The organism is Flavobacterium sp. Leaf359, from assembly GCF_001423985.1.
In the GTDB taxonomy this organism is placed as follows: domain Bacteria; phylum Bacteroidota; class Bacteroidia; order Flavobacteriales; family Flavobacteriaceae; genus Flavobacterium; species Flavobacterium lindanitolerans.
Map to the genome: position 1 here is coordinate 372,264 of NZ_LMPW01000013.1, position 56,076 is coordinate 428,339.

The following is a 56,076-nucleotide window of genomic DNA, read 5'->3' on the forward strand; positions in this document are numbered from 1 at the left end:
ATCAACTGCTACATTATGGTCAATAGCCAGCTATACTCCGGTTACAGTAAATCTGGCTGTGACACCGGCAGTTCAGGGAAATCCTTTCAATGATAGGGAATATGCCACAGGCGAAGTCAGTCCGGTACCTAATGGGCAGGCGGGTGGTGCCAATTCCTTTGCCCTGGTTAATTATACCAGTACTACAGGAGCCGGAGATATCAGTAACTGGTTAATCAGCCCTGTGGTTACAGTAGAAAATGGCGATGTTGTTTCTTTCTGGTCAAGAAAAGGAACTTCAGCAACACTAGATTTTGCAGATCGTTTGGAACTTAGAATGAGTACGGCTGCCACACACACCAATCCGGCAGGAGGTTCTACCAATGTAGGTTCCTTTACCACAGTTGGGGTTACTGTCAACCCGACATTAGCTACCGGTTTTGTATATCCTAAAGTTTGGACAAAATATAGTTTTACCGTTTCCGGACTTTCCGGTCCAACAGCTGTAAAGTTTGGATTTAGATATTTTGTAACAAACGGTGGGCCTACCGGCGATAATTCTGACTTAATTGGAATTGATACTTTTGAAGTCAGCAGGGCGTTGAGCAGAGATGATTTCTTTGCAAACAACTTTAGCATGTATCCTAACCCGTCCACAGGAATTGTTAACCTGTCCGGTAAAAATAATGTGGCGATTAATACGATCCAGCTTACGGACCTGAATGGAAGAGTGGTAAGAAATATAAATGCAAATGGTGTTTCAGAAACACAAATTAATATTTCTGAATTGACTTCCGGAGTTTATTTCCTGAACATACAGACTGATTCCGGTACGGGTACTACAAAAGTAGTGAAGAACTAATATTGTTTAATGGATATATAAAAAAGGGTAGTTTTTTATCAGGCCGATTTTTTAACTAAATTGAAATTGTGAAATAATTCCTTTTTTTGTTATATTCGGTACGTATTAACTAAATTTTTTATGAGAATGCTTTTGCTTGCAAGAGGCTATTAATCAAAATCATACTTCGAAAGAGCCTGCTTTTTTAAGTAGGCTTTTTTGTTTTTTTAATGGTTTTGGTGCCAAATATCAAAAAGGCTATATAAACAATATTGTGATAAAAGTTTTTCTTAACTAATACAGCAGCACTATTTTTTAAAGTTAAAGTGCTGATTATTAGTATAATTTTTTATTGTACGCCTCTCTTTATAAAACATCAGTTTTTTTGTTTGAAAATAAAATAAATGTTAAATTTTTATTTTGTGCATTGTCAATCCAAAAATAGTTCTGAAGTTTGTACCATCAAAAAGAAATAAAAATGAGAACTATTATTTGTCATACGTACTGCAAGATGTGGAAAATTTCCGCAGGAGGTACTATTGCCAAATTTTAAGTTTTTTAAAATATATAGCAAAAAAAGCCTCTGTTGAATTACAGGGGCTTTTTTTTTGAAAATAATTCTTTGAGAAAATAAAATAAAAATGAACACGATAACAACGATTATTTGTAAAAAACATATGTGGATGTATTGCCACCTAAAACTCCATTGCCAAAAGCGAATGACGTAATCTCTTTATATATTCAAGTGTGAAGTCCTTTTGGTAAACCGTCCAAAAGGACTTTTTTGTTTTAAGTCTCAATTATAAATCTCAAAAAAAAATAAAAAATATGAAAGCAATAAATGTATTAGGATACTCAAGAAATAATGAGCAATTCGTAGTGAAAACACAAAATTCTGATGTCAGAATAAGCAGGAATGAAAAATTTCCGGAACTGGAAGGGCCAAGTCCGTTTGAATATATACTTGCAGGATTCGCAGGATGTGTCAATGCGGTGAGCCAGCAGGTAGCTTCAGAGTTAGGCATCAACCTAAAGTCGTTACAGGTAGAAATAACCGGAGTTATAAGTCAGGAAGAAAGAGTAGGCTTCAGCAAAATCGAAATCGTGCTAAAGCCAACAACAGATACTTCGCTTCAGGTACTCCAGAAGTGGTTAAAATTAGTACAGCAAAAAAGTCCGGTTTACGACAACCTGGTCAATTCAACACCGGTCGAGCTGATTTTATACAAAGAATATAATTATGCAGCATAAAGCATAAATCGCATTTGTTTAGTTTGTTTTATTTGTTTGTTTGTTGAAAGACTGCTTTTGATTGCCAGTCAAAAGCAGTTCTTTTAATCAAAAATCTTCAGAACCATGTCAGTTAAAAAAATAAATATCATTCTCTTCGGAATAGAAGAGACAGGGAGTTCTCTCATAACTGAGGTGCTTTCCAATCAGGAATCACTCCTTGAAAATAACAATCTTGATTTGAGATTGCCGGTAATAACCAATTCCACCGTAGCCTTCTTTGAAAAACCAACAGTAAGAAATTCCTGGGAAGCCAATTTTATCCAATTTGCCGTTCCTTTCAAAATAGCAGATATAATTAATTTTGTTCAGGAAAACGAACTCGAAAATCTTATTGCTGTCGATACCTCAAATACAGAAGACATCCTTCCTGATTATTTCGACCTGCTCCAGAATGATTTTGATATCATTAGTGCTAATCCATTGGTGCAGGCATTTTCGGCAGATTTCAAAATGGCATTAAACAACAGTATCAAAAAAACGGAAAAAGATTTTGTCTTCGTAAACCCAAATGAGAAGCATCTTTCCCCGAAACTGCTTGAACAAATTCTAAAAATTGCAGCCAAACAAAATTTTAGGATAGCGGTATAATTTCTGCAAACTATTGCAAAAACCAAACATATTGCATTACTTTGCAGTGTTCTTAAAAATATTGATTGTTATCACGAAAGGCGGAGGGATTAGACCCGATGAAGCCTTAGCAACCCTTTAAGCTTTAAAGAAGGTGCTACATTCTACCATATTATTGGATAGATAACACACGAAAAATCTACTTTTTTTCTCCCTTTTCCTGACAACATATCGATACTTTTTTCAACCATTCATGGCCTGGGATTGTTTTTTCTATGCCATCGATTTTTGAAAAATACATTAGGACTTTTAGATTCATCAGAATCTTGAATAATCTAATAATAGTAAAAAATGTCAGGCATACACAAAGCTATCAAAGAAAGAATTCTCATCCTTGACGGAGCAATGGGAACCATGCTCCAGCGGTATAATTTTTCGGAAGAAGATTTCCGTGGTGAAAGATTCAAAGAATTTCCGCATCTGCTGAAAGGCAATAACGACCTCCTTTCATTAACCCAGCCAAAAGCAATACAGGAAGTCCACCGCCAATATTTTGAAGCCGGAGCAGATATTGTAGAAACCAATACCTTTTCAGGAACAACCATAGGTATGGCAGACTATCATTTGGAAGATTTGGTTTATGAATTAAACTATGAATCGGCCAGACTGGCCCGAGAAATAGCAGATGAGTTTACGGCAAAAAATCCGGATAAACCACGTTTCGTGGCGGGTTCTATAGGACCTACTAACAGAACGGCAAGCATGTCTCCGGATGTAAATGACCCCGGTTTCCGTGCCGTGACCTTTGATGAATTACGCATTGCCTATAAACAGCAGGTCGAAGCCCTGATTGATGGAGGTTCCGATATTCTGCTGGTAGAAACCATATTTGATACCCTGAATGCAAAAGCAGCACTGTTTGCCATTGAAGAAGTCAAAGAAGAAAGAAATATAGATATTCCGGTCATGGTTTCCGGCACGATAACAGATGCTTCAGGAAGAACACTCTCCGGCCAGACCGTAGAAGCATTCCTGATTTCCATTTCTCACATTCCGCTATTGAGCGTAGGATTTAATTGTGCTTTAGGAGCAGACCAGTTAAAACCTTATTTACAACGACTTTCGCATAATACCACATTCAATGTTTCGGCACATCCCAATGCAGGTTTGCCCAATGCTTTTGGGCAATATGACCAGACACCGGAAGCTATGCAGGTTTTGATTCGGGAATATCTCGAAGATAATCTCATTAACATAATTGGAGGATGTTGCGGAACAACCCCGGAACATATCCGCCTGATTGCAGAAGTAGCAAAAGAATATTCACCCAGAATTGTAGAACCGGTTTAGACTGTAGAAAAGAATAAGAAAATGGCAGATGTCGATTGTAAAAAATACTTAAGATTATCAGGTCTCGAACCTTTAATCATAACACCCGAAAGCATTTTTGTAAACGTAGGAGAACGTACGAATGTTACCGGTTCCCGAAAATTTTTACGCCTGATAAAAGAAGAAAAATACGAAGAAGCATTGGATATTGCCAGGGCTCAGGTAGAAGGAGGCGCACAGATTATTGACATTAATATGGATGAGGGAATGCTTGACGGCGTTCGCGCCATGACAATTTTCCTGAATCTGATAGCTTCTGAACCAGATATTTCCCGCGTTCCGATAATGATTGACAGTTCAAAATGGGAAATTATCGAAGCAGGACTAAAAGTAGCCCAGGGGAAAAGTGTTGTCAATTCTATCAGTCTAAAAGAAGGAGAAGAAAATTTTATTCGTCAGGCAAAACTGATAAAAAAATATGGTGCAGCAGTCATTGTTATGGCTTTTGACGAGACAGGACAGGCAGACACCTATGAAAGAAGGATAGAAATCTGTAAGCGTTCGTATGATGTTTTGGTAAACAAGGTAGGTTTTCCGGCAGAAGACATCATTTTTGACCCGAATATTTTTCCCGTTGCAACCGGAATGGAAGAACACCGCCGGAATGCAGTAGATTTCTTCAGGGCTACCAGATGGATTAAGGAAAATCTTCCCTATGCAAGTGTCAGCGGTGGTGTAAGCAATGTTTCATTCTCATTCCGCGGTAACGACAGGGTACGTGAAGCAATGCATTCGGCGTTTTTGTACCATGCTGTCAATCACGGTATGACTATGGGAATCGTAAATCCGGAAATGTTGGAAATCTATGACCAGATTCCCAAAGATTTGCTGGAATATGTTGAAGATGTCTTGCTTGACAGGAGAGATGATGCCACAGAAAGACTTTTGGCATTTGCAGAAAATATAAAAGGAGATACAAAAGAAGTTTCAGAAAAGCAGTCACAGGAATGGCGTTCGCTTCCACTTCAGGAAAGATTGACACACGCTTTGGTGAGAGGAGTTGATGAATTTATTGATGCTGATATTGAAGAAGCCAGACAATTGGCTACAAGGCCTATTGAAGTCATAGAAATCAATCTAATGACAGGAATGAATGTAGTAGGAGATTTATTCGGAAGCGGGAAAATGTTTTTGCCGCAAGTAGTAAAATCAGCACGTGTCATGAAAAAGGCGGTTGCTTATCTGTTGCCATATATTGAAGCGGAAAAAGACGGAAGTTCCAGTTCAGCCGGAAAGGTTTTGATGGCAACCGTAAAAGGTGATGTTCATGACATAGGGAAAAACATAGTGGCGGTGGTTTTGGCTTGTAATAACTATGAAATCATTGACCTTGGTGTCATGGTACCATCCGAGAAAATTATTCAGACAGCCATTGAGGAAAATGTAGATATAATAGGACTAAGCGGATTAATCACGCCTTCTCTGGATGAAATGGTCTATCTGGCAAAACAGATGGACAGGCAGAATGTCAAAATTCCAATAATGATTGGTGGAGCAACCACTTCAAGAGCACATACAGCCGTAAAGATTGCTCCGGAATATAGGGAAACAGTAGTTCATGTCAACGATGCTTCGCGTGCTGTTACTGTAGCCGGAAATCTCATAAATAAGAATACCAATCAGGAATATTTCAAGAGCCTGCGTATGGAATATGATGAGCTTCGCGAAGGTTACCTAAGTCGGAGCCGTGATAAAAACTTCTTAAGCATAGAGGAAGCCAGAAAAAATAAGCTGCAATTGGACTGGACTAATTTCACTCCGGCAAAACCAAACACTATAGGAACAAAAGTCATCGATGTAAAATTAGGAGAATTGGTCGATTATATCGATTGGACACCATTTTTTAGAACATGGGACCTGCATGGAAAATTTCCGGAAATACTAAAAGATGAAATTGTTGGCGAACAAGCTAAAGTGTTGTTTGCGGATGCTCAGGACATGTTGCGCCAGATTATACAGGAAAACTGGTTAGAAGCAAAAGGCGTGTATGCAATATTTCCTGCCAACCAAATCAATGATGATGATATTGAATTACGGGATGAAAATGGAAAGCTTCTGCAAACTTTCCTGACTTTAAGACAGCAGTCTGCAAAAACAAAAGGAGCACCCAATATTGCCCTGTCTGATTTTATAGCGCCAAAAGATTCCGGAATTACAGATTATATAGGAGCATTTTGCGTAACGACAGGTTTTGGAGTAGATGAAAAAGCGGCGGAATTCGAAAAAAATCTCGATGATTATAATTCCATTATGGTCAAAGCATTGGGCGATCGTTTTGCCGAGGCTTTTGCCGAATATTTACATGAAAAAATAAGGAAAGAAATCTGGGGATATGCTTCTGACGAAGTATTAAGCAATGAAGCCCTGATTAAAGAAGAATACAAAGGAATCCGCCCGGCACCAGGATATCCTGCTTGCCCGGATCACTTGGAAAAACCCACTATCTGGAAATTATTAAACGTAGAAGAAAATATTGGCGTGACTTTAACCGAAAGTATGGCGATGTGGCCGGCATCTTCGGTTTCCGGTTATTATTTCGGACACCCAGAAAGCAAATACTTCGGACTGGGAAAAATTAAAAAAGATCAGGTCGAAGACTATGCAAAACGCAGGAATGTTTCCTATGAATATGCCGAAAAATGGCTAAACCCAAACATCGCAGATTAAATTAGTTGTAAAGTCATCAAGTCGCAAAGTCATCAAGTCATCAAGTCATCAAGTCATCAAGTCGTCAAGTCAAAAATCAAAAATCTGAAATCAAAAATTTAAGATCAGAAATCTAAAATCTGAAATCAAAAACAAATGAAAGTAACAGAACATATAGAAAAAGCCAATGGCAAATCGCTTTTTTCTTTCGAAATACTACCGCCATTAAAAGGGCAAAATATCCAGTCAATTTTTGATAGCATTGACCCGTTAATGGAATTCAAACCGCCTTTTATTGACGTGACCTATCATCGTGAGGAGTATGAATACAAAGAATTGCCCAGCGGTTTATTGGAAAAAAAGATTGTAAAGAAACGACCGGGAACAGTTGGTATTTGTTCGGCAATACAAAACAAATACCAGGTTGATGCGATTCCGCATATTCTTTGTGGCGGATTTACAAAGGAAGACACGGAAAATTTCTTAATTGATTTGGACTTTCTCGGAATCCAAAATGTGGTTGCCTTGCGTGGTGATGCCGTAAAAAATGAAACCTATTTCAAGCCGGAAAAAGAAGGAAACCATTATGCTTCTGAACTTGTAACACAGATTACCAACCTCAATAAGGGTATTTATCTGGATGACGAATTGCAAAATTCTTCATCCACAAATTTCTGTATTGGTGTAGCCGGATATCCTGAAAAACACATGGAAGCACCAAGTTTGGATAGCGATATCTATTTTCTGAAACAGAAAATAAAAAACGGGGCGTCCTACATCATTACCCAGATGTTTTTTGACAACAAAAAATTCTTCGACTTTGTTGCCAAATGCAGAAAAGAAGGCATCACGGTTCCTATCATTCCGGGATTAAAACCTATTTCAACCAAAAAACAATTGAATCTGGTGCCACATCGTTTTAAGGTCGATATTCCGGACGAACTTATTATGGCTATCGTACGGGCTAAGGATGCGGATGCTGTGAAGCAAATAGGTATAGAATGGTGCATTAGCCAAAGTAAGGAGTTAATTAAAGAGGGAATACCCGTTTTGCATTATTATTCAATGGGGAAGTCGGAAAATATTAAGGCAATAGCCAGAGAGGTATTCTAAATTAGGTCTTGCAAGATTGTTTTAATTGGTTATTTTTGAGTCTTATAAAAAGTTTTGTATGCTGCAAAAATACCTGTCTCAAGAAAAAATCGCCTGGTTTTCTATTGTAATTGCCATTCTGGGAATTTTTATTCCCATGCTTACAATTGACTACAATACCGCTTCAAAGGAAATGGTATATACAATTGGCTTCATAAAATACATTTTCCAGTCAATTCATCTTACCATTTTTGATCTGGAAGATTTTTATACGTTCAAGTTAGGAACAGGTGACGGCATGTATATGCATTACAATCTGTTAAATGCATTTTTTTATGTTTTGCTGATTTTAGGGGCGGTGTTCTATTTGAGAAGTAAAGCCAAAGAAACAAGATTGCTACGCTTTGTTTATTCTGTAATATTCATAACAAAAGTTTCTTCTTTTATTTTGGGTCTTTTTTCCATTGTTTTAATGGAAAATACAACAAATTCTTTGGGCGTTTTCCTATATGTATTATGGTTCATGGACTACGTTGTTATGGCTTTCTATGCTTACCTCGCTTTTTCAATACTCAAGTACATTGAAATGGGAAAAACATTCGAAACCATTGAAAGAACCTATGAAACACATACCAGTGTTACTCTGGTTGAGGCCGGACGTTGGAGAAGATTTTTCCATCTGATTATGGATGACTTCATAATGATTCTTGTATTTTCTGCCTCATTCGAATTCTTCATCAGAACAGAGAAGTTACAGACTTTTGTATCTGCCTTACAAAATGGATTAGGTGATAGAGTAGCTTTTATTATAATTTTTGCCTTTTTCAGGGTGTTCTATTATGCCATTTTTGAATCCGTTTTAGGAGTAACCTCCGCAAAAATGCTTACGGAAACCCGAGTTACAGATGAGGAAGGGAATAAACCACCCGTAAGTTCTATACTAAAAAGAACATTTTTAAGATTGGTCCCATTTGAAGCACTTACCTTTTTTACACCTTCCGGACTTCATGACAAATGGTCGGAAACCTATGTAATTAAAGAACAAAGAACAGGAGTTAGCGGAGCATGGTATCTTTTAATTGTTCCGGTTACTATTGTGGTGGGATTACTCATCGCTTTTGGAATTTATAAATATGAATCCCTGCAGGCCGAAAAGAAAGAACAGGCTATTATTCAGCAGAATAAAGAAGTTTTTGCCCACAAATTAAAAAATCTGTCTACAAACGATTTTATAAAACTGGAATCACTGGACTATGCCAATTCCGATATCTATTTAAAAACAGAAGAAATAAAACCGGACGGAATAGTGTTCTTGATTCTTGATGCTCAAAAAGATTATTCAGAGGCAAAGGGGCCAAATTTTAACGAATACTCTGTGCCTGATTTTTTGGAAAAGATTTATGCTATTGAAAAAGAAAGTGCCAAAAAAGTGACCATTTCCAAAGGTCAGCTCGAAAAGGCAATCGAATTAAATGCAGGATACAGTTACTCAAATCAGGATACGGAAAATGCCTTAAATATTGGCGATGGTAAAAAATATTCGATAAAAAGTATTGAAACCTATTTTATGCCCCGTCTAACGCTTATTGATAATTATTCAAATGATAAAATAAAAAATGTCATAGTGACAAATGAAGGATGGAAGGCAGAACTGATAAAAATTTCCAATGCGCAATTGTATTCCGGACAACCACCAATACCTTTATATAAACAGTCCCAGGCTGTAATTACGATTCCACAGGCTGAAAATTATAAATTTCAGATTACGATAAAAGATACCTTAGGAAGAATATTTTCCTATGAAATATCAAAAGAAAAAGAATTGGAAGCCGTAATTAAAAGGACAAAATAAGTGCTTAAGAAATTATATATTTTTATTTTTTCGATTCCATTAGCTGCTTTTTCCCAGGAAATAAATGGGAAATATACAGTTGATGTCAATTATTTTTATGGAAACATTTTACCGCACAATAGTACTATCAAGCACCTGATTACGGAACATCCGGAAGGTATGCTGATAAGTTTTAACAGAAAAACATTTGGCAATAAGGAATGGGAATCTGAATATAATTTTCCGGATTATGGGGCATCTTTTCATTATGAAAACACCAAAAATCCCGTTTTAGGTGATTTGTACGGGCTTTATGCACACTACAATTTTTATTTTTTAAACAGGAGCCTGATGTTTCGTGTTGGGGAAGGAATTTCGTATAATACTAATCCCTACGATAAAGATACCAATTTCAGGAATATGGCTTATGGAACACGTTGGATGACATCAACTTATATAATGCTGAATTACCACAAAGAGAATCTTTATAAAAACATAGGCTTGCAGGCGGGAATTAGCTTTTTTCACCATTCTAATTCGAATATGGCCTCGCCCAATACAAGTACCAACACATTGGCTGTAAATCTTGGGGTTAATTATTCTTTTGAAAAAAGTGAGAATCTGAAACGGATGACTATAATGTATGATACAATACAAAATTTTAAAGAACCGGTTCGATTCAATATTTCATTCCGTTCCGGAAGGAATGAAAGTGATATTATTGGTAGTGGAAAATTTCCTTTTTATGTATTGTCTGCCTATGCAGACAAACGCCTTTCCAGAAAAAGCGCTATCCAGTTTGGAGCTGATTTTTTTATGATGAAATATCTGGAAGAATACATCAGATATAAATCTGCTGCCTATCCTGATTACCATCTTGACCCGGATACGGATTATCGTAGGGTAGGAGTTTTTGTAGGACATGAACTTTTTATCAATAGGCTCTCAATTGAAGCACAGGCAGGATATTATGTTTATGCACCATTTGGTTATTTAGGACCATTTTATCAAAGAATTGGTTTGAAATATTATTTTAGTGACACTATTTTTGCAGCACTAACGCTAAAAACACATGCTGCAAAAGCAGAAGCCATGGAAATAGGAGTTGGGATAAGGCTATGACACATTTTTACAAACACATGACGAACAAATTTTTTTACCTGCTTTATCTAGTACCGTTACTGTGCTTTTCTCAGCAGGAAAACAGCAGATACACTCTTGATATCAATAATTTTTATGGAAAGATTTTAAAGCATACCGAAGAAATCTCCCAATTCACAGATAAAAGACAGGAAGGGATACTGATAAGCCTTAACAGGAAAACGTATGGTGAAAAACCATGGCAGTCAAGATATAACTATCCGGATTATGGTCTCTCGTTCCAATATCAAAACATGAACTATGAAGCTTTAGGACATTTTTATGGCTTGTATGGACATTATAATTTTTATTTCTTTCAAAGAAACCTGATGTTCAGGATTGCACAAGGAATTGCCTATAATACCAATCCCTATGATGCCGTAACCAATCCTGAAAATCAGGCTTATGGAACACATTGGATGCCAGCTACCTATTTTATGCTAAACTATAAAAAAGAAAAAATCTGGAACGGATTAGGGGTTCAGGCCGGATTGTCTTTTTTCCACCATTCCAATGCGAATTTAAGAACGCCCAATAAGAGTACAAATACTCTGGCGCTTAATATAGGAGCGGTATATGATTTTGAAAGTAAAGAACCGCTTCAGTATATTGAACATAAAGATTCTGTCAGATATACAGAGCCCATACGCTACAATCTGGTTTTCAGAACCGGATTTAATGAAAGCGATTTGGTTGGCAGCGGCCAATTTCCTTTTTATGTGTTTTCTGCCTATGCAGATAAGAGATTGAGCCGTATAAGTGCCATCCATATTGGAGCAGATTTCTTTATCTATAAATATTTAAAAGAAACCGTAAAGCGAATTGCTGCAGACCCAAATTTAAACGTCAGTCCTGATACAGATTATCGGAAAGGCGGGATATTTGTTGGTCATGAGCTTTTTATTAATAGGCTTTCTCTTGAAACACAATTCGGATATTATGCCTATGCTCCGTTGGATTATCTGCCTCCAATTTATCAGAGATTGGGACTTAAATATTATTTGGCAGATGAAATTTTTATGGGTGTCGCTTTAAAGACCCATGCCGCAAAGGCGGAAGCATTAGAATTTGCATTGGGAGTTCGTTTATAAAAAGTAATGGATAGAAGTATGATGAAAGCCAAAATAACTACAAGAATAATTGTCCTGTTTTCGATAGCTTTTTTGTCATGCGATTCGGAAAATGCAAATGATTGCTTTCAGACCTCAGGGACTCCAAGTACAAGAGAATTTGTGGTTGACGATTTTAAGAAAATCAATATAGCGGAAGGAATTGAATTAATTATAAAACAGGGGCCAGAAAAAAAGGTAGTTGTAAAAACAGGAAAAAATTTGCTTGGCGGAATTACAGCTGAAGTTCAGAATGAAGAACTTTTTCTCCGGAATTCCAATGGTTGCAATTGGGTTCGTGATTACAATACGACTCAGGTTTATGTAACAACTCCAACACTAATAAACATATATTCGTCTTCACAATTTGGAGTAAAATCCGATGGTGTTTTGGGTTTTCCATCCCTTGGCCTGCAATCAGGAATGTTTAGCGATACAGCTTCCGGAACTTTTGAAGTGGAGGTAAATTGTAATCAACTAACGATAGAAGATAATAAGGATTCTTATTTTGCGGTATCAGGTACTGCTCAGGCTTTATATATAGGTTTTTATAATGGTAATGTCAGATTTGACGGTTCTGATTTGACCGCAAAAGAAGTTCATGTTTTCCACAGAAGCTCAAACGACATCATTGTAAAGCCAATAGATAAAATTTCTGGAACCATTTACAGTACAGGCAATGTTGTTTTAAAAAACGTGCCGCCTGTAATCGAGGTTACGCAGCTTTACCGGGGACGTTTGGTATATCCGTAAGAAGTATTATTTCTTAGTAACATCTCTGAAAATAGCTTCCAGATTTTTGCTCTTCAAATTAAGCTGTAACGTTTTAAGTCCGTTGTCGTGGGCGAAATCAAAAATTGCAGGACGCATATCTTTTGAAGTTGAAAAAGTCAGCTCCCAGGTCATATCATGCGTATTGGTTAAAGTAACCAGGTTTGGTAACGACCTTAATAGTTGCTCTTCTACAGTATGGTCAAATTCAACTTCAATAACCTGCTCCTCTTCATTTTTAAGATTAGTCAGTTTTTTGTCTGTAACAATCTTTCCATGATTAATAATAATGACACGGTCGCAAATAGCTTCTACTTCCTGCATAATATGCGTAGATAAGAAAACGGTTTTGTCTTTTCCGATATTTTTAATCAAATCTCTGATTTCTACCAATTGGTTTGGGTCAAGACCCGTTGTAGGTTCGTCTAAAATCAAAACATCCGGATTGTGAAGCAGGGCTGTTGCCAGACCAACACGCTGGCGGTAACCTTTAGACAATTGCCCTATTTTCTTATGGCTTTCAGGAGTCAGGCCGGTCATCGTAATTACTTCCTCAATTCTTGATTTGGCAACTTTATACACATCGGCATTGAAAGCCAGGTATTCACGCACATACAAATCAAGATACAAAGGATTGTGTTCAGGCAGATAACCAACAGATTTTTGTACTTCCTTTTGTGCCGTTGAAACGTCAAATCCATTTACAGAAGCCTGTCCTTCATCAGCAGTAATAAAGGTAGTAAGGATTTTCATCAACGTTGATTTTCCGGCACCATTTGGTCCCAGAAAGCCCACGATTTCACCTTTTTGGATAGAAAAGGAAATAGTATCCAAAGCTTTTTGCTCTCCGTAATTTTTTGAAATGGAAGTGACTTCGATTGACATGATTCTTGATTTTGAACAAAAGTAATAAATTGGATAATTAAAACGTGTATATGTTCGTTGAATTGCATAGCGGGAAAATTAAACTCCTTTTGAACTATTACTCAAACGTTATAGCTGAAATTTTTCTTAAAAAAAGTTTCAATTTGTAAAACGTAAAACAAAAATTTCTACTTTAGCCGAATAGCAAGACAAAAAAATGCAAAACAACCGTTTTTATTTTAGCAACTCTTTTTACTTCTGGAAACAGGAAAGGGATTGTCGTGTTGTTATCTAAATAGAAATTATTTAAAATCAATAATAGTAAATCCCGATGCAAATCGGGATTTTTTTTTGCCTAAACTTATGGAAACAAAAATTGCAATTCAGGGAATCAGAGGCTCATTCCACCATCAGGTTGCTAAAGAATATTTTGGTGAAAATCTGGAGCTGGATGAATGCATGTCGTTTGATACTTTAGTTAACAGCCTGGTCGAAAACAAAACACAGCATGCCGTAATGGCTTTGGAGAATTCGATTGCAGGTTCCATCATACCTAATTATGCGTTAATAGACAGGAATAACCTTCACATTATTGGAGAGCATTATCTGAATATCAATATGAACCTGATGGTATTGAAAGGCCAAAAAATAGAAGACATAAAAGAAGTTCATTCACATCCAATCGCTTTGCTGCAATGTGGAGAGTTTTTTAAAAAATATCCCCATATAAAATTAGTTGAAAGTGGTGATACGGCTGAAACGGCACATCGGATTCAGGAAAACCAATTGAAGAAGATTGCTGCTGTCGCAAGTCCGATTGCTGCTGAAATGTTTGGCCTGGATATTCTGGCTTCCGGAATCCATACCATAAAAAGTAATAAGACGCGGTTTGTAATCTTAAAGACGCAGAACAAGGTTTTGCCAAAATCGGAAATCAATAAAGCCTCCATAAAATTTGAATTGGACGACACACCCGGCAGCCTGGCTACAATTTTAAATGTTATGAACAATTGCAAATTAAACCTGACAAAAATCCAGTCGATGCCCATTATTGAAACACCCTTTCAATATTCCTTTTTTGTGGATGTGACTTTTGAAAAGTACAAACATTATGAAAAGGCAAAATCAATAGTAGAATTGATGACCACGCATTTTAAAGTTTTAGGAGAATACAGAAAAGGAGATACAATTTAAATCGCGAAAAGATGACAGAGGATATTTTAACGGTAGAAAAAATAGAAAATAAAGGATTTGCTAAACGATTGGAAACGGTTGAAGAGTATTATTTTTCTACAAAACTGCGACAAGTCCGCCAAATGATTTCGGAAGGAAAGCCCGTGCTGAACATGGGGATAGGCAGCCCCGATTTAACACCACCCCCAAAAGCAATAGAAGCTATGGTTAAGGCTCTTGGAGATGAAAAAGCACATGAATATCAAAGCTATCAGGGATTGCCGGAATTGAGAAAAGGAATAGCCGATTTTTACAAATCTCAATTTGATGTGGCATTAGACCCCAATATTGAAATTTTACCCTTAATGGGTTCCAAAGAAGGAATAATGCATATTTCATTAGCCTTTTTGAATGAAGGAGATGAGGTGCTGATACCAGACCCGGGATATCCAACCTATTCATCTGTCACAAACCTTGTTGGAGCAAAATCTGTTTTTTATGATTTGAAAGAACAGAACAACTGGATGCCGGATTTGGAAGCTCTGGAAAGTAGAGATTTATCAAAAGTCAAGTTGATGTGGATTAATTATCCGCATATGCCAACCGGAACTGGTGGTAGTCTTGAACTTTTCGAAAGGCTGGTTGCTTTTGCAAAAAGACATCACATTGTTTTGGTCAACGATAATCCATACAGTTTTGTGCTGAATGATAATCCGATTTCGATTTTTCAGATAGAAGGAGCCAAAGAAGTCGCTTTGGAATTAAATTCTTTGAGCAAAACTTTTAATATGTCCGGTTGGCGAATAGGAATGGTTTCCGGAAAACAGGAGTTCATCGATGCCATCCTAAAAATAAAAAGTAATATGGACAGCGGCATGTTTTACGGTATCCAAAAAGGAGCAATCGAAGCTTTGAAATTAGGAAGCGAATGGTTTGATTCCCAAAACAAGATATATAAAAGAAGAAGAAAATTAATTTTTCAATTGGCAGAAAAACTAGGCTGTACCTTTAATAAAGAAGCTGTTGGCATGTTTGTATGGGCAAAATTACCTTTTGGGAATCGGTCTTCTGAAACATTTATCGATACATTTTTAATTGAAAAAAACATTTTCCTTACACCGGGAACCATTTTTGGAAAGAATGGTGAGGGATACATCCGTTTTTCGTTATGTATCCGGGAAGAAAAAATTCAGGAAGCAATTGATAGGCTGGCCTGATAAGCCTGAAAAATAAAATAACTAATTTTGGCATGAGCCGAAAAACTCAAGATAAAATGAAAAATTCAAAAGAATTAAGAACATGGCTGGACGATTTCAAATTGTCACATCCATTAATAATTGCAGGACCTTGCAGTGCGGAAACCGAAGAACAGGTATTAAAAATAGCTCATGAATTGAAAGATTCTGATGTTAGTATTTACAGGGCTGGAATCTGGAAACCCAGAACCCGACCGGGAAGTTTTGAAGGTGTTGGAGCGGTAGGTTTAAAATGGCTGCAGAAAGCCAAAGCAGAAACGGGTCTTTTAATGGCGACAGAAGTAGCCAATGTTGCACACGTCCAATTGGCTTTGGAACATGATATAGATGTTTTATGGATAGGGGCAAGAACTACTGTAAACCCTTTTGCAGTACAGGAAATTGCAGATGCTTTAAAAAATACAGACAAAATTGTTTTAGTAAAAAACCCTGTAAACCCTGATTTGGCTTTGTGGCTTGGAGGGATTGAACGCCTTTACAATGCAGGAATCAAAAAACTGGGCGTCATCCACAGAGGCTTTTCCACTTATGAAAAAACAAAATACAGAAACATACCGGAATGGCAATTGGCAATAGAATTGCAGAATCGTTTTCCGGATTTGCCTATAATTTGTGACCCCTCACACATTACCGGCAAGCGTGAAATGATTCAGGAAGTTTCGCAACAGGCTTTAGACTTGAATTATGACGGACTAATAATTGAAACCCATAATGACCCGGATAATGCATGGAGCGATGCCGAACAGCAGGTCACTCCGGAAAAATTAAAAGAAATTTTCAAAAATCTGAAAGTAAGGAAAGAAACAGAAGACGGTTCAGACTATAATCAGAGGCTGGACAGGCTCCGTTTGGATATAGACGAGTATGATGCAAAAATCCTTGAGATTTTAGGAAAAAGAATGAAGGTTGCCGATAAGATTGGAGCCTTAAAAAAAGAAAAAAACGTAGCCGTCCTTCAAAACAAAAGATGGAATGAGATTTTGGGCAAAATGATATTGGAGGGCGAAGAAAAAGGTTTGAGCGAAGAATTTATTTTAAAGATATTCAAAGCAATCCACCAGGAAAGTATCAGTCACCAGGAAAAAATTATTAACGGATAAAAGTGAGTTCTAAATTTAAATGATGAAATTACATTGTTCCGTTGTAAAACAGTAATTTTGTCGTTTAAATTTAATAAAATCAGGAAAACTGAAGTGAATGACAGGAACCGTTTATAAATCTACCGGAAGCTGGTATACCGTGAAATCCGAAAGCGGAGACTTTATCGAATGCAGGATTAAAGGCAAATTCCGGATGAAAGGAATCAAAAGTACCAATCCTATCGCAGTAGGCGATATAGTCGATTATGAACTCGATAAGAGTTCTGATAAAATCACGGGAACGATTCATAATATCCACGACCGTAAGAATTATATAGTCCGTAAGTCGGTTAACCTTTCAAAGCAGGTTCATATTATTGCATCCAATATAGATCAGGTATTTTTGTTGGTTACCATAAATAATCCACCCACAACAACCAGTTTTATTGACCGGTTTCTGGTTACTGCCGAAGCCTATGGCATAGAAACTATTTTGGTTTTTAATAAAATAGACACCTATGATGAGGCAATGCTTGACGAGCAGCTGTACCTGCAATATGTATATTCCAATATAGGATATCAATGCCTGAGAGTTTCTTCAACAGAAGGAAAAGGAGTAGAAAAGCTGAAAGAAATGATGATAGGTAAGGTTTCAATGTTTTCCGGGCATTCAGGTGTTGGGAAATCAACTCTTGCGAATGCCTTAGAACCAACACTGCACCTTAAGACCTCCGTAATTTCGGAACAAAGCAGACAAGGACAACATACTACTACCTTTGCAGAAATGTATGATTTGTCATTTGGAGCAAGAATTATTGATACACCGGGAATCAAAGGCTTTGGTATTGTAGATATGGAAAAATCGGAAGTCAGCGGTTATTTCCCTGAGTTTTTTGCTTTGCAGGACCAATGCAAATTCAACAATTGCCTTCACAAGGAAGAACCGCATTGTGCCGTTAAAGAAGCATTAGAAAAGGATGAAATTGCCTGGTCACGCTACAGAAGCTATCTGCAAATACTCGAAGGCGACGAAGAACATTATCGTACTGACGACTACGCCGACGAGAAAGCAGGAAACTAGATTAGTGGATAGTTGATAATCTATAGTCGATAGTTATGAAGTAGATAAGTCAAAAGGCGGAAGTCTTAAGGTCAAAAGACAAATGTCATAGAGATTGTCATAAACTACCCACTGTCAACTATCCACTACCAACTATCCATTATCCACTATAAACTGTCCACTATAAACTATCCACTAAATGAAAGCCGTTATTCAAAGAGTTTCCCATGCCTCGGTAACCATAGAAGGAGAAAAAGTAAGCGAAATACAATCAGGACTGTTGGTTCTGGTTGGATTTGAAGATTCCGATACCCAGGAAGACATTCAGTGGCTTTCGGCAAAAATTGCCAACCTTCGCATTTTTGGTGATGAGGATGATGTCATGAACCTATCTATTAAAGATATTGGCGGGGATATTATTATTGTTAGCCAGTTCACATTGCATGCCGCTACTAAAAAAGGAAACCGTCCGTCTTATATAAAAGCGTCAAAGCCAGATGTGGCCATTCCTTTGTATGAGAACTTTATCAGCCAGATGGAAGCAGATTTGGGCAAAAAAGTTCAGACAGGAAAGTTTGGCGCCGACATGAAAGTGGCATTACTTAATGATGGCCCGGTTACCATCGTAATCGATACAAAAAATAAAGAATAGGCTAGGAAATCAGTTTTATTATTTTATTTTTGGAAAAATTTAACATTTAATGAAAAATTTACTTTTCCCCCTCACTATTGTTTTATTTTTCACAACAATAGCTGTTGCACAGGACCTTGAGTATACAGTTGCGAACATTCCTGCAGAACTTAAAGAAAACGCGAACGCTGTTATTCGTTTGGACCAAAAAAACATTGTTATTTCTTCCAGAAAGTCAATGATAATGACTAATAAAAGAATAGTAACTGTTCTTAATGAAAACGGATTGTCCTATATGGGGCTTTATGAATATTTTTCAGGTAGAGAGCGTGTCAAATCTATTGAGGCACAATTCTATAATGCATTTGGGAAAGAAATAAAAAAAGTAAAAAGAAAAGACTTTAAAGAAAATTCAGTTTCTGAAGGTTCAATCATAACAGACAATAAGTTGCTGCATTATGATTATACTCCTACTGAATACCCTTTCACAGTAGTTTTTTCAAGTGAGACAGAAACGTCTAATACGGCCTTTATTCCAAGATGGTATCCGGTTCCTGGTTTTTCTGTAAGCATAGAAAAGGCGAATTTAAATGTAAAAGTAGCGGCTGATTTAGGCTTCAAATACAAGGAATTCAATATGCTGGACAATCATAATATTATAAAGGAGGTTAAGACAGATGGAGTTTCTTTTACTGCAAATAATATGCAGGCTTACAAAACAGAGGATTATTCTCCTTCATTTGATTCCTATACGCCTAATGTAATGATGGGATTGGATTATTTTCATTTGGAAGGAGTTGATGGAAATGCAAAAAGTTGGTTGGAAATGGGAAAATGGTTTACGGATAAAATTTTGATAGGAACATCCGAGTTGTCAGATGAAACTAAAGTTAAAATTAAAACTTTAATAGGAAATGAAGAAGACCCATTGAAAAAAGCCAAAATAGTATATGGATATGTCCAGGAAAAAGTCAGGTATGTTAGTATTCAAGAAGGAATTGGAGGTTGGAAGCCAATGTTGGCAAAAGACGTTGATAGATTAGGTTATGGTGATTGTAAAGCTTTAACCAACTATACAAAATCACTTTTAGATGTAGTTGGTGTTGAGTCTTATTATGTACGGCTATATGGAGATAGGTATAAAAAAAGCGTGATTCCGGATATTGTTTCTATGCAAAGTAACCATGTAATCTTGGCAATTCCTGATAAAGAAAAGTATGTTTGGTTAGAATGTACAAGCCAAATATTACCTTTTGGTTTTCAAGGAGATTTCACGGACGATAGAAATGCACTTGTTCTTAAACCCGAAGGAGGAGAAATTGTCAGGACAAATGTATATGCAACGAAAGATAATACGCAAATTACTAAAGGTAACTATAGCATTTCAGAGGATGGAATGATTTCGGGAAAACTAGAAATTAAATCTAAGGGAATTCAATATGATAAAAAATTAAATATTAATGGAAAATCTATTGATGATTTAAAGAAAATCTATAAAAATTATTTTAATCATATAAATAATTTAAAGGTTGTAAAAACAGATATATTCAATGATAAAGATAATATCGAGTTTACAGAAAAAATTTCTTTAGAAGCGGCAGGATATGCCAATAAGACAGGTAATAGATTGGTTTTTGCGTTAAATGCATACAATCCATCATTTTCTGTTCCCCAACGTTATCGAAACAGAACTAACCCGTTTGAAATTTCAAGAGGATATTATGATTATGATGAGGTCACTATAGATTTGCCAAAAAGTTTTGTTATTGAGGCAAAGCCTGAAGACGTAGAAATAAAAAGTGTTTTTGGGGAATATAAAACAGAATATGTCATTTTGAATGAAAGTCAATTAATTTATAAAAGAATATATCAAATAAATCCCGGATTATACGACAAAAAAGACTACGAAAATTTCCGAAAATTCAGAGAGCAGATTGCCAAAAATGATAACGCAAAAATAGTACTCGTTAAAAACTAATAGACCGACAACCATGAAAAAAAACATTTTTACAATTTGTTTTGTACTGTTTGCTTTAAACCTGTTTGCACAGAAAAAATACGAACTGGGAAAAGTAACTGTAGAGGAATTAAAAGAGAAAGTACATCCTAAAGATACATCAGCAGTAGCGGCAATCCTGTTTAAAAAAGGGAATACCTATCTTGATTATGATATGGATGGAAATTGGGTAGCTGTTACGGAAGTCGCAACAAAAATTAAGATATATAAAAAAGAAGGTTATGAGTTTGCCAACGAACAAATACCTTATTATACAGGTGGAAAGCAAATAAGATTGTTTTTTGACGATGCCGTAACCTATAACCTGGTTGGCGATAAGGTTGAAAAAACAAAGCTGAAGAGTGATGGGGAATTTACAGAAAGAGTCAATGAAATTTTCAGCGTAAAAAAAATAACCATGCCTAACGTGAAGGAAGGAAGTGTCATAGAGTATAAATATACAATAAGAACACCTTATCTGACTTCTCTTAACGACTGGTATTTTCAATATCCTATTCCGGCAGATTATGTAGAATATAAAATTGCCATACCGCAATACTTTAATTATAGCGTTTTTATGAAAGGCTATCTCAAGGTTAACAAAAAACCTTCGGTAGTGGCATCAGCAGCAGCCAAAAAATTTAATGAATTGGTAACGGTTTATACAATTGAGAATGTAAAAGCATTAAAGGAAGAATCATATGTCAATAATATTGATAATTACAGATCTATGCTGCAATTTGAACTGGCCTCTACAGATTTTCCAAATCAGGGGCTGAAAAATTATGCAGCAGATTGGGCATCAGTAACCAAGAATATCTATGAACATAAAGATTTTGGAGATGAGCTAAACTATAAATCCTATTTTGAAAAAGATATTGAACCAATCATAAAAGGCGTTACATCGAGAGAAGAAAAAATAAAACTAATTTTCGACTATGTTAAGACCAGAATGAACTGGAATGAAAAGAACAGTTATTATTGTAATGTTGGGGTGAAAAAAGCATATGCAGAGAAAGTAGGAAATGTGGCTGAAATTAACCTGATGCTTGTAGCAATGCTGAGATATGCAGAACTTAAGGCTAATCCGGTATTAATCAGCACACGCTCAAACGGAATTGCGGTATATCCTGCACCGTCAGCCTATAATTATGTTATTGCCGGAGTTGAGCTTGACAATAATCAGCAAATACTGTTAGACGCCACATCAAAAAATGCCTTGCCTAATATTTTGCCATTTCGGGCATTAAATTGGCTTGGAAGAATGATAAGAAACGACAAGACCTCTATAGAAGTAGACCTTGCCCCTAAAAGCAACTCTAAAGAAATAGTCAATGTCATTGCGGCAATTGATGAAGAAGGTAAAGTTGAAGGAAAAATCAGGGCGCAATATTTTGACTACAATGCTTATGGTTTTAGAGAAATTCATTTAAAAACCTCGAAAGACAAGTACCTCGAAGAAATGGAAAAGCGTTATGGCGGGGTTGAAGTTGGAGAATACACAACAACTAACGACAATGATTTATTAAAACCTATTATAGAAACCTTTAGTTTTGTCAATAATAACTTGGCAGACCGTATCGGAAATAAAATTTATTTCTCGCCAATGCTTCATTATGCAAGACATGAAAATCCGTTTAAGGATGAGGTAAGAGAATTTCCGGTAGATTTTATGTTTCCATATCAGGACAAGTACTCATATACGATCACTATTCCTAAAGGATATGAAGTGGAGTCGATGCCGGAGCCTATTGCAATCTATATGGAAAGTAACATAGGTTCTTTCAAATACAACATTATAAAAACGGCAAATCAGGTTCAGGTCACCACAATATTGGATATGAATTATTCTAATATTCCGCCGGATTATTATCATACGCTAAGAGATTTCTATAAGAAAATGCTGGAAAAACAAAATGAAAAAGTAGTACTTAAAAAAGTATAACCTATGGAAATAAAAAATGCACAGCTTCAGGTTGACAACTGGATAAAAGAACACGGAGTTCGCTATTTTAATGAACTTACAAATATGGCACAACTCACTGAAGAAGTTGGAGAAGTAGCCCGTATCATAGCCCGTCGTTATGGTGAACAGTCAGAAAAAGAATCAGATAAAAACAAAGACCTGGGTGAAGAATTAGCCGATGTGGTTTTTGTGGTTTTGTGTCTGGCAAATCAAACCGGAATTAATCTTCAGGAAGCTTTTGATAAAAAAATGGACTTAAAATCAAACAGAGATAAGGACCGACACAAGAATAACGAAAAACTCAAATAGCAAATCAATATAAAATGAATCTAAGTCTAAAGCCAGCAACCTGCACTGTCAAATCTGAAATTTCGATAACAGGATCCAAGTCAGAAACCAACAGGTTACTACTGCTACAGGCTTTATATCCTGCGATTGTTCTCAAAAACACTTCAAATTCTGATGATTCTGAAGTGATGACCAAAGCACTCAATACAAAAGATTCAGTAATAGATGTACATCATGCCGGAACGGCAATGCGGTTTCTGACGGCCTATTTTGCAACTCAGGAGAATAGGGAAGTCACCCTGACCGGCTCGTCAAGAATGAAAGAACGCCCCATTAAAATTTTAGTTGATGCCCTGAACCAGCTTGGAGCTTCTATTACCTACGAAGAGAAAGAAGGTTTTCCGCCAATTAAAATCAATGGACAGCAGCTTTCTAAAAATAAGGTTTCGCTTCCGGCCAATATCAGCAGCCAGTATATTTCGGCTTTGCTGTTAATCGCACCTAAACTTGAAAATGGGTTGGAACTTCAATTAGAAGGAAAAATAACATCAGTACCTTACATCAAAATGACTTTGGCGCTGTTGGAGGAAATTGGCGTTGAAACAAATTTTAAAGAGAATACAATTACAATTCAGTCCAAAAAAGAAATTCAGGCACGCCAACTCACGGTAGAATCAGATTGGAGTTCGGCTTCCTATTTTTATGCGATAGCCGCTTTGTCTGAAACAGGAACAGAAATAAAACTCTCCAGCTACAAGAAGCATAGTCTTCAAGGCGATTCGGTATTGGCAGAGATTTATAGAAAATTTGGAGTAGACACAATTTATGAAGGCAACTCCATTATCCTAAAAAAGAGTACGGCCAGGATTGCGGAAACCCTGAAGCTGAATTTGAATGACTCACCGGATATTGCCCAGACAATTGCCGTGACCTGTTTCGGATTGGGAATAACATGTCATTTGTCGGGATTGCATACGCTAAAAATCAAAGAAACAGACCGTCTGGAAGCTTTAAAAACCGAACTCGAAAAATTGGGTGCTGTAATAAAAGTAACCCAGGACACCTTAGAATTAGGCAAGTCAGAAGAAATAAAATCAGGTGTTTCAATAACCACCTATGATGACCACAGAATGGCGATGGCCTTTGCGCCTTTAGCATTAAAGGTTCCAATAATCATAAAAGATGCCGGGGTAGTTTCAAAATCCTATCCTCATTTTTGGGAAGATATAATGAGCATTGGTTTTCAGATGAGTGAAATCTAAAATCCCAATGTTTATAGGCTTCAACACTTTGCGCTGTAACCAACATGAAAATTTCTGACTAAATAAAAGCAAAAACACTTGACAACGCCTATCGTACCATCGTATATTTGCAGCCGGTTTAAAATTTAGGGCCTTCAGAAAGCCGGTTTTATACCTCAAATCAAAATCCTATTATGAAATTATCACACTTCAATTTCAATTTACCGAAAGAACTTTTGGCGGAATATCCGGCAGAAAACAGAGACGAATCCCGTCTGATGGTAGTAAACAGAAAAACTAAAACTATTGAACACAAGATGTTCAAAGACATAATCGATTATTTCGAAGAAGGTGACGTAATGGTACTGAACAATACCAAGGTTTTCCCTGCAAGACTTTATGGGAATAAAGAAAAAACAGGAGCCAGAATCGAAGTTTTCTTGTTGAGAGAATTAAATGCCGAGCAAAGACTTTGGGACGTTTTGGTTGACCCGGCCCGTAAAATCAGAATTGGTAACAAACTATATTTTGGAGACGATGACTCATTAGTTGCAGAGGTTATCGATAATACGACTTCAAGAGGAAGAACACTTCGTTTTCTTTACGACGGTTCTTACGAAGAATTCAGAAACAAGCTGACAGAGCTTGGAGAAACTCCAATCCCAAAATACATCAACCGTGAAGTGACTCCGGAAGATGCAGAACGCTACCAGACAATTTATGCCAAAGAAGAAGGAGCGGTAGCTGCACCAACAGCAGGTTTGCACTTTTCAAAACATTTATTGAAAAGGTTGGAAATCAAAGGAATTGATTTTGCTGAAGTAACGTTGCACGTCGGATTAGGAACTTTCAACCCGGTTGAGGTAGAAGACCTTTCCAAACACAAAATGGATTCTGAAGAATTGAAAATTACTCAGGAAGCCTGCGATATCGTTAATAAAGCAAAAGCAAACAAGAAAAAAGTATGCGCTGTAGGAACTACCTCAATGCGTGCGATTGAAAGTTCGGTTTCTTCTGCAAAAACATTAAATCCATACGATGGCTGGACAAATAAATTTATTTTCCCTCCGCATGATTTTAGTATTGCAGACTGCATGATTACTAACTTCCACACACCAAAATCAACTCTTTTAATGATGATTTCGGCTTTCACAGGACATGACCTTATGAAAAAAGCATACGAAGAAGCCATCAAAGAAGGATACAGATTCTATTCTTATGGTGATGCCATGCTAATTCTGTAATCAGAATTTTTAACTATAAAAAATCAAAATCTCGTCAGTAATGACGAGATTTTTTATTTTCATGTAATCAACTAATCATCCCAATCCCTGGCTAAAAATTGCTTCACACAAGTTCTCTCAAAAATCCGCGTTAATCCGCGGAATCCGTTTCAATCCGCGTCCAAACAAATTCGTCCCTTAACCAAAAAAACAATATAATCTCTTCCATTCGGCATCCAAAAACCTACTTTTTTCTAACTTCAAACCAATCACCACACTACTCAAATCTTTCCAAAATCAATCTTTTTTCCTATTTTTACGCCCATCTAAAAAACAACCAATGACCTTTCAAAATACCCGCGAATTTGCACAAGAACTGGATTCGCAAGACAAACTGCACCACTATAGAAATGAGTTTCTTTTTCCACAGGTAAATGGAAGGAAAGTAATCTATTTTACAGGAAACTCTTTAGGATTGCAGCCTAAAAGAACCAAAGCCTATGTAGATGAAGTCATGGATGATTGGGCAAAGCTGGCTGTAGAGGGGCATTTCTATGCAGAAAAGCCGTGGTGGGATTACCATGAAAGATTTGCGGCACCCTTAAGCAAAATTGTAGGAGCGCTTCCGTCTGAAGTTTCCGTGATGAATACCCTGACGGTAAACCTTCACCTTCTGATGGTATCTTTCTATCGCCCAACCGAAAAGAAATACAAAATACTTTGTGAGGCAAAAGCCTTTCCAAGTGACCAATACATGTTGCAAAGCCAGGTGCGTTTTCACGGTTACAATCCGGATGACGCTATCGTAGAACTGCAAAGAAGAGAAGGAGAACACAACATCCGTCTCGAAGATATACTTGCCAAAATTGAAGAATTAGGAGAAGAAATAGCTTTGGTATTGATCGGAGGTGTAAACTATTATACCGGACAGGTATTCGATATTAAGACCATAACAGAAGCCGGACACAAAGTCGGAGCCTATGTAGGCTGGGATTTGGCACATGCTGCCGGAAACATAAAACTCGAATTGCACGACTGGGATGTAGATTTTGCAGCCTGGTGCAGTTATAAATACATGAATTCAGGCCCTGGAAATGCTTCAGGATGTTTCGTCCATGAAATGCACCACGACAACTACGAACTTAATCGTTTTGCCGGATGGTGGGGTCACAACAAAGAAAGGCGCTTCCTGATGGAGCCAAAATTTTCTCCTGAAACCGGAGCAAACGGTTGGCAGATAAGCAACCTTCCTATATTGTCTTTAGCGCCTTATTTGGCTTCGGTCGAAATGTTTGCAGAAGTAGGAATGGATGCCCTCATTGAAAAACGAAATAAGATGACTTCCTATCTGGAATTTATCCTGCATGAAATCGACAAAGAAGTCGACAGTACATTTGAAATCATTACTCCGGAAAATCAGGAAGAAAGAGCCTCCCAATTATCCGTGTTCCTGCATGGCGAAGGACGAACCCTGTTTGACTATCTGATGAAAAACGGTGTCATAACAGACTGGAGAGAACCAAACGTAATCCGTTTAGCACCGGTTCCGTTATATTGCTCTTTCGAAGACATGTATGAATTCGGACAGATATTGAAGCAAGGAATACTATCTCACAAATAAAAAGCAAAGAGCCGATTTGTTTCGGCTTTCAAAAAATAAATCATGACAAAAGAACAAATTATAAAAAACTTTGACCCAAGTCAGCCGGGTTTGGCAGATGCCAGCATCTTTGGACTTCCATTTTCTGCCGAAGACAGTGAAATCATTATCATTCCTGTGCCTTGGGAAGTAACGGTGAGTTATGGAGCAGGAGCTTCAGAAGGTCCTGATGCCATTTTGGATGCATCGTTTCAGGTAGATTTACACCATCAGGAATTTCCGGAATTATGGAAACTGGGAATCTATCTTGACCAAACCGAGCAGACAGAAAAATGGGCAAAGGAAAGCGAAAAGTATAAAAGTTTGGCACAGCCTATAATCGAGGCTCTGGAAAGTGGCGAGGTTATCGAAAGCCTTCCGGGATTGCAGTCAGACCTGGATAAAATCAATAAGGTTTGTAAAAATCTGAAAGAAGAAGTAAAGGAAAGAGTATTGTACTGGACTAAAAAAGGCAAAAAAGTAGCCCTTTTAGGTGGTGACCACTCTACACCATTAGGCTACTACGAAGCGCTGGCCACTCAACATAATGAGTTTGGCTTACTGCATCTGGATGCCCACATGGATTTGAGAATTGCCTACGAAGGCTTTACTTATTCTCATGCCTCAATTATGTACAATGCCTTACAAATTCCAGAAATTACCAAAATTGTACAGGTAGGAATACGCGATTTCTGCCAGCAGGAAGTGGAAACGGCTTTCGAACAAGGAAATCGTGTGTTGGTTCATACCGATATGGATTTAAAAGCGGAGACGTTTACAGGCAAAACCTGGGAACAGCAGTGCGAAGCTATTATTGCAGCGCTTCCGCAAAAAGTAGCCATCAGTTTTGATATTGACGGTATGTATCCATGGTATTGCCCAAATACGGGAACACCGGTTCCGGGCGGATTCTCTTTTGAACAGGCCGCTTATCTTTTAAGCAAGCTGGGAGAAAGCGGTAAGGAAATTATCGGGTTTGATTTGGTAGAAGTAGCTCCGGGGGATGATGATTGGGACGGGAACGTTGGAGCCAGAATGCTTTTCCATATGTGTGGTGTTTTAGCCAAAAATAATGGACTTCCGGTAGGACAAAAGATTAAATTCAACAGATAAGAATTGAAAAGCGGGCTAATAGCCCGCTTTTTTGTTTAAGGTAAATTCGCAATAAAAGGTGCTTTTTTAAGGAATGCTTTATCACTTAGTTGTCCAATAAGAAAATCCGCCAGACTTGCAGCACTGATTTTATCACCCGGACAATCTTCAAGATTCACCGCAACCGGAGTTTTTTCATCAACAAGCTCAATTTGCGGAAGTCGCACTAAAGTCCAGTTTAGCTCACTTTTGGCTAAAAGCTCATATTCCAATTGTTTGTTTGTTGTTGACACCGGAAAGTTTTCATACATCCAGTTAGTAGCAAATGTTGCTTTTTGTCCTTTTCTGTCAGACGGAGTGTTGACATTCAATCCGGTCGTTACAATATAACGTTGCATATTGAAATGTTGCATCGCCTCAAGAATGTTGGTTGTCGCTTTGCTAAATAAAGTAGGTTCGCTGGGAGGAATGCCTAATCCCAGAGTGCTGATTACGGCATCGCAACCTTTTATTACGTGGACTATTGAATTATAATCAGAAACATCACCAATAATAACTTCTACATTGGGATAATCCGATTGAAAATTCTTTGGGTTTCGTAACAGAAGCTTGAAAGTATAGCCCTGATTGATTAATGCTCTGACGAGGTATTTGCCGGATTTTCCGGTACCGCCAATGACGGCTATTTTTATATCTTGTTTCATTTTGTTCTTTATAAAATTTTGAAAATAGTAACTTAGCCTGAAATTATCACTTTTGGATAAACAGGCCGGCAAAAGCATAAGCTCTCGCTAAAATCAATATTTTATAAAGAGATTTTAATAAGACAAATGTAGAAGGTAGTTATAACTTATACAAGCAAATTAAAAACTTTTGCCTTAATACTCAATAGAATGGAAATCATAGAAAACAATATTCCGATAGAAATCTATCGGGAACTTCGTGTAAAATCGGGACTCTCAGGTAAAGATATAGAAGCTGCAACAATAGGACTCCAAAATTCGGTTTATTCCGTCATGATAAAAAAAGAAGAAACAATCGTAGGCATGGGACGGATTATTGGCGATGGAGGATGCTTCTGCCAGGTTGTAGACATTTGTGTGCTTCCGGAATGCCAGGGGCAAGGTATAGGAAAAATAATTATGGAACAGATATCCAATTTCATACAAACTCAATTGCCAAAATCGTGCTATGTAAGTTTATTGGCTGATGGTAATGCCAATCATTTGTATGAAAAATTTGGTTTTAAGGACACCTTGCCACATTCCAGAGGTATGGCTCTGAAAGTTGTATAGTAATCCGCTTTTAGTACTATAACATGAGTAAGGCAATAATCATAGAGAAGTTAGATATAGGCAGTTTGTTTGAAAAAACGGTGACAGTCGAAAGAAATCAATTTCTGAAAAAAGGTGGCAGTGCAGATACTCATATTTATTTTATAGAGAGCGGAAGCCTGAGAATTTTTATTACAGATGGAGGAGAAGAACGTATTATTCGTTTCGGATATCAAAATAATATTATCGTTGCACTCGATTCATTCTTTACACAAAAACCATCAGATTTTTATATACAGGCAATCAAAAAAACAACAGTCAAAATTATTTCCAAAGAAAAGTTCATGACTTTCATTAACAGTAATCCGGAAAATCTTAAGATTTGGCTTGAAATATTGGAAGATTTGGTACTGCAGCAAATTGAAAGAGAAAAAGACCTTTTGGTCCAATCACCGCGGGAGCGTTATGAAAGAGTTCTTAAACGGAGCCCGCGATTGTTTCAGGAAATCCCCAACAAACATATTGCGAACTATCTGCGTATGACGCCCGAAACCTTATCCAGGCTCAAAAAATCTTGAGTTCAATCAAGAATTTTTTTTCAGGTTCCTAAGAACTTTGTCCTAAAAAAATGAAGATTGAAACATCCCAACTGCTACAGCAACTCACTGCACAGGTAAAAAATCATATGCAATATGCCGAATCACTTGAAAAACAATCGGAAAAATCACTTAACGCCAGACTAACGCCAGATAGCTGGAGCGTTTTAGAATGTATCGAACACCTCAATCGATATGGCAAATTCTACCTGCCTGAAATTGAAAAACGAATCAATGCATCCCATTCCGGGCCGGAACTACAATTTAAAAGCGGGCTATTAGGGAATCATTTCGCAGAAAGCATGCTCCCGAAAGCAAAGCTAAACAGAATGAAAACTTTTAAAAATATGAATCCGATTCACAGTAAATTGGACAGGAACGTACTCCTAACATTTATCAATCAGCAAAACAAACTGCTTACTTTGCTTGCAGATGCAGAAAAAGTGAGCCTTAACAAAACCAAAACCAGTATCAGTATATCAAATTTGATTAAGTTAAAATTAGGTGACACATTCCGGTTTCTTATTTATCATAATGAAAGACATATTCAACAGTCACAAAAAGTTTTACAGACTACCGGACTCTAAATTTTGATTTTAAGAAAAGTTATAAAGCACTGATAAGAAAAAGTTAAAGTGATTATTTTTTGTTGATTGTGAAATTACGGCATGAAGTTTGTCTGATGTGTTGCAAAATAATATAAACAGTTATGAAAACGTTTAAAAGCTCAAACAAAATGAAACAGATTTTCTCTTTAAAAACACTATTGCTATTGCTTGGTTTTGCCTTGCTTTCAACACAGGCAAAAGCAGATAAAATACGAATGACCATCAAAGAAGAATTGGCAAGCTGTACGGGTGTCGCTCCTCAAAACTGCTATCAGGTAAAATATAAAAAGAGTAAAGACTGGGAATTTTTCTACGATCAAATCGAAGGATTCGAATATACACCGGGTTACCGATATGTAATTGACGTGAAGAGAACCAAAAGAAAAAATATTCCGGCAGATGCCAGTGCCTATACCTACAAATTGAAAAAAATCATCAAAAAAGAAAGAATAACAAATGAAGCAGCTACCGAACTGGCTTTCATTACCAAACACAAATGGAACCTGATTCAAATAAACGGAACCATGCCGCCAACTTCATCAGCCTATCTTATTTTCCAGGCCGATGGTAAAAGAATGGGAGGTTCTGCAGGATGTAACAGAATTTCCGGAGGTTTTGAATTGACAAAAGACAAAATCTCTTTCTCAAAAATTGCCAGCACACTAATGGCGTGCCCGGATGAAAACAAAAACAAACTGGAAGGAACTTTATTAAAAATGCTAACCGATACTACTTTCAGATATGACATTGCAGACCAAACCCTAAACCTATACCAGGGAGATAAATTGGTATTGATGTTTGGAATGTCGCCACTGGAATAACAAATCCTTTTTGCAACAAAGCACAACAACCTCCTGGAGCTATTTTTGAGCTTCGGGAGGTTTTTTTATTGAGTGCAATTAGATATTGACTTTTTACGCACATATCTTACCAAATTTAATCGCTTTTGTGGAAAGTCGTAATGAAGTAAAATCAATTCCTTATATGTTTGTTTGGAAACAAGTATTTACAAGTGTTTGTAAATGTTTGTAGTTGAAAATGAATTGTTTATGGAAATTGGGATAGTCATATTTTTCATCATAGTCTTTTTTATAGCCTTTATAAAAAAAGACAGAAAATCATTTGAAATTAGTTCGGAACCTAAAAGAGGGACAAGAGCTGAAAGAAATTTAGTTTCCATACTCAAACATTCCGGAATACCGGAACAGACTATTTTTCACGACCTGTATGTGAAAAAACACAATGGGAATTTTTCTCAGATTGATTTGGTAGTGGCGACCAAAGTGGGAATAATTGTCTTTGAAGTACGCGATTACAATGGCTGGATTTTCGGTACGGGTTACCAGTCTCAATGGCTCCAGATATTAGCAAACGTGCAAAAGAAATACAAATTTGATAATCCCATCATGCAAAATAATAAGCATATTTCGGATTTAAGAAAAACACTCAAGCAATTTGACAACATACCTTTTTATTCCATAATCGTATTCTATGGTGATTGTATATTAAAAGATGTCAGTTTTGTACCTAAAGGAACTTTTTTAGTAAAGCCGGAACGGGTAATTGAAGCCATGAGAATTATCATCGCAAACAACGAACCCGCGCAATACACCAATAAGCATGAAGTGGTAAAAGTGTTGCAGGAAGCCGTGAACAATGGAGAAAGTCCGGAAGTTCAATGGCAGCATATTGAAAATGTGAGGGACATGATGGGTAAGGATAGGATATTTGGATAAAAGGATTTTTATTTTATACGGGAAACCGTAAAGAAGTATTGGAAATTACATATACGTTTGTTTGGAACAAGAATAATTTAAAAGCTATAAATTATTATAGGTGCAAACTTAAATATAGATGGAAAAAATTTTATTATCAACTTACTTGGTTAAAATTACAAAAGATAAAAATGATCTTGTGTTAAGTCAATTCGCTGGAGAAGAAGATTTTTTTAATTTTTGTGATGGATTCTTTAAGAAAATATTTTCTGTTATACAAAAAAGCATGGACGCAAAAGATTCTACAACAATTCACTTAAGCCTTGATGAAATGCCTATTGTAGATGAAAAAAAAAGATGTATATATGGATTTCTATCTTCGGGAGTCGGGGGAGAGAATTATAAAATCAAAGATACAGATACCAATATAGAAATGTTTGCAGTTAAGTCAAATCATGCTGCATTTCGAGATGTCTTTTTTTATTTGCAAATACCTAAAAATAAAACTGTAGGAGCTCTAATTTTACAACGAAAATCACGATTTGGAATAAAAACAGCTTTTTTAAAAGGAATTAATCTGTATTCCCGAAATCTTGGATATCAGGGTTTTCATATTCAAATTAATAATGTTATCCATGGACAAGTATATCGTAAAATGATAAATGAAGGGAATCTTAAAAAAATTGAATTTATAAAGAGAAAGATCCCTAAATATATAGAACAATATTACAGAAAGAATGGTGAAGTTGACAAAATTCCTGGAACTTTAAAAACTACAATGTCAGCGTCAAAACTTCCTGATAATTTCAAAGAATTTGTAGATCGTCTTTTCAGTACAAAGCGTAACGACAGAATAGAACTGAAAGATATAGGTGACGACTTTGAAGAAATTGAATTTGAATTGGAGCTTAATGGAAAGAAAAAAACTTTTTATGTTGCACACAGAAGCAGAATTCAACCTGATATTGATGTGTCAAATGAAATCGAACGTGATTCAAATGGGAATCCAACGATTGATTCTCTTGTTGAACAGTGTGACTCTTTAATTAAAGAAGTAATTTATCAATAATGCTAACTAGGATTAATATATTTGGAATTATAAAAGATCATTTTGGTACTCTGAAAAATTTTGATACACATAAAACAAGTTTCGGAGATATCTTGCTTTTTTTTATTATACCAATAATTATTGCTTTTATCTTAACATATAAAGAATATACATTTGAAAATCAGTTATCAAACCTTATTGCTGGGATTTCAATCTTTGGTGGTTTTTTGTTTAATTTATTAGCCATTATATATAGCCAATTAGAAAGCATTGAAAAAAAAACTGAAAATATGCATGATGATCATCTTCAAAATTTAAAAGTAAGATACATCAAAGAGATTCATGCAAATATTTCTTTTTGTATAATCCTATCTATAGCTATAGTCCTTGGTTTATTTTTAACTACGATTGATTTTCCAAAACCTTTTAAAATTGTATTTAAAATCATTATTGGAATTGACTACTTTATGATGATGTTATTTGCTTTGACAATGTTAATGGTAATAAATAGAATATATATATTGTTAAAGAGATGATTTTTTCTGTTTAAATCGATTTGAATGAAATTAATATTTTCAAAATCGATGAAAGTAGCCTAAACAGATTTTCGAGTGGAGTATATGATGGAATAGAAACGTAAAAAAGAAGATTAAAGAATTCTTATAGAGATAAGTTTTCCCTAGACCTAAAATCTTCTATGTTCAATTTGTTAAATGATTTCCATTACTGAAAGTTAATTATATTTATCAACACTTATATAATTAATGATGTATGCCAAACCTAAAACTCCTACGTGAACAGCAAAACCTAACCCAAGAAGAACTTTCTGAAAAATCGGGAATTTCTGTCAGGACCATACAACGTATTGAAGCCGGAACACAACCAAAAGGTTATACGCTCAAAACGCTGGCAAAAGTTTTAGATGTGCGCGAAAGCGATTTATCGGATAAAAGCATAAAAACTGAAACAACAGTCGAAAGCGAAAAAACAATCAGTTCTCAGGAACCTGCTATTGACTACTCCAAAATCAAATTAATAAATCTTTCTTCCCTACTTTTTGCGGTGCTTCCTCCTTTGAATATTATTGCTCCTTTAATTCTGGCAGCCGTTTTAAAACAGAAAAACCAGCTTGTCAAACAAATCGTTTCCGTCCAGATTCTTTGGGCCATTTTAGCGCCTGTCGTTTTTATGCTTGGCATATTTCTGAAACTCGGAAGGAAATTCACTTTGGTACTAATGATTGCAATTGTGCTGTCAAATGTATTTATCATACTGCGTAATGTGGCAGAAATAGATAAGAAAAAGAAGCTGTACTATCGGTTGAAATTCAATATAATATAATCTTGTCAGGTACATTGTCGGGTTTTTGTCGGGTTGGTTTTTAGGTATATAAAACGATAATACCCAACCTTTGCGAAAAATTACGGCAATGAATAAATCTGGCTATTTTACATTCTTTTTACTCTTTGCCCTTTTGCAAGGAAAGGCGCAGGTTGAAAAGACAAGTGAGTTATATAAAACTATTATGTCCAAAGACAGTCTGCTGTTCAACATAGGATTTAATACCTGCGATGTTTCGCAATTTGAAAACCTGATAAGTGAAAAATTAGAATTCTTTCATGACATTGATGGCATATCTGATAAAAAGAAATTTCTAAAAGACTTTAAAGGCGGTTTGTGCCGCTATCCGAAAAATTATCAGGCGCGGAGAGAGTTGCTTCCGGGGAGTACAGAAATTTATGCACTGTATGAAAAGTCAAATGGAGGGGAATTATATGGTGCACTCCAGACAGGAATACATCAGTTTTTTGAAAAAGAAACCGGGCAGCCAGAAAAATTTGGTAGCTCGGCCCGATTCAGCCACCTCTGGCTTTTGGAAAATGGTGAATGGAAACTCGTAAAATCCTACAGCTATGAACACGTTACAAAACAATTGGAATCAGCAGCCACCCCGGTATTTGATGATGATATAGCTGTTGAAAAATGGCTAAAAGAAAACAAAGTGCCGGTATTAGGTCTCGGGATAATCAAAAATGGGGAGCTGCAACAGCTAAAGGTTTTTGGAGAAATCAAACCCGGAGTTCCGGCGCCTTATAATACCATTTTTAACGTAGCATCACTAACCAAGCCTGTAACCGCAATGGTAGCGCTAAAATTGGTCAGTTTAGGGAAATGGGATTTAGATAAGCCCATTTACAATTATTGGACAGACCCGGATATAACCAAAGACCCGAGAAGTAAAAAAATCACAACCCGGCATGTCCTAAGCCATCAAACCGGATTCCCGAATTGGCGATGGATGAATGCGGATAAAAAACTAAGTTTTCTGTTTGAACCCGGAAACGGTTACCAATATTCCGGCGAGGGATTTGAATATTTGCGTAGAGCTTTAGAAAACAAGTTCCATAAAAGCCTGCAACAGCTGGCATCTGAATTGATTTTCCAACCTTTGAAAATGGATGAAACGAGTTATGTTTGGAATGAAAATACGGACGAATCAAGATATGCCTTAGGTTATGATAAGGAACTAAAACCCTATGCGATTGAAAAACACAATTCGCCCAATGCTGCAGATGATTTGCTGACGACTGTTGAAGATTACGGTAAATTTCTGGCAGGTGTAATGAATGGCGAATTAGTGAAAGAATCGGTTTTTAATGAAATGGTAACTCCGCAAACGGCAAGCGAAAGGAGCAAACACTTTGGATTGGGTTTTGAAATCTATGATTTGGAAAATGGAGAATATGCCCTGGCACATGGCGGTGCTGATTTAGGGGTTAGGACAATGGCATTCATTCTGCCCAAAACAAAACAGGCGTTGCTGATTTTTACCAATTCCGATGTTGGTGGCAATCTTTATGAGGTCTTAGTAAAACACTATCTCGGTAAATATGGAGAAAAGATTATAGATATTGAGACAAAGTAAAAAATGGTCAGCCGAATCCGAAGATACAGAAGTCAAAAATAAAAATCCTGCAGCATAAATTGCTACAGGATTTCTTTTTTTTGGGAAAAACGGGGGGATTATTTTTTTGCCAGTTTGATTGCATTAAGCTTGCGTCCTTCAACTTCAGGAACTAAAAGGTAAATCCCTTGCTGCCATGATGAAGAATCGATATTAATATTTTGAGAAACATCATTAGCTGCATAGGATTTAGTGAAAACTTCTCTACCGTCAATAGAATAAATACGCAATACAGTATCGCCTGGCTCATTCAGTTTTAGGTTTAAATTTTCAGTAAACGGATTTCCTAATACAGAAATTCTTTTAGTGAAAAGGAAATCCTGAGTGTCCAAATCAAAACCGGTGCTGAAAATAATCTGCCATGAGTTCAGGCTTCCCGTATCTTCTTCACCATTGTCATATAAAGTCATTGTCCAGTTGCCGTTTACTACCACACCATTTAAGAAGGTGCTCAGGTTGCATAAGGGAATGTCTGTAGGAAACGTAGATGCGCCGGCTGTTGGAGCATAGGAACCTGCAGGGATACTCTGGGTTGAGCCAGGAGTGGCAACATTAATGGTTGTCGTATTGGCCGCATTAAAGCTCAGGATATTGCCAGATGCAAAATCCGAACTATCGCCGCAACTGGTATCAGATGTGGCTCCCATCCTTTTAATCAGAGCGCAGGACGCACCACTTGGAGTTCCTAATTTGGCAACAACATCACCCAGCCAGGTATGAACCAGGTCCAGGTTGATTGTAACCTTTGTAGGGTCGGTAATGGCAGGCGTAAGAGGGACATTGATAGTCGTTACTACGTTGCCAATACTAGTTGCGCCCGAAGCACAGCTTGTGCCAGCACCATCAGGAATAGGCGTTACCGTATTAAAAGAATAAGTCTGGGCAGAAGCTAGTCCGCAAGACATTAAAAAGAAAAAAAGTAGTTTTGTTTTCATAGATACAATATTTAAATTAATAATAAAACTCATTACAGCATTGGTTCTGTAATTCATAGGGGGAATTTTATTTGGAACAGATGGTGGTATTTTCTGTATTTAAATATTTATTTCAGGAAATTAAGGTAAAGATAAATTAATTTATTGTAAATTAACTAATTAAGTGAATTAAATATTTAAATTTTGCATTTTTACCTTATTTTGTTTAACGATTGTAAATAAATACCTGTTTTTATATAATTATGATGTTATTTCCTTAAATTTGAAATCTTTAATTACATTCTACACTTAATGCAAAATCCCTTAAATATTGCAATTGTAGGCTCTGGTCTTGTGGGTTCGCTTTTGGCAATATACCTTAGAAAAGCAGGTCATTCTGTTCATGTATATGACCGCAGCCCCGATATTAGAAAAATTCAATTTTCCGGACGTTCGATAAATCTAGCCATGTCACACAGGGGATGGAAAGCTCTTGATGGAGTTGGAGTAGGAGATGCAGTACGGGCAATTTCTATCCCAATGGATAAAAGAGCAATTCATTTAAAGGATAAGCTCAATTTTCAGCCCTATGGCAAGGAAGGCGAAAGTATCTATTCCATTTCAAGAGGAACTCTCAACAGAAAAATGATTGATTTGGCTGAAGAAGTGGGAACAAAATTTTTCTTTGAAAAGAAAATCTGGGACGTTACACTGGCAGATGCCACACTGCATATTGGAGAAACAGAAAGAGGCGAATGGGAAGCCGTAAAATATGATGTTGTTTTTGGTGCTGATGGTGCTTTTTCCAGAATCCGCCATAGAATGCAACGACAAAGCATGTTTGATTATTCCCAGGAATTTCTGCAAACTGGATATAAAGAATTAAACATACCGCCAAATCCTGATGGGACGCACAGGCTGGATAAAAACTCATTTCACATTTGGCCGCGGGGAGATTATATGCTTATTGCACTCCCTAATCTGGATGGAAGTTTTACCTGTACGCTTTTCATGCCATTTGAAGGCGAGAACTCTTTTGCATCGCTCACGGACAGGGAAAAGGTGGAAAGCTTTTTTGAAAAAAACCTGCCGGACACCGTTGACGTTATTCCAAATCTGGCCGAAGACTTTTTCAAAAACCCAACCAGTACTTTGGTAACTATGAAATGCTATCCGTGGACTTATGGTGACAAAGTAGCGCTGATTGGAGATGCCTGTCATGCTATCGTGCCATTTTACGGACAGGGGATGAATGCAGGTTTTGAAGATATAACCGTGTTGAATGACTTTATGGAGCAATTCGGAAACGATTGGGAACGTATTTTCAAAGAATATGAACAAAGCAGAAAACCAAATGCTGATGCAATAGCTGAATTGTCCTATAGAAATTTCATGGAAATGAGTTCTAAAACGGCTGACGAAAAATTCCTGCTTCAGAAAAAAATAGAAAAAAGATTTTCAGACAAATATCCTGACAAATGGTTGCCATTATACAGCAGGGTCACTTTTAGTCTGGATCCCTATTCTCAGGCTTTGGAAGTAGGTGATTTCCAAAATCAGCTTATGGAAGAAGTTTTGAAAATGGACAATATCGAAGCAAAATGGGACAGTCCTGAAGTAGAAGAAAGAATTTTGGAACTGCTAAACAGAAAAACCAAATAAATACGTAATCAACGTACCAATAAAAAAACAGGGATTAAATCGTAATGATTAATCCCTGTTTTTTTATAAATACATTTTACTCCTAATTGTCTACTTTTTTAGTAACCGGCTTGATGAGTACCCTTAGTGTTGAGTCGTTGCTGAAATAGCTAAAAGCCCAATTCACAAAAATAGTAAGCTTGTTTTTTACACTCAGAATGAGCATTAAGTGTACAAACATCCAGGTAAACCATGCAAATCGTCCCTGAAAGCTAAAGCTTGGCAGGTCAACCACAGCTTTCCTTTTTCCAATCGTGGCCATTGAACCCTTGTCGTGATATTCGTATTCTTTTAAAGGCTTGTTTTTTGCCAGAAGCTTAAAGTTTTTAGCCAGAACTTTTGCCTGTTCGTTTGCTACTGCTGCCAATTGCGGATGACCATTTACATATTTGGGAGTAGTCATATAGGCAATGTCTCCAATAGCAAAAACATCTTTTAGGTTTTCTATTTCATTAAAACGGTTAACAATAAGTCGGTTGCCTCGTGTAATGGCGGTTTCCGGAATACCTTCAATTTGATTGCCGGTTACGCCTGCCGCCCAGATAACATTTTTGGCTTCTATTGTTTCTCCATTTTTCAATCGGACGGTTCGCCCGTCATAATTTTCAACCACAGTGCCGGTTTTAACGATAACTCCAAGCTGCTCCAGGTATTTGCGGGATGCTTTTTTTGAATCGTCGCTCATGGCATTTAAGACATTAGGAGAACCTTCCAGTAAATACACCGTAAGTTTTGAAAAATCCTTATCCGGATAATCCTTAGGCAAAATATTCTTCTTCATTTCTGCCAAAGCTCCGGCTAATTCTACTCCGGTTGGTCCGCCGCCTACAATTACAAAATTGAGTATGTATTGCAGTTCTTCCGGACTTTTTGTAATGACGGCATCTTCAAATGTCTGGAGTATGCGGTTTCTAAGCTGAATTGCTTCCGGAACCGATTTCATAGGAAAGGCACAATGTTCCAAATCCTTATTCCCAAAATAATTGGTTCGGCAACCGTAAGCCAGTACCAGATAATCATAAGAAAAATCTCCGATTGAAGTTTTCAGGCATTTTTTATCAGCCTCAACAGACAAAACATCTGCAATTCTGATTTTTACGTTTTTGGAACGCTGGAAAACTTTTCGGAGCGGAAAAGAAATACTTGCCGGTTCAAGCCTTGCTGTAGCCACCTGATATAATAGCGGCTGGAATTGGTGATAGTTATTACGGTCAATTAAGTATACTTCATAGCCGGTATTTTCGAGGTCTTCAGCAAGGGTAAGTCCTGCAAATCCGGCTCCTACAATAATGATTCTTTTTTGGGTTTCCATACAGGTTTCATTTGTATGTAAAGTTACCAAATTTAAAAGGGTTAGTCTTCTCTATTAACTTTTTCTAAAGAAAAAGCAGGTAGGCAGACCGACAGGTATTCGCAAGGTTCGTCAAACGGATTGGAATACTGTACTCTGGCATTTTTTTCAATCTTAATAGATTGTCCAGCTTCCAAAATTAGAGTTTCGCCTTCAATAATAAACTGCTTTTTACCTCTTATAATATAGGTATACTCATCAAATTCGGGAACCTGAAATGGTTCGCTCCATTTTGGAGGCGCAACCATATGCGCAATAGAAACATCTGAATTGTTATTGGTAGCATTCCCGAAATGCTCTTCGATTAGTTTGCCGTCGTTTGTAGGGACAACAAAAGGGCTTTTTTGCAGGGTGTATTTTTTCATTATTTCTTAAATATAAAGTAAACCGCCAGAATAAGGAATACAAAACCTACGGCATGATTCCATCTGAAAGTCTCGTTCTTGAAAAACAGCAGTGAGAAAATTACAAAAATCACTAAAGTGATGACTTCCTGTATCACCTTGAGCTGCATTAAAGAAAATGGACCGCCATTTCCGTTAAAACCTATTTTGTTGGCAGGAACCTGAAAGCAATATTCGAAAAGAGCCAGCCCCCAGCTTATCAAAACAATAGTTATTAATCCGGCATTCTCGAACCATTTCAATTCCTTAAATTTTAAATGACCATACCAGGCCAGGGTCATAAAAATATTAGATAGCACCAAAAGTCCTATCGTGATAAAGCTTTTCATTTATTTTTTAAATATTTTAGTGAGCACCCCAAAAAAGCCTCTTATAAAAGTAGCGCTTGTGACTACCTTAATAATGCTTTTCGTCGTTTGGCTCATAGGTTCGTTTGCGGCTTTCTTTTCTTGTTTTGCCTCCTGTTCTTTTTGGGCGGTTTCGGCAGCTTGCTGTTGGATGTCCTGTATTTTCTTGGTCAGCATCTCATAAGCGCTTTCCCTGTCAATAACTTCATTATACTTCCGGGTTAGTTTGGAACTGTTGTTGATTTCCCCAATCTCGGCATCAGTCAAAACATCCATACGGCTCATAGGTGCCCGCATTATAGTAGCGGCCAACGGCGTTGGGATTCCCTTTTCATTTAATGCCGTAACCAAAGCCTCTCCGGTTCCCAGGGAAGTCAATAATTCATCGGTCTTATAATACTCTGAAATAGGATAATTTTCAGAAGTCATCTTAATAGCCTTTCTGTCATTGGCGGTAAAAGCTCTTAAAGCATGCTGGATTTTTAATCCCAACTGCGCCAAAACAGAACTTGGAACATCCATAGGATTCTGGGTTACAAAATAAATTCCAATTCCTTTGGAACGAATCAGTTTCACGATGGTTTCAATCTGGTCAAGCAGAGCCTTGCTGGCCTGATTGAAAATTAAATGCGCCTCGTCAATAAAAATAACCAGTTCCGGTTGTCCGGAATCACCTTGTTCCGGCATCACATTGTAGATTTCTGCCAGAAGACTCAACATAAAAGTAGAGAAAAGTTTTGGCTTGTCCTGAATATCGGTCAGGCGGATAATGTTTACATACCCTTTCCCGTTTTCATCAATCCGCATCAGGTCATTGACATCAAATGATACTTCACCAAAGAAAATATCGGCACCTTGTTGCTCCAACTCAATTATTTTTCTAAGAATAGTACCGGTAGTTGAAGTGGAAATCTTGCCGTAATGCTCTTCAATTTCGGCTTTGCCCTCTTCAGTAATATAATTGATTACCTTTTTAATGTCTTTCAGGTCAAGCAATGGCATCTGGTTGTCGTCACAATACTTAAAGATTACGGCAACGACTCCTGCCTGTGTATCGTTAAGATCTAATATTCTTGAAAACAATACCGGTCCAAATTCCGAAACGGTGGCACGCAAGCGAACTCCATTTTGTTTGGACAGTGTCAGCAATTCCACGGGAAATCCCGATACCTGATAAGGGATATTTATTTTGGAATGACGTTCTGTAATAAATGGCTGTTCAACGCCTGGTTTGGCTATACCGCTAAAATCTCCTTTGATGTCCATCATCAGAACCGGTATGCCTAATAATGAAAGCTGTTCAGAAAAGACCTGTATCGTTTTTGTTTTTCCTGTTCCCGTTGCTCCGGCAATAAGACCGTGGCGGTTTAAGGTTTTTAAAGGGATTTTAATGTGTGCATCCGGGAGTGCTTCTCCGTTAAAAATAGCGCCACCCAACGTGATGCTTTCTCCTTTTGTAGCATAACCCGTGTTAATATGACTGATGAAGTCTTCTTTGGAAGCCATGAGCAAAAAAATGTTTAGGATGAATAGAAATGAACAAATATTTACAAATTTAGGATTGTTTTTATTTATTGCTACAAAATATACCTTAAATAATTGGCATATAATTTTAATATTAGGGAGTGTAATAAAATTATCATTATGAAGTTATAATTCAACGCTATAAAACAGAGTTTGTTAGGGCTGAAACAGGCTGTTTTTTTGATAAAATTGACTTAAGTTGTTTTAAACCAGAGAAATATCTATTTTTTTGAAACTAATTATTTTAAATTTCTTATTATTTATTCGTTAAGATTGTAATAATATATAGTTAAGACGGAATAAAAAACAGCAATTTATTTTTTTTTATCCACTAAAAATATAAATTTGTCGTTCTTATAAAATATCTAGGGATAAATAAATTTATCTATTACCAAAATTAAATTCTAAAAATTAAAAAACTAAAATTAAAAAAAATGGCACAGGCATCAAACGCAAAGGTTCAAAACAATGGAGGAAGCAAAAGCTCTAACGTATTTGCAGGATTGACGATCGTAATTTGTATTCTTATTGGAATTCTAGTATGGAAATTCGTAATGGGAGCTCCATCAAACTTCCAAAATGATAATCCTGATGGACAACCTTTAGTGGGTAACTATCTAGGTATGGTTTACAAAGGAGGTTATATCGTTCCTGTATTGATGGGATTACTATTAATGACAATCGTATTCTCATTCGAAAGATTTTTTGTGATCTCTAAGGCAGCAGGAAAAGGTGATGTTGAAAAATTTGTAAAAAGCGTACAAGGACAAATTGCTTCTGGAGATATCCAAGGTGCATTAGATGCTTGTGATAAGCAACAAGGTTCTGTTGCAAACGTAGTAAAAGCAGGTTTGATTAAATACCAGGAAGTTAAAAGAGAGAATTTCGATACTGAAAAAGCATCTGAAGTAATCCAAAAAGAAATTGAGCAGGCTACTTCATTAGAAATGCCAATGCTTGAGAAAAACTTAACTATCCTTTCTACATTGGTATCTTTGGGTACATTATTAGGATTGATGGGAACAGTATCGGGGATGATTAAAGCATTCGCCGGATTGGCAACTTCTGGAACTCCAGACCAGGCAGAATTGGCAAACGGTATCTCTGAAGCACTTATCAACACATTGACAGGTATTACAACTTCAGCTCTTGCGGTTGTGGTTTACAACTACTTTACTTCTAAAATTGATACATTGACTTATTTTATTGATGAGGCTGGTTTTACGATCACTCAGGCTTACAGAAGAGCTACAAACCGTGACTAATTAAAATAAGTTTCATAATATATTAAAGCTATGGGAAGGGAAGTTTCTCCTTCTCGGCTTTGATTAAAAAAGTAAAAACAATGGCTAAAATAAAATTGTCAAAGAAAAGTTCCAGAATTGACATGACTGCGATGTGTGACATGGCATTCCTTCTTCTGTCCTTTTTCATTATGACAGCTACAGCAAAAGTCCCTGAAGCTTTGCCAGTAGATACCCCGGCCTCAACGGTTCAGACCAAATTGCCGGAAGAAAATCTAGCTACCTTAACAATTGGTAAAGAGAAAGTGTTTTTTGGTGTAACCGGAAGAGCAACCAGAGAGGAAACTCTGAAAAGAATGGGAGAAAAATACAATATCCAATTCTCAGACGCAGATAAAAAGAAATTTGCACTTATTGACGGTTTTGGAGTTGATATCAGGCAGATGAAACAGTTGATTGATATGAAAAACGAACAAAGAATGAAAGAAGGAGTACAACCTGGAATTCCTTATGATTCGCTCAACAATCAATTAGCTGACTGGGTAAAAACTGCAAGAGAAGTGGCTAAGGATATGGACGGTAAAGATTTGGATATCGCTATTAAAGGTGATGCTAAAGAAGAATACCCAACAGTAAAAAAAGTTTTAGATATTCTGCAAAAGCAGAGCAAGAATAACTTTTTCCTGGTTACTGGTCTAAGAAATGATGATTTTTAATAAAATAATATATTCATAAGAAATGGCAGAATTAAATACTGGCGACGGCGGTGGTAAAAAAGGCGGTGGCAAAGTAAGAAGTAAAAAAGCGAATCCTTCGGTTGATTTAACGGCCATGGTGGATTTGGCATTCTTATTGATTACCTTCTTTATATTAACAACTACGTTGTCAAAGCCTCAATCAATGAATTTGGCAATGCCGGATGAACCTAAAAAAGATGATCCGGTTCCGCCAGAAACACCAGCCTGGAGAACTTTGACTTTAGTGTTAGGTTCTAATGATAAACTGGTTTGGTATAGTGGTAGATTTGACGGGCCGCCTTTGGATGGGCCGGTTGCTACCGGATACGGAAAAACGGGTGTAAGAGATTTGATCCTTAATAAAAAAGCAGCAGTTGATGCAAAAAACAAAGCTGACGGAGCTGATCTTGAAAAAAGTGGTATTACCATTATCATAAAACCGAGCAAAAAATCAAATTATAAAAATTTGGTTGATATTCTGGATGAGATGGCTATCACTAAGGTGAAAAAATATGCGATTGTTGACATAACAGATGCAGACATTAAGTTTTTGGAAGAAAACAAAATTTATTAGTCTGATTTCATTAAAATCTAAAAAATATTAAATATGTCAAATTCAAAATTAGACTTATTCGAACAAAGCTGGATTGAAAATGTTTTTGAAGGCAGAAACAAAAGCTACGGTGCGTATGAATTGCGTACCAACAGCGGAAAAAGAACCTTAAAAGCATTGGCTATTGGTGCAGTTATATTTTTGTTCATGGTTTGCATTCCAATTATCTCCAGATATATTTCTGAAAATATGACCAAAGAAGAGGAAGTATTAGACGAACAGGTGGTTTTGGTAAATGTGCAGGAGCCAATAAAGAAGGAAGAGATTATTGTTGAGCCGGTTGTTCAAAAACAGACTCAGAGTAATGTTGACATCCAAAAATACGTACCGCCGGTTGTTGTAGACAAACAGGTCGTAAAAGAAGAAGTTGCCGTTGTGGAAGAACTTAAAAAAACAGGCTCTGAAACAGTAAAAGCAAAAGAAGGTGGAGAGGTAGTTCTTGATGGTACACAAAGTGAAATCAAAGTAGATGCTGAAGTAATTGAGGAAGATCCGAACAAAATTTATACATCCGTACAAGTTTTACCGGAATTCCCTGGAGGTATCGCAGGTTTCTATGCTTATGTAAAAAAGAATTACAGAATCCCTGAAGTAGATGACGATGTAAGCGGTAACGTAATCGTAAACTTCGTTGTTGAAAAAGATGGAAGCCTTACAGACATCAAAGTTGTAAGAGACTTAGGTTACGGAACAGGTAAGGAAGCAATCAGAATGTTGAAATCAGCTCCAAAATGGAAGCCTGGTATCCAAAATGGTAAAGCAGTGCGTGTTTCATACAACCTTCCGATCAAATTAGTGATCAAATCGAATTAATGGACGGTAGTAAGTATAGGACCAATAAAGATCAGAAATCGCTCCTCGGGCGATTTCTTCTTATTTTAGGAATGCTGTTTTTTTTGATGTATTTTGTCATGGGTATGGCTATTATCTTTTGGAAAGACATACCAATCGAAATGCCTAAACCCTACAGAATAGCTTTCGGATTACTGCTAATCGTATATTCTTTTTTTAGATTTATACGTTTTATCAAAAAAGACCAACAATAAAAACATTTGTACAAATGCCAAAATATCTAAGATTTCTATTCTATTCTTTTGGATTTATAATGACAATTTTCTTTATTGATTCTTGTGCAGACAAGAAGAAAAAAGAAGATCAGACGGCTACGTTTTATGTTGACGAAACCGTCATGCCAATGATGGATGACCAGCTTGCCGTTTTTCAAAGTGAAAGAACAGAAAAGATAAATCTGGTTCCCAAAACAGAAGGAGCCATCCTTGACCTTTTAAAAAATGATACAACAAAACTGGTAGTGATGTCGAGAGTTTTGTCAAAAAGTGAAGAGAAAAGATTTACAGATAAAGGCATTGTTCCGAGAATAACCCAAATTGCAATTGACGGTGTTGCTCTCATTGCCAATAATAAAGCAAAAGATTCGGTTATCGATTTGCAAAACGTTATCGATTTTATGAATGGAAAACCGGTTGCTTCTATCAAGGGGCTGGTTTTCGATAATGCCAACTCAAGCACTATTGACTTTCTAAGCAGAAAAGCGTCGGTGACTAAAGTAGACAGCAAAAATATCTTTGCTTTAAAATCAAATAATGATGTTATCAAATACATCAGTGAAAATGAAGGCTATATTGGTGTTATTGGGGTGAATTGGATGACACAGCCTATGCCGGACATGTTGAATTCCACAACCAATGTCAAGGTTTTGGCAGTCAAAAATGTTAAAAGTGAACCTAATTCATCAGCCTATTACAAACCTAGCCAGACCAATCTGGCAGAGGGATTATATCCTCTGACACGCAAAATCTATATGTTAAATTATGAAGGTTCTGTTGGTTTGGGTATGGGTTTTGCAACTTTTGTAGCAGGAGACGTAGGACAGAGAATAGTTTTAAAATCCGGATTGGCTCCTGTCAGGCTGGCTTTACGGGAAGTAAAAGTTAGAAAAGACATCGAAAATAAATAAAAATTATAAAGAACGAAGAAATGAAAAAAATTAAGTTTATCAGTTTGTCGTTATTGTTTTTCGGAACTGCTGTTTTTGCTCAGGATTTAGAGCAGGCCAAAAAAGCAATCGACGCGGAACAATATCAAAAAGCCAAAACAATCCTTAAATCACTAATTGCATCTAGTCCTGATAAAGGGAAAAATTATTTTCATTTAGGAGAAGTTTACCTTGCTCTGGATAATGCAGATTCTGCAAAAATTTATTTTGACAAAGGAATCGTTGCCAAAGATAATGGCAATTTCAATTATATCGGATTAGGAGAAATCAGTTTGGATAACGGAAACGTATCAGAAGCAGAAGCTAATTTCAATAAGGCAATCGCCAATTTGAAAAAGAAAGATGCGGAAGAATTTCTATACATAGGTAGAGCCTATATAAATTCTGAAAAGCATGATTATAAAAAAGCAATAACTTCTTTAAAGAAAGCAATTGCTGTTGACCCTAAATATGCACAGGCTTTCTTGAGTCTGGGCGATGCTCAATTTGGTGATGCTGATGTTAACAGTGCCTACAGTTCCTACAGAACTGCCTATGATTTGGATAATTCATTATTGCGTGCTAAAATGCAATTAGGTGTTATTACAAAAAATGCCAAGGCTTTCCCGGAAGCAATAGCAGCTTTTAATGAAGTAATCAAATTAAATGCAAACTACGGTCCTGTTTACCGTGAGTTAGCCGAAACCTATTATTTCTGGAGTACCAGCGACACGTCAAAACGTGCGGAATACATCAAAAAGGCATTAGAGTATTATGAAAAATACATGAGCCTTACGGATTATTCTCTTGATTCAAGAATGCGTCATGCTGACTTCCTGATTCTTGCTAAAGATTATGAAGCTTTGCAGAAAGAAGCGCAGGCTATGCAACAGTTGGATAAGGTAAACCCTAGAATCTACAGATATTTAGGTTATGCAGCTTATGAAAACAAAAACTATGATGAAAGTATCAAAGCATTGAATGACTTCCTGGCAAAAGTTGACCCAAAAAGAATCAGTGCAAGAGATTACCTTTTCCTGGCAAAAGCAAAATTAGGTAAAGCAATTTCTGCAGAAGGTGCTATCACAGATAAAGCTCAGTTTGACAGTGCAATGGCTGACTTAACAAAAGCAACTGACATTGACCCGGCTATTGGTTCTGAATTTAGTGATTTAGGAGTGTCATTATACAAGCAAAAACTATATCTGGAATCCACTAAAGTTTTTGAAGCGGCTACAAAAGCACCAAATTCTAAAAATGCGCTTCTTGACAATTTCTACCTTGGAAACGCAGTTTTGTTTTATGTGGCAAACGACTTGAAAACCGATGCAGAAAGAAACAAACCGGAAGTACAGGAATTGCTTAAAAAAGCAGATACAGCCTATGCAGCTGTAGTTGCTGGTTCGCCAACAACTCAGGATGCACATCTGAATAAAGCAAAAATCAACAGATTTATTCTGGGGCCGGAAGCTAAAGAAGCTGCTGTTGCTGCGTACCAAAAATATATTGAAGTAGTACACGCGAAAGGCGAAGCAGAATTAGCCAAAGAAAACGTGAAATCAGGTTTGATTGGAGCTTATTCTTATATTGGTTCACACTACGCAATATCTGATAAGGTAAAAGCAAGAGAATATTTTGAAAAAGCTTTGGCGTTAGATCCAAACAGCCAATACATCAAAGAATCTCTTGACGTATTGAAAAAATAATAAAACAATAGTTTTAAAAACCGGCACACATGCCGGTTTTTTTATACCTGTTTGGAATTATCATAAACTTTTGTTTAAAGGCTTATTTTTAAAAACTGCAATCCAAAATCAAATCCGTATCTTTGCAGACTATTTTTAAAGATGATGTTGAAGAAAGAATTACAAATCGCTGTTGAAAAAGGGGTAATGCTTCCTTTGATGGAAGAATTTTATACCATTCAGGGCGAAGGATATCACACAGGAACGGCAGCTTATTTTATACGTGTTGGCGGATGTGATGTAGGATGTCATTGGTGTGATGTTAAAGAAAGCTGGAATGCAGAATTGCACCCGCCAACAGCAATTGAAGCAATAGTAGAGAATGCAAAAAAATATGCAAATACTGTTGTCGTGACAGGTGGCGAGCCCCTGACCTGGGATATGGGACCGTTGACACAAAAACTGAAAGAAAAAGATTTAAAAGTACATATTGAAACTTCGGGAGCCTATCCGCTTTCCGGAACCTGGGATTGGATTACGCTTTCTCCCAAAAAAAATAAACTCCCTACCCAAACAGTCTATGACAATGCAAGCGAATTAAAAGTAATTGTCCACAACAAACACGATTTTATCTTTGCAGAGGAACAGGCAGAAAAGGTTAATAAAGATGCCATACTGTTTCTACAGCCGGAATGGAGCAAGAAAGAAGCAATGACACCTTTGATTGTTGACTATGTAATGAATAATCCAAAATGGAGAGTGTCGCTTCAAACGCATAAATATTTAAATATTCCATAAATTTGGAATTATATTTGCTAATAATTAAACCAACATAAAAAACAATTAACAAATGAAAAAATTAATAGTAACATTCGCTTTCGTATTGGCAGCACAAGTTGGATTTGCACAAGATGCAGCTTTTAAAAATGATGTAAAAAAAGTAATTGAGATGACAGGCGCATCTGCTCAGATTGATGTGGCAAAAAAACAAATCCTGGGAATGATTCCGGAAGCAAAACAGGCAGCATTCTTAAAAGATTTTGATGCAACAATGCCATCTTATTTTGATAAAGTTGCTGATGTTTATATGAAAGAATATACACATGCAGAGATTAAAGAAATGATTAAATTCTATGAAACTCCACTAGGGAAAAAAATAACTTCCAAAGCAGGAGTCCTGACTGAAAAAACTATGGAAGCGGCTCAGGCCTGGGGTGTAGAATTGCAAAGCATCATGATGAAATACATGCAGTAATACATTATATTTTATATACAAAACCCAAATTTATATTTGGGTTTTTTTATACCTTTTTTACCCATGAAACAGCTTTTCCTACTTGATCCATCCATCACTTTTTTAAATCACGGTTCCTTTGGTGCCTGCCCAAAACCGATATTTGAGGAATATCAAAGACTCCAATTGGAATTGGAAAATGAACCCGTTTATTTCATCCAGAAAAAAGCGGAGACATATTTGAAAAAAGCCAAAGAAAAACTGTCGGGATATATAGGCTGCCAACCCGAAGATTTCTTTTTTACACCCAATCCAACTGTTGCCATTAATACAGTTATGAGAAGTCTGAACCTTCAACCGGGTGATGAAATCCTTGCTACAAATCATGAATATGGGGCAATGGATAAAACATGGGCTTATTTTTGTAAAAAAACAGGAGCAAAATATGTACGCCAACCTATTTCCCTGCCAATAGTTTCAAAAGAACAGCTATTGGAAGATTTTTGGAAAGGCTATAATTCCAATACCAAAGTTGTTTTTATAAATCAGATTTCCAGTGCAACGGCGCTCATTTTTCCGGTCAGGGAAATTTGTAAGAAAGCCCAGGAATTGGGATTGATAACTATTGTTGATGGGGCACATGTTCCGGGGCATATTCCTTTAAATATTGAAGAGATCGATGCTGATTTTTATACAGGAACATTACACAAATGGATGCTGGCACCAAAAGGGAGTTCGTTTTTGTATGTAAAAAAAGAATTTCAGGACGATTTGGATCCGTTGGTGGTGAGTTGGGGCTATGATAACGAAATAATAGCCAGAACACAATTTCTTGATTATCATGAATACCAGGGCACTAGAGATATCTCTTCTTTTTTATGTACGCCGGCAGTTGTTGATTTTCTCGAAAGAAATAATTGGAACGAAGTAGCGGAAAATTGCAAAGAAATAGTTTTGAATAACTACCAGCGCTTTTGCGATTTGCTAAATACAACCCCAATATGTCCTATTACAAAAGAATTTTTAGGACAAATGGCAAGTATTCCGGTCAGCACAGACGAACCTCAAAAGCTAAAAGAACTGCTTTTTGAAAAATACCAAATCGAAATACCGGTTATGCCACTAAATGGGGATTTTTATATACGATATTCAATCAATGCCTATAATTCACAGGAGGATTTAGACAGGCTTTATGAAGTCTTACAAGAAATCATAGAAACAACCAATTTAGTAAAAACTTAAAGAGTCAGCCTGGCGAGATAGTCATAATGATCGCCTTCAAGAACCAGTTCGCATTGCAAACCATTGGCAAGTGCGGCGTTTTGTAATGTATTATAGTCAACATACAGCCAATCAAAAGGTTTTTCTTCTTCCTTCTTATAATAGACGGTAAAAGTAATTTCACCATAATAGTCTCTTTCAGTCGGAATCCATTTTCCACCGTCTTCATCTTCATCAAACATATAAATGATGTCAGAAGAGTCGATAAGAATTTGTCCTGTTGGTGTCAATAAAGATTTCAGCTGTTGCAGAAAGTCAGACATATTATTTAACCTGCCGCAAATTCCTGTACCATTCATCAGAAGAAGTATGGTGTCAAACTTGTTTTCTGAATTATTGGAATCCAACTGCATCACATCCTGAACTTTTGCATTGTCAAGGCCTCTTAATCGACAGGCTTGAATTGCATTGGCAGAAATATCAATAGGAAGAACCTCCAATTTTTTTATATCCCGAAGGTATAAACTATGACTTCCGGCTCCACAACCTACATCCAGAACTTTTCCTTTTGCCAGATTCATTGCTTTTTTTTCAATTTTTGGCATGGTAGAATAATTTCGGAACAAATAGGCAACGCTCATTTCATCGGCTTCAGAAATTGAAGTTTCAGTAATCAGGTTTTCCGGAGAGTTGTTTGTCTGATAATCTAATATGGCTTTTCCAAAAAGGTCTTTCATGATTTATAGTATAGTTTAAAAAGATAAGGAAGAAAGTGTAACTTTGTCCGCAAATAAACGAAGTTGGAACAAGTAATTAAAAATCTTCCAAAACTGGCCAAAGATAAGCATAACGAAAACAAGAAGTATTTCGATAAGCTTAAAAAGAAAGCGCCGAAGAATATTGATTATATCATGCAGGAATTGCACGATCAGGAATTTAAAAAAACAGATTGCCTGAAATGTGCCAATTGTTGCAAAACAACCGGGCCGCTTTTTACTCTTGCAGATATTGAGAGGATTTCCAAACATTTTCGGCAGAAGCCACAACAATTTATTGATCAGTATCTTCGGATTGATGAAGAGAATGATTACGTGCTTCAAAGTGTGCCGTGCACTTTTCTGGATGCTGAAAATTACTGTATGATTTATGACGTCAGGCCCAAAGCTTGCAGAGAATATCCGCATACAGACAGAAAAAAATTCCAGCAGATTTCTAACCTGACATTGCAGAACGTAGCAATTTGTCCGGCTGCTTATAATATTGTAGAAGAAATGAAAAAAAGAATGCCTTTGTAAAAACAATTGCTGTATGAAACACAAAAGAAATTTATTTTACATCTTTTTGGCTTCAGCCATTATTTCAGTTTTATTGGTTTTTGTCAACCAGGATGTTGTAGTTAGAGGTCTTTTCGATAAAATTATGGAGGCCGTTATTATGACAGCCCTCATATATATCGTTTTGATAGTACTTTACTTTTTGATGTTTATTGCAAAATCAGGTGCGAACAGGATTGCCAGAAAGCAAAAAAAAGACCTTACAAAGTAAGGCCGTTTATTAGACAAAGATATAATCTTCGGGAAGTTCGATTGATTCGTCAAATCGGCCACCTATGGCGTCAACGACATAATCAATCCCTCTTTTGATATATTCTAATATTTTTTCGACCCATTCCTTTGCGTTATGGAATAATTCAATGGCTTTGTCTACATAAGAATCAATCCATTCGAAAAATTCCTGCAGTTTGTCCATATAATCCAAAAGTAGTTGCGATGTATTCATTTTATAGCTATTTTATTAAGATTTAAATGCGACCGTTAAAAATAGCCGCACCTAAAAATACATATTTTCAGGAAGATTCCAATCAATAAATTTCATATTTTTTTCTTATTTTTTTGAAATCTTCAATTCCTTTTTCCCAGCTTTTTTTGATATCGGCTTCTGTCATTCCGGCCTCAATCTGTTCCTGTAGCTTTTTGGTTCCGGCCAATTTCGTAAAGAAAGGAATAAAAAACTTCGATTTATCAGCTGTGGTAGCATAGGCTTTCAAAAGCCATTTTAGTTCAATACCCTTTACTTTTGGGGCATTCGACAAATCTTCACCATAACACACTTTACCATTATGCAAAGGATCTTTTGAACCTAAATTAGGTTTGGGAATAAAACTAAAGTCAGTTTTTGGAAGAAAAGGAGAGCCATATATCTGGAATTGCTTCTCTGTTCCTCTTCCCAGGCTCACATTCGTGCCTTCAAAAAAGCATAAGCTGGCATACAGGTTAATGGATTGGTCGTTTGGTAAGTTTGGAGAAGGCCTCACTGGGAGCGAGTAACTCATATCCTTAGTATAATTTACACACGGAACCACGCTCAATTCGCATTGAATTCCATTTTTAAGCCATTTTTCACCATTTATCATTTTTCCATATTCTCCTATAGTCATGCCGTGAAGTACCGGAATCGTGTGCATTCCTATAAAACTCGAGTTCTCTTTTTCGAGAATGGGGCCATCAACGGTATTGCCGTTTGGATTTGGACGGTCTAAAATCAATAGTTTTATTTTATTTTCGGCACAAGCCTCCATTATATAATGTAAGGAAGAGATATAGGTATAAAAACGGGCGCCCACATCCTGAAGGTCAAAAACCAGAATGTCTATTCCTGCCAATTGTTCCGGTTTTGGTTTTTTATTATCACCATAAAGGGAAATTATTGGAATTCCGGTTTTGGTGTCTTTTCCGTCCTTTACTAATTCTCCTGCATCAGCAGTTCCTCTGAACCCGTGCTCAGGAGCATAGATTTTTGTAACGTTTATTTTATTCTCTACTAGCCAATCGACCAGATGCATTGATTTAGTTGTTGCTCCATAACGGATTTCTTCTGAATTTTTCGCATCAGGATTATAATTGACAATACTGGTTTGGTTGGCAACAACGCCAATATTTTTATATTTTTTTAGGTAGGGCAGATAAGTCATCCAATCGTCAGCCCCGGTTTTTATTTGAGCAATTGCAGTTGAAGCCTTAAAACTTTTAATTGTATCATGAACTTTCGGTTTCTCATTTATTGCTTTTGTGTTAAATGAATTTCCACAGGAAAGAATTGACAAAACCAAGAATAAAGCTGTATTTTTGAAAACCATATTTGATATCATACAAAATTGAATTTAGAATATTTTATAGCCAAAAGACTGATTGCTGCTAAAAATCATAAAAGTAGTATATCTGCACCAATTATAAAAATTGCTATTGCTGCCATTGCAATAGGCATGATCATGATGATTGTGTCTGTGGCAACAGGAATTGGATTGCAGCAAAAAATACGTGAAAAGGTTGCGGCTTTTAACGGACATATTATTATTACCAATTATGACGATAACCAATCCCAGGTAAGTATCAGTCCTATTTCTACCCATCAGGATTTTTATCCGAAGTTTAAAAATGTAGATGGTATAAGCCACATTCAGGCAGTAGCTACAAAAGCAGGAATCATCAGGACAGAAACTTCTTTTGAAGGTATTATATATAAAGGAGTAGGGAAAGATTACCAATGGAAGAATCTGGATGAATATCTTGTTCAAGGTAAATTGCCGGATGTAATGCATAAATTGACACCGGATGTTTTAATATCAAAATACCTTGCTGACAGGCTCAATTTAAAAGTAGGCGATAAGTTCAATACTTTTTTCATGAAAGAAAACAGTAATCAGCTGCCTAACCTGAGAGTATTTGTAGTAGCAGGGATTTACAATTCCGGATTTCAGGAATTTGATGCTACCTATATAATAGGTGACATTCGTCATTTGCAACGAATCAATAAATGGAAACCGGATCAGGTGGGTGCTTTTGAAGTTTTTATTGACGACTTTAATAAGATTGAGCAAAAAGGGCAGCAGGTTTATGACAATACCCAAAATAAAGAAGACGCATCCAAAACACTCGATACACAGACAATTTCTGAAAAGTACTATAATATATTTGAGTGGCTGCGGCTATTTGACTTTAATATAATTGTCATTATAGTAATAATGATTATTGTAGCGACTATTAATATGGTAGTTGCATTGCTGGTTCTTATATTGGAAAGAACCCAGATGATCGGAATACTCAAAGCAATAGGAGCAAACAATTGGTCAGTACGCAAGATATTTTTGTACAATGCCTTTTATTTAATTGTCCGTGGTCTGCTTTGGGGCAACTGTATTGGAATAGGTCTTATTATTATTCAGCAGCAATTCGGTATTATAAAACTAAATCCGGACAGTTATTATGTGAATGTCGCACCCGCCCATTTGGATTGGCTGTATATTTTATTGCTAAATGTGGGGACATTGATTATCTGTCTGGCTGTTCTTTTGATTCCTTCCTATATAATAACGAAAATTTCTCCTGTAAAAGCGATCCGTTTTGAATAGGTTTATATAAGAAGAAAGTGTCTTTTGGAAGATTTCTGAAAGATTTTCTCTCTCATGTTCTTAAATAATGCTTTTTTCAGGCATTTTTTCAGCATGTTTTACCCGCCATTTGATATACTTTACAGTCCGCTTCCCTTGTTTTAGATGGTTTGTCGAATTTTGGTGTCAAAAATCTCAAAAAAAGTTCGTCTATAGACTTCTGTTTTCCAGCGCCTTGCAAAAAAGTTTGAAAAAAAGTTACGATAAAGCTTGCGGAAGCGGAAAAAGGTGCTACTTTTGCACCCGCAATAAAGGCGAAGTTCATAGGTAAATACTGGCAGGAAGC

Annotated in this window: 54 protein-coding genes, 1 pseudogene and 1 riboswitch; of the genes and pseudogenes, 44 read left to right on the plus strand and 11 right to left on the minus strand. The window is 36.6% G+C overall.

Annotated elements, in window-relative coordinates:
• From ASG38_RS14135 to ASG38_RS14185, 10 genes and pseudogenes are all read left to right on the plus strand, one after another.
• Positions 1-841 (plus strand): T9SS-dependent choice-of-anchor J family protein (locus ASG38_RS14135; RefSeq protein ID WP_082482228.1); only part of this gene is annotated, 841 nt, incomplete at its 5' end.
• Between the two features lie 807 nt (positions 842-1,648).
• On the plus strand, positions 1,649-2,071 hold the full coding sequence (locus tag ASG38_RS14145; RefSeq protein ID WP_056072338.1) for an OsmC family protein: 423 nt from the start codon (positions 1,649-1,651) through the stop codon (positions 2,069-2,071).
• Between the two features lie 105 nt (positions 2,072-2,176).
• Entirely contained in the window at positions 2,177-2,701 is a 525-nt protein-coding gene (locus ASG38_RS14150; protein ID WP_056072340.1) for a hypothetical protein, read from the plus strand.
• A gap of 65 nt (positions 2,702-2,766) precedes the next feature.
• A riboswitch (SAM riboswitch) is annotated at positions 2,767-2,870 on the plus strand.
• Between the two features lie 161 nt (positions 2,871-3,031).
• Complete coding sequence (locus ASG38_RS14155; protein WP_056072342.1) at positions 3,032-4,030, plus strand: homocysteine S-methyltransferase family protein; 999 nt, start codon at positions 3,032-3,034, stop codon at positions 4,028-4,030.
• An 18-nt stretch (positions 4,031-4,048) separates the two neighbouring features.
• A pseudogene (gene metH / locus ASG38_RS14160) lies at positions 4,049-6,736 on the plus strand (methionine synthase); the annotation flags it as partial.
• 135 nt (positions 6,737-6,871) lie between these two features.
• Positions 6,872-7,828 (plus strand): methylenetetrahydrofolate reductase [NAD(P)H], encoded by a 957-nt coding sequence (metF, locus tag ASG38_RS14165; protein WP_056072349.1) that lies wholly within the window; start codon positions 6,872-6,874, stop codon positions 7,826-7,828.
• Between the two features lie 58 nt (positions 7,829-7,886).
• Complete coding sequence (locus tag ASG38_RS14170; protein WP_056072352.1) at positions 7,887-9,659, plus strand: RDD family protein; 1,773 nt, start codon at positions 7,887-7,889, stop codon at positions 9,657-9,659.
• Positions 9,660-10,760, plus strand: a complete 1,101-nt coding sequence (locus ASG38_RS14175; protein WP_056072355.1) for an acyloxyacyl hydrolase — start codon at positions 9,660-9,662, stop codon at positions 10,758-10,760.
• 17 nt (positions 10,761-10,777) lie between these two features.
• Positions 10,778-11,869 carry an acyloxyacyl hydrolase gene (locus ASG38_RS14180; RefSeq protein ID WP_056072358.1) on the plus strand — a complete coding sequence of 364 codons (1,092 nt, stop codon included), beginning with the start codon at positions 10,778-10,780 and terminating at the stop codon, positions 11,867-11,869.
• An 18-nt stretch (positions 11,870-11,887) separates the two neighbouring features.
• Positions 11,888-12,640: a head GIN domain-containing protein gene (locus ASG38_RS14185; RefSeq protein WP_235498599.1), complete on the plus strand. Its 753-nt coding sequence runs from the start codon at positions 11,888-11,890 to the stop codon at positions 12,638-12,640.
• Positions 12,641-12,646: 6 nt separating this feature from the next.
• Here the strand turns inward: ASG38_RS14185 and gldA are convergent, their stop codons facing one another.
• Entirely contained in the window at positions 12,647-13,543 is an 897-nt protein-coding gene (gene gldA, locus ASG38_RS14190) for a gliding motility-associated ABC transporter ATP-binding subunit GldA (protein ID WP_056072363.1), read from the minus strand.
• A gap of 342 nt (positions 13,544-13,885) precedes the next feature.
• Between gldA and ASG38_RS14195 the strand changes: the two genes are divergently transcribed.
• The 12 genes from ASG38_RS14195 to ASG38_RS14250 all read left to right on the plus strand — a co-directional run bounded on the left by ASG38_RS14195 (position 13,886) and on the right by ASG38_RS14250 (position 28,187).
• The gene (locus ASG38_RS14195) at positions 13,886-14,716 is read left to right on the plus strand and encodes a prephenate dehydratase (RefSeq protein WP_056072366.1); all 831 of its coding nucleotides are present in this window, start codon (positions 13,886-13,888) and stop codon (positions 14,714-14,716) included.
• Positions 14,717-14,727: 11 nt separating this feature from the next.
• Entirely contained in the window at positions 14,728-15,912 is a 1,185-nt protein-coding gene (locus ASG38_RS14200; protein WP_056072369.1) for a pyridoxal phosphate-dependent aminotransferase, read from the plus strand.
• Between the two features lie 56 nt (positions 15,913-15,968).
• On the plus strand, positions 15,969-17,051 hold the full coding sequence (locus ASG38_RS14205) for a bifunctional 3-deoxy-7-phosphoheptulonate synthase/chorismate mutase type II (protein WP_056072371.1): 1,083 nt from the start codon (positions 15,969-15,971) through the stop codon (positions 17,049-17,051).
• Between the two features lie 97 nt (positions 17,052-17,148).
• The gene (gene rsgA, locus ASG38_RS14210; protein WP_056072373.1) at positions 17,149-18,111 is read left to right on the plus strand and encodes a ribosome small subunit-dependent GTPase A; all 963 of its coding nucleotides are present in this window, start codon (positions 17,149-17,151) and stop codon (positions 18,109-18,111) included.
• Between the two features lie 178 nt (positions 18,112-18,289).
• Positions 18,290-18,742 carry a D-aminoacyl-tRNA deacylase gene (gene dtd / locus ASG38_RS14215; RefSeq protein WP_056072376.1) on the plus strand — a complete coding sequence of 151 codons (453 nt, stop codon included), beginning with the start codon at positions 18,290-18,292 and terminating at the stop codon, positions 18,740-18,742.
• Between the two features lie 49 nt (positions 18,743-18,791).
• Positions 18,792-20,699 (plus strand): DUF3857 domain-containing protein, encoded by a 1,908-nt coding sequence (locus tag ASG38_RS14220; protein WP_056072379.1) that lies wholly within the window; start codon positions 18,792-18,794, stop codon positions 20,697-20,699.
• 13 nt (positions 20,700-20,712) lie between these two features.
• Positions 20,713-22,662 (plus strand): DUF3858 domain-containing protein, encoded by a 1,950-nt coding sequence (locus ASG38_RS14225; RefSeq protein ID WP_056072381.1) that lies wholly within the window; start codon positions 20,713-20,715, stop codon positions 22,660-22,662.
• Positions 22,663-22,665: 3 nt separating this feature from the next.
• The gene (locus ASG38_RS14230; protein WP_056072385.1) at positions 22,666-22,992 is read left to right on the plus strand and encodes a nucleotide pyrophosphohydrolase; all 327 of its coding nucleotides are present in this window, start codon (positions 22,666-22,668) and stop codon (positions 22,990-22,992) included.
• Positions 22,993-23,006: 14 nt separating this feature from the next.
• On the plus strand, positions 23,007-24,233 hold the full coding sequence (gene aroA, locus ASG38_RS14235; RefSeq protein ID WP_056072388.1) for a 3-phosphoshikimate 1-carboxyvinyltransferase: 1,227 nt from the start codon (positions 23,007-23,009) through the stop codon (positions 24,231-24,233).
• 173 nt (positions 24,234-24,406) lie between these two features.
• The gene (queA, locus tag ASG38_RS14240; RefSeq protein ID WP_056072391.1) at positions 24,407-25,456 is read left to right on the plus strand and encodes a tRNA preQ1(34) S-adenosylmethionine ribosyltransferase-isomerase QueA; all 1,050 of its coding nucleotides are present in this window, start codon (positions 24,407-24,409) and stop codon (positions 25,454-25,456) included.
• Between the two features lie 319 nt (positions 25,457-25,775).
• On the plus strand, positions 25,776-27,056 hold the full coding sequence (kynU, locus tag ASG38_RS14245) for a kynureninase (RefSeq protein WP_056072395.1): 1,281 nt from the start codon (positions 25,776-25,778) through the stop codon (positions 27,054-27,056).
• Between the two features lie 42 nt (positions 27,057-27,098).
• Complete coding sequence (locus ASG38_RS14250) at positions 27,099-28,187, plus strand: agmatinase family protein (protein ID WP_157486182.1); 1,089 nt, start codon at positions 27,099-27,101, stop codon at positions 28,185-28,187.
• Positions 28,188-28,222: 35 nt separating this feature from the next.
• Here the strand turns inward: ASG38_RS14250 and ASG38_RS14255 are convergent, their stop codons facing one another.
• Positions 28,223-28,870: an NAD(P)-dependent oxidoreductase gene (locus ASG38_RS14255; RefSeq protein ID WP_056072558.1), complete on the minus strand. Its 648-nt coding sequence runs from the start codon at positions 28,868-28,870 to the stop codon at positions 28,223-28,225.
• A gap of 189 nt (positions 28,871-29,059) precedes the next feature.
• Here ASG38_RS14255 and ASG38_RS14260 point away from each other — a divergent pair, with 189 nt between their 5' ends.
• The 9 genes from ASG38_RS14260 to ASG38_RS14300 all read left to right on the plus strand — a co-directional run bounded on the left by ASG38_RS14260 (position 29,060) and on the right by ASG38_RS14300 (position 36,333).
• The gene (locus ASG38_RS14260) at positions 29,060-29,461 is read left to right on the plus strand and encodes a GNAT family N-acetyltransferase (protein WP_056072400.1); all 402 of its coding nucleotides are present in this window, start codon (positions 29,060-29,062) and stop codon (positions 29,459-29,461) included.
• A 23-nt stretch (positions 29,462-29,484) separates the two neighbouring features.
• Positions 29,485-30,018 (plus strand): Crp/Fnr family transcriptional regulator, encoded by a 534-nt coding sequence (locus ASG38_RS14265; protein ID WP_056072403.1) that lies wholly within the window; start codon positions 29,485-29,487, stop codon positions 30,016-30,018.
• A gap of 50 nt (positions 30,019-30,068) precedes the next feature.
• Positions 30,069-30,623 (plus strand): DinB family protein, encoded by a 555-nt coding sequence (locus ASG38_RS14270; RefSeq protein ID WP_056072406.1) that lies wholly within the window; start codon positions 30,069-30,071, stop codon positions 30,621-30,623.
• A 122-nt stretch (positions 30,624-30,745) separates the two neighbouring features.
• Complete coding sequence (locus tag ASG38_RS14275) at positions 30,746-31,465, plus strand: DUF4377 domain-containing protein (protein WP_056072409.1); 720 nt, start codon at positions 30,746-30,748, stop codon at positions 31,463-31,465.
• Positions 31,466-31,693: 228 nt separating this feature from the next.
• On the plus strand, positions 31,694-32,380 hold the full coding sequence (locus ASG38_RS14280; RefSeq protein WP_162239706.1) for a nuclease-related domain-containing protein: 687 nt from the start codon (positions 31,694-31,696) through the stop codon (positions 32,378-32,380).
• 118 nt (positions 32,381-32,498) lie between these two features.
• Positions 32,499-33,428 carry a hypothetical protein gene (locus tag ASG38_RS14285; RefSeq protein WP_056072414.1) on the plus strand — a complete coding sequence of 310 codons (930 nt, stop codon included), beginning with the start codon at positions 32,499-32,501 and terminating at the stop codon, positions 33,426-33,428.
• Positions 33,428-33,943, plus strand: a complete 516-nt coding sequence (locus ASG38_RS14290) for a hypothetical protein (RefSeq protein WP_056072417.1) — start codon at positions 33,428-33,430, stop codon at positions 33,941-33,943. Before ASG38_RS14285 ends, ASG38_RS14290 begins: the two co-directional genes overlap by 1 nt.
• A 235-nt stretch (positions 33,944-34,178) precedes the next feature.
• Positions 34,179-34,748 carry a helix-turn-helix domain-containing protein gene (locus tag ASG38_RS14295; protein ID WP_056072420.1) on the plus strand — a complete coding sequence of 190 codons (570 nt, stop codon included), beginning with the start codon at positions 34,179-34,181 and terminating at the stop codon, positions 34,746-34,748.
• Between the two features lie 88 nt (positions 34,749-34,836).
• Positions 34,837-36,333 (plus strand): serine hydrolase, encoded by a 1,497-nt coding sequence (locus ASG38_RS14300; protein ID WP_056072423.1) that lies wholly within the window; start codon positions 34,837-34,839, stop codon positions 36,331-36,333.
• A gap of 98 nt (positions 36,334-36,431) precedes the next feature.
• On the opposite strand, the gene ASG38_RS14305 is transcribed toward ASG38_RS14300, so the two are convergent.
• Positions 36,432-37,307, minus strand: a complete 876-nt coding sequence (locus tag ASG38_RS14305; protein WP_162239707.1) for a proprotein convertase P-domain-containing protein — start codon at positions 37,305-37,307, stop codon at positions 36,432-36,434.
• A gap of 291 nt (positions 37,308-37,598) precedes the next feature.
• Between ASG38_RS14305 and ASG38_RS14310 the strand changes: the two genes are divergently transcribed.
• Positions 37,599-38,948 (plus strand): NAD(P)/FAD-dependent oxidoreductase, encoded by a 1,350-nt coding sequence (locus ASG38_RS14310; RefSeq protein WP_056072429.1) that lies wholly within the window; start codon positions 37,599-37,601, stop codon positions 38,946-38,948.
• Between the two features lie 82 nt (positions 38,949-39,030).
• On the opposite strand, the gene ASG38_RS14315 is transcribed toward ASG38_RS14310, so the two are convergent.
• Genes ASG38_RS14315 through ASG38_RS14330 form a run of 4 tightly spaced genes read right to left on the minus strand, consistent with a single transcriptional unit; the run spans position 39,031 to position 42,595 of the window.
• Positions 39,031-40,299, minus strand: coding sequence for an NAD(P)/FAD-dependent oxidoreductase (locus ASG38_RS14315; protein WP_056072432.1), 1,269 nt, complete (start codon positions 40,297-40,299; stop codon positions 39,031-39,033).
• Between the two features lie 41 nt (positions 40,300-40,340).
• Positions 40,341-40,703, minus strand: a complete 363-nt coding sequence (locus tag ASG38_RS14320) for a cupin domain-containing protein (RefSeq protein ID WP_056072435.1) — start codon at positions 40,701-40,703, stop codon at positions 40,341-40,343.
• Positions 40,703-41,071 (minus strand): DMT family protein, encoded by a 369-nt coding sequence (locus tag ASG38_RS14325; protein WP_056072438.1) that lies wholly within the window; start codon positions 41,069-41,071, stop codon positions 40,703-40,705. Before ASG38_RS14325 ends, ASG38_RS14320 begins: the two co-directional genes overlap by 1 nt.
• Entirely contained in the window at positions 41,072-42,595 is a 1,524-nt protein-coding gene (locus ASG38_RS14330) for a helicase HerA-like domain-containing protein (protein WP_056072441.1), read from the minus strand.
• Between the two features lie 452 nt (positions 42,596-43,047).
• Between ASG38_RS14330 and ASG38_RS14335 the strand changes: the two genes are divergently transcribed.
• The 9 genes from ASG38_RS14335 to ASG38_RS14380 all read left to right on the plus strand — a co-directional run bounded on the left by ASG38_RS14335 (position 43,048) and on the right by ASG38_RS14380 (position 51,364).
• Positions 43,048-43,878, plus strand: coding sequence for a MotA/TolQ/ExbB proton channel family protein (locus ASG38_RS14335; RefSeq protein WP_056072445.1), 831 nt, complete (start codon positions 43,048-43,050; stop codon positions 43,876-43,878).
• 80 nt (positions 43,879-43,958) lie between these two features.
• Entirely contained in the window at positions 43,959-44,573 is a 615-nt protein-coding gene (locus tag ASG38_RS14340; protein WP_056072447.1) for a biopolymer transporter ExbD, read from the plus strand.
• A 22-nt stretch (positions 44,574-44,595) separates the two neighbouring features.
• Positions 44,596-45,168 (plus strand): biopolymer transporter ExbD, encoded by a 573-nt coding sequence (locus ASG38_RS14345; protein WP_056072450.1) that lies wholly within the window; start codon positions 44,596-44,598, stop codon positions 45,166-45,168.
• A gap of 33 nt (positions 45,169-45,201) precedes the next feature.
• Entirely contained in the window at positions 45,202-46,020 is an 819-nt protein-coding gene (locus tag ASG38_RS14350; RefSeq protein WP_056072453.1) for an energy transducer TonB, read from the plus strand.
• Positions 46,021-46,267: 247 nt separating this feature from the next.
• Positions 46,268-47,185, plus strand: a complete 918-nt coding sequence (locus ASG38_RS14360) for a PstS family phosphate ABC transporter substrate-binding protein (RefSeq protein WP_056072459.1) — start codon at positions 46,268-46,270, stop codon at positions 47,183-47,185.
• A 20-nt stretch (positions 47,186-47,205) separates the two neighbouring features.
• On the plus strand, positions 47,206-48,909 hold the full coding sequence (locus tag ASG38_RS14365; protein ID WP_056072462.1) for a tetratricopeptide repeat protein: 1,704 nt from the start codon (positions 47,206-47,208) through the stop codon (positions 48,907-48,909).
• Positions 48,910-49,053: 144 nt separating this feature from the next.
• A complete protein-coding gene (locus ASG38_RS14370; protein ID WP_056072465.1) occupies positions 49,054-49,686 on the plus strand; it encodes a 7-carboxy-7-deazaguanine synthase QueE in 633 nt (210 codons plus the stop codon).
• Between the two features lie 52 nt (positions 49,687-49,738).
• The gene (locus ASG38_RS14375) at positions 49,739-50,143 is read left to right on the plus strand and encodes a DUF2059 domain-containing protein (RefSeq protein ID WP_056072468.1); all 405 of its coding nucleotides are present in this window, start codon (positions 49,739-49,741) and stop codon (positions 50,141-50,143) included.
• 63 nt (positions 50,144-50,206) lie between these two features.
• Positions 50,207-51,364, plus strand: a complete 1,158-nt coding sequence (locus tag ASG38_RS14380; RefSeq protein WP_056072472.1) for an aminotransferase class V-fold PLP-dependent enzyme — start codon at positions 50,207-50,209, stop codon at positions 51,362-51,364.
• On the opposite strand, the gene ASG38_RS14385 is transcribed toward ASG38_RS14380, so the two are convergent.
• Positions 51,361-52,080 (minus strand): bifunctional 2-polyprenyl-6-hydroxyphenol methylase/3-demethylubiquinol 3-O-methyltransferase UbiG, encoded by a 720-nt coding sequence (locus ASG38_RS14385; RefSeq protein ID WP_056072475.1) that lies wholly within the window; start codon positions 52,078-52,080, stop codon positions 51,361-51,363. The genes ASG38_RS14380 and ASG38_RS14385 overlap by 4 nt on opposite strands.
• Positions 52,081-52,143: 63 nt before the next feature.
• Here ASG38_RS14385 and ASG38_RS14390 point away from each other — a divergent pair, with 63 nt between their 5' ends.
• A complete protein-coding gene (locus ASG38_RS14390; protein ID WP_056072478.1) occupies positions 52,144-52,638 on the plus strand; it encodes a YkgJ family cysteine cluster protein in 495 nt (164 codons plus the stop codon).
• A 13-nt stretch (positions 52,639-52,651) separates the two neighbouring features.
• A complete protein-coding gene (locus ASG38_RS14395) occupies positions 52,652-52,888 on the plus strand; it encodes a hypothetical protein (RefSeq protein WP_056072481.1) in 237 nt (78 codons plus the stop codon).
• 9 nt (positions 52,889-52,897) lie between these two features.
• Here the strand turns inward: ASG38_RS14395 and ASG38_RS14400 are convergent, their stop codons facing one another.
• Together ASG38_RS14400 and ASG38_RS14405 are read right to left on the minus strand one after the other, a co-directional pair.
• Entirely contained in the window at positions 52,898-53,122 is a 225-nt protein-coding gene (locus ASG38_RS14400; protein ID WP_143394973.1) for a hypothetical protein, read from the minus strand.
• Between the two features lie 82 nt (positions 53,123-53,204).
• Positions 53,205-54,491 carry an exo-beta-N-acetylmuramidase NamZ domain-containing protein gene (locus tag ASG38_RS14405; protein WP_056072487.1) on the minus strand — a complete coding sequence of 429 codons (1,287 nt, stop codon included), beginning with the start codon at positions 54,489-54,491 and terminating at the stop codon, positions 53,205-53,207.
• Between the two features lie 6 nt (positions 54,492-54,497).
• Between ASG38_RS14405 and ASG38_RS14410 the strand changes: the two genes are divergently transcribed.
• Entirely contained in the window at positions 54,498-55,751 is a 1,254-nt protein-coding gene (locus tag ASG38_RS14410) for an ABC transporter permease (RefSeq protein ID WP_056072490.1), read from the plus strand.
• 88 nt (positions 55,752-55,839) lie between these two features.
• Here ASG38_RS14410 and ASG38_RS18315 read toward each other — a convergent pair.
• A partial coding sequence (locus ASG38_RS18315) for a hypothetical protein (protein WP_235498600.1) occupies positions 55,840-56,076 on the minus strand: 237 nt, incomplete at its 5' end.

Excerpts from the sequence above, each read along its gene's own strand:
- ASG38_RS14200 (WP_056072369.1), top strand. The coding sequence starts at position 14,728 with ATGACAGAGGATATTTTAACGGTAGAAAAAATAGAAAATAAAGGATTT.
- ASG38_RS14285 (WP_056072414.1), top strand. The coding sequence starts at position 32,499 with ATGGAAAAAATTTTATTATCAACTTACTTGGTTAAAATTACAAAAGAT.
- ASG38_RS14250 (WP_157486182.1), top strand. The coding sequence starts at position 27,099 with ATGACAAAAGAACAAATTATAAAAAACTTTGACCCAAGTCAGCCGGGT.
- ASG38_RS14155 (WP_056072342.1), top strand. The coding sequence starts at position 3,032 with ATGTCAGGCATACACAAAGCTATCAAAGAAAGAATTCTCATCCTTGAC.
- ASG38_RS14225 (WP_056072381.1), top strand. The coding sequence starts at position 20,713 with ATGAAAAAAAACATTTTTACAATTTGTTTTGTACTGTTTGCTTTAAAC.
- aroA (WP_056072388.1), top strand. The coding sequence starts at position 23,007 with ATGAATCTAAGTCTAAAGCCAGCAACCTGCACTGTCAAATCTGAAATT.
- ASG38_RS14360 (WP_056072459.1), top strand. The coding sequence starts at position 46,268 with ATGCCAAAATATCTAAGATTTCTATTCTATTCTTTTGGATTTATAATG.
- ASG38_RS14305 (WP_162239707.1), bottom strand. The coding sequence starts at position 37,307 with ATGAAAACAAAACTACTTTTTTTCTTTTTAATGTCTTGCGGACTAGCT.
- ASG38_RS14230 (WP_056072385.1), top strand. The coding sequence starts at position 22,666 with ATGGAAATAAAAAATGCACAGCTTCAGGTTGACAACTGGATAAAAGAA.
- ASG38_RS14265 (WP_056072403.1), top strand. The coding sequence starts at position 29,485 with ATGAGTAAGGCAATAATCATAGAGAAGTTAGATATAGGCAGTTTGTTT.
- ASG38_RS14270 (WP_056072406.1), top strand. The coding sequence starts at position 30,069 with ATGAAGATTGAAACATCCCAACTGCTACAGCAACTCACTGCACAGGTA.
- ASG38_RS14345 (WP_056072450.1), top strand. The coding sequence starts at position 44,596 with ATGGCAGAATTAAATACTGGCGACGGCGGTGGTAAAAAAGGCGGTGGC.
- ASG38_RS14150 (WP_056072340.1), top strand. The coding sequence starts at position 2,177 with ATGTCAGTTAAAAAAATAAATATCATTCTCTTCGGAATAGAAGAGACA.
- ASG38_RS14340 (WP_056072447.1), top strand. The coding sequence starts at position 43,959 with ATGGCTAAAATAAAATTGTCAAAGAAAAGTTCCAGAATTGACATGACT.
- rsgA (WP_056072373.1), top strand. The coding sequence starts at position 17,149 with ATGACAGGAACCGTTTATAAATCTACCGGAAGCTGGTATACCGTGAAA.
- ASG38_RS14145 (WP_056072338.1), top strand. The coding sequence starts at position 1,649 with ATGAAAGCAATAAATGTATTAGGATACTCAAGAAATAATGAGCAATTC.
- metF (WP_056072349.1), top strand. The coding sequence starts at position 6,872 with ATGAAAGTAACAGAACATATAGAAAAAGCCAATGGCAAATCGCTTTTT.
- ASG38_RS14380 (WP_056072472.1), top strand. The coding sequence starts at position 50,207 with ATGAAACAGCTTTTCCTACTTGATCCATCCATCACTTTTTTAAATCAC.
- ASG38_RS14335 (WP_056072445.1), top strand. The coding sequence starts at position 43,048 with ATGGCACAGGCATCAAACGCAAAGGTTCAAAACAATGGAGGAAGCAAA.
- ASG38_RS14185 (WP_235498599.1), top strand. The coding sequence starts at position 11,888 with ATGATGAAAGCCAAAATAACTACAAGAATAATTGTCCTGTTTTCGATA.
- ASG38_RS14275 (WP_056072409.1), top strand. The coding sequence starts at position 30,746 with ATGAAAACGTTTAAAAGCTCAAACAAAATGAAACAGATTTTCTCTTTA.
- ASG38_RS14170 (WP_056072352.1), top strand. The coding sequence starts at position 7,887 with ATGCTGCAAAAATACCTGTCTCAAGAAAAAATCGCCTGGTTTTCTATT.
- ASG38_RS14300 (WP_056072423.1), top strand. The coding sequence starts at position 34,837 with ATGAATAAATCTGGCTATTTTACATTCTTTTTACTCTTTGCCCTTTTG.
- ASG38_RS14350 (WP_056072453.1), top strand. The coding sequence starts at position 45,202 with ATGTCAAATTCAAAATTAGACTTATTCGAACAAAGCTGGATTGAAAAT.
- gldA (WP_056072363.1), bottom strand. The coding sequence starts at position 13,543 with ATGTCAATCGAAGTCACTTCCATTTCAAAAAATTACGGAGAGCAAAAA.
- ASG38_RS14375 (WP_056072468.1), top strand. The coding sequence starts at position 49,739 with ATGAAAAAATTAATAGTAACATTCGCTTTCGTATTGGCAGCACAAGTT.
- ASG38_RS14295 (WP_056072420.1), top strand. The coding sequence starts at position 34,179 with ATGCCAAACCTAAAACTCCTACGTGAACAGCAAAACCTAACCCAAGAA.
- ASG38_RS14315 (WP_056072432.1), bottom strand. The coding sequence starts at position 40,299 with ATGGAAACCCAAAAAAGAATCATTATTGTAGGAGCCGGATTTGCAGGA.
- ASG38_RS14255 (WP_056072558.1), bottom strand. The coding sequence starts at position 28,870 with ATGAAACAAGATATAAAAATAGCCGTCATTGGCGGTACCGGAAAATCC.
- ASG38_RS14370 (WP_056072465.1), top strand. The coding sequence starts at position 49,054 with ATGTTGAAGAAAGAATTACAAATCGCTGTTGAAAAAGGGGTAATGCTT.
- ASG38_RS14220 (WP_056072379.1), top strand. The coding sequence starts at position 18,792 with ATGAAAAATTTACTTTTCCCCCTCACTATTGTTTTATTTTTCACAACA.
- ASG38_RS14320 (WP_056072435.1), bottom strand. The coding sequence starts at position 40,703 with ATGAAAAAATACACCCTGCAAAAAAGCCCTTTTGTTGTCCCTACAAAC.
- ASG38_RS14395 (WP_056072481.1), top strand. The coding sequence starts at position 52,652 with ATGAAACACAAAAGAAATTTATTTTACATCTTTTTGGCTTCAGCCATT.
- ASG38_RS14260 (WP_056072400.1), top strand. The coding sequence starts at position 29,060 with ATGGAAATCATAGAAAACAATATTCCGATAGAAATCTATCGGGAACTT.
- ASG38_RS14310 (WP_056072429.1), top strand. The coding sequence starts at position 37,599 with ATGCAAAATCCCTTAAATATTGCAATTGTAGGCTCTGGTCTTGTGGGT.
- queA (WP_056072391.1), top strand. The coding sequence starts at position 24,407 with ATGAAATTATCACACTTCAATTTCAATTTACCGAAAGAACTTTTGGCG.
- ASG38_RS14290 (WP_056072417.1), top strand. The coding sequence starts at position 33,428 with ATGCTAACTAGGATTAATATATTTGGAATTATAAAAGATCATTTTGGT.
- ASG38_RS14400 (WP_143394973.1), bottom strand. The coding sequence starts at position 53,122 with ATGAATACATCGCAACTACTTTTGGATTATATGGACAAACTGCAGGAA.
- kynU (WP_056072395.1), top strand. The coding sequence starts at position 25,776 with ATGACCTTTCAAAATACCCGCGAATTTGCACAAGAACTGGATTCGCAA.
- ASG38_RS14205 (WP_056072371.1), top strand. The coding sequence starts at position 15,969 with ATGAAAAATTCAAAAGAATTAAGAACATGGCTGGACGATTTCAAATTG.
- ASG38_RS14385 (WP_056072475.1), bottom strand. The coding sequence starts at position 52,080 with ATGAAAGACCTTTTTGGAAAAGCCATATTAGATTATCAGACAAACAAC.
- ASG38_RS14405 (WP_056072487.1), bottom strand. The coding sequence starts at position 54,491 with ATGATATCAAATATGGTTTTCAAAAATACAGCTTTATTCTTGGTTTTG.
- ASG38_RS14330 (WP_056072441.1), bottom strand. The coding sequence starts at position 42,595 with ATGGCTTCCAAAGAAGACTTCATCAGTCATATTAACACGGGTTATGCT.
- ASG38_RS14195 (WP_056072366.1), top strand. The coding sequence starts at position 13,886 with ATGGAAACAAAAATTGCAATTCAGGGAATCAGAGGCTCATTCCACCAT.
- ASG38_RS14365 (WP_056072462.1), top strand. The coding sequence starts at position 47,206 with ATGAAAAAAATTAAGTTTATCAGTTTGTCGTTATTGTTTTTCGGAACT.
- ASG38_RS14280 (WP_162239706.1), top strand. The coding sequence starts at position 31,694 with ATGGAAATTGGGATAGTCATATTTTTCATCATAGTCTTTTTTATAGCC.
- ASG38_RS14325 (WP_056072438.1), bottom strand. The coding sequence starts at position 41,071 with ATGAAAAGCTTTATCACGATAGGACTTTTGGTGCTATCTAATATTTTT.
- dtd (WP_056072376.1), top strand. The coding sequence starts at position 18,290 with ATGAAAGCCGTTATTCAAAGAGTTTCCCATGCCTCGGTAACCATAGAA.
- ASG38_RS14180 (WP_056072358.1), top strand. The coding sequence starts at position 10,778 with ATGACGAACAAATTTTTTTACCTGCTTTATCTAGTACCGTTACTGTGC.